The organism is Bradyrhizobium sp. USDA 10063, assembly GCF_054063735.1.
Window position 1 is genome coordinate 5,053,839 of the sequence record NZ_JBSSGP010000002.1, and the last position, 57,433, is coordinate 5,111,271.

The window sequence follows — 57,433 nt, forward strand, 5'->3', positions numbered from 1 at the left end:
ATCTCGGCACCACCGTCTACCGCATCCACGGCACCAACCAGCCCAACACCATCGGCACCGCGATCTCCTCCGGCTGCTTCCGGCTGGTCAACGCCGACGTCGCCGACCTCTATGATCGCGTCCCCGTCGGCACCAAGGTGATCGTCCGGCAGAAGCCCGAACTGTAACCGCCCGCCCTCTCCCTTCCTGACACCATTGCCCCCATCATCCGGTGAGACATAAATGATGCGCACATTTCGAGGCGGCCTGCTGATCGGGCTCGCGGTCGCGGCCCTGGTTGCAGCCGCCGCCGTCACCTATGAGCGATACGACACCAAGACGTTGAAGCGCACCATCCGCCGCGGCGAGGTGCTGTGTGGTGTCAACAAGGGCCTGCCGGGCTTCTCGATCCCTGACGAGAAGGGCAACTGGACCGGCTTCGACGTCGACTTCTGCCGCGCGGTGGCCGCCGCGATCTTCGACGATCCGTCCAAGGCAAAGTTCGTCCCGCTCGATGCCAGCGAGCGCTTCAAGGAGTTGCAGAGCCGGAAGGTGGACATCCTCTCGCGCAACTCGACCTGGAGCATGTCGCGCGAGACCAACTACGACCTCTATTTCCCGGCCGTCGCCTATTATGACGGCGAAGGCTTCATGCTGCCGCGCTCACGCAACATCGATTCCGCACTCGATTTGAACGGCAGCAAGGTCTGCGTGCAGGGGGAGACCACGACGGCGCTCAACCTCGCCGACTATTTCCGTATCAACAATATGAAATATACGGAGATGAAGTTCGGAAAGCTGGAGGATGTCGTCAAAGCCTATGACAGCGGGCAGTGCGATACCCTCACTGCAGATGCCTCCCAGCTCTATGCGCTGCGGCTCAACCTCTCCAAGCCCAATGACCACATCATCCTGCCCGACATCATCTCGAAGGAGCCGCTCGCACCGGTGGTGCGGCTGCGCGACGACGACTGGATGATGATCGTGAAATGGACGCTTTATGCGATGATCAACGCCGAGGAACTCGGCATCACGTCGAAGAACATCGACGAGGCGATGAAATCGAAGAAGCCCGAGGTGATGCGGCTGGTCGGCACCGAAGGCTCCTACGGCGAGGACCTCGGCCTGACCAAGGACTGGGCTGCGCGCATCATCCGCCACGTCGGCAATTACGGCGAGATCTACGACCGCAACGTCGGCAGCGAGTCGCAACTGAAGATCCCGCGCGGCCTCAACCAGCTCTGGAGCGCCGGCGGCATCCAGTACGCCCCGCCGATCCGGTAGAGGTCTCCCGGTTCATAGCCTCCGCTCTATCTCCTCATCCTGAGGAGCGCGGAACGGGCGTCTCGAAGGATGAGGCCACAGAACGGGCCTCATGGTTCGAGACGCCGCTTGCGCGGCTCCTCACCATGAGGGATAGAGATCAATACCCCTTCGTCCTTGCCAGTTGATCGGCGTGGAAATTGCTGTCGCCGAACAGCTCCTGGCACACCCGCGCGCGCTTCATGAAGAAGCCGATGTCGAACTGGTCGGTCATGCCCATGCCGCCGTGCATCTGCACGCCCTCTTGCACAGCGAGCGTCGCCGTGGTGCCGGCGCGCGCTTTGGCGACGGCAACGGCGCTGCCCGCATTGGCCAAATCGGCATCGAGGGCCTGCAATGCTTTCAGCACTGCGGCGCGCGTGATCTCGATATCGATATAGAGCTGGGCGGCGCGATGCTGCAGCGCCTGGAATTCGCCGATCGCCTTGCCGAACTGCTTCCGCTCCTTCAGGTACGCAACCGTGCGGCCGAATACCTCCTCGCTCAGGCCCACCATTTCCGACGCGACGGCGCCGCGGCCGACATTGAGCACGCCTTCGAGCAGCGGATAGCCCTGATCGACCTCTCCTAACACGCTGTCGGCGTCGACCTCGACATTGTCGAACACGATGCGCGAGGCGTTGTGGGAGTCGACCATGATGGTGCGCTCGGTCGCAATCCCCTTGGCCTTCGGATCGACCAGGAACAGGGTCACCCCGTTCTTCTCCCCGGCGCTGCCGGCCGTGCGCGCTGCGACGATCAGGAGGTCAGCGGTATGGCCATCGACGACAAGCGCCTTGTCGCCATTCAGCTTGAAGCCGTTGCCGCTGCGCACCGCCTGCATGCTGGTCTGCAGCGGACGATGCTTGGCGCCTTCGTCGACCGCGAGCGCGGCGAGCAGCGAGCCGTCGGCGATCTTGGGCAGATGCCGCGACTTCTGCGCCTCGCTGCCGCCACGCGATAACGCCGAGGCTGCGAGCACGGACGTGGCAAGGAACGGCGACGGCATCAGCGTGCGCCCGATCTCCTCCATCACGATCCCGGCCTCGACCGCGCCGAGCCCACTGCCGCCGAATTGTTCCGGCACCAGGAGGCCCGAGAAGCCCATCTCGGCAAAGGTCTTCCAGAGTTCGCGCGAGAAGCCGGTTTCGTCCTTGCTGTCGCGCAACTGGCGCAGATGCGAGACCGGCGCCCGGTCGCCGATGAGGCCGCGCGCGCTGTCGCGCAGCATGGATTGTTCTTCGGTCAGGATGAGGGCCATGATGCATCAAGCTCCCGGCAGGTCGAGGATGCGCTTGGCGACAATGCCGAGCATCACCTCCGACGTGCCGCCTTCGATCGAATTGGCCTTGGTGCGCAGCCAGGCGCGCGGCCGGGCGCCGCCCCTGGAGCGCTCGCTTTCCCATTCCAGCGCGTCGATGCCGCCAGCCGACATAAGGATCTCGTAGCGGCGCTTGTTGAGCTCGGTGCCGTAATATTTCATCGCCGAGGAGAATGCCGGATGCGCCTGCCCAGCCTTCGCCAGATCAACCGCGCGCTCGGCGGCCGCGGCGAGCGCCGCTTCATCGACTTCGAAGCTCGCGATCTGGCTGCGCAGCACCGCATCATCGAGGCGCCCCTGATCGTCGGCACCGATGGAATCTGCGGCGATCTGGCCGAGCGGACGGCCAACGCCGCGCTCGCCCATGCCGGAGATCATCGCGCGCTCGTGCTGCAGCAGATATTTTGCGACGTCCCAGCCTTGGTTGATGGTGCCCACGACATGCGATTTCGGCACCCGCACATTGTCGAAGAAGGTCTCGCAGAACGGCGAATAGCCTGAGATCAACAGGATCGGCTTGGTCGACACGCCTTTCGAGGTCATGTCGAACAGGATGAAGCTGATGCCGTCATGCTTCTTCGCGGTCGGGTCGGTGCGCACCAGGCAGAAGATCCAGTCCGCATAGTTGGCGTAGGAGGTCCAGATCTTCTGGCCATTGATGATGAAATCATCGCCGTCGCTCTCGGCCCGCGTCTGCAGCGAAGCGAGATCGGAGCCGGCGTTCGGCTCGGAATAGCCCTGACACCAGCGGATCAGGCCGGCCGTGATCTTCGGCAGATGCTCCCGCTTCTGCTCCTCCGTGCCATATTTCAACAGCGCGGGCCCAAGCATGGAGATGCCGAACGAGGTCAGTGGCTGCCGCGCGCCGATCGCCGCCATCTCCTGGCGCAGGATTTTCGCTTCCTCGCCATCGAGCCCGCCGCCGCCATATTCCTTCGGCCAGTGCGGCACCGTCCAGCCCTTGTCGCGCATCCGCTCGAACCAGATCCGCTGCGGCTCGGAGGAGAACTTGGCGTTGCGGCCGCCCCAGAACGTATCGGCGTCCGAGGTCATGGGCTTGCGCATCTCCGGCGGGCAGTTCTGCTCCAGCCAGGCGCGGGTTTCACTGCGGAATCTTTCAAGATCGGCCATCGGGCGCTTCCATCTGACGAATTGCTGAAACGACCTTAGCCGCCGGACCGTGGAATTCAATATCTCGATGCGCCCCGCGCCGGTGGCCGCGACGCGCGATCGGGTGTATGCGCTTCCTGGCGTAACGATTGAAAAACAAGAGGAAACGGACATGCGGCTGAAGCTGCTTTCGCCTGGCGAAATGAACGAGGCGCAAAAACAGACCTATGACGAGGCGATCGCCGGCAAGCGCGGCTCCGCGCCGGCGCCGATGATGGCCTGGCTCAACAGCCCGGAAATGGCCAGGCATGCCACGCGGCTGGGCGAGATGCTGCGCTTCAACACGGTGTTCCCGCCAAAACTTTCGGAGATCGCGATCCTCGTCACCGCGCGCCACTTCACCGCGCATTACGAATGGTGGGCGCACAAGCGCCTCGCGCTGAAGGGCGGCCTCGACCCGAAAATCATCGACGCCATCCGCGACCGCCGCACGCCCGAATTCGACGACCCCAAGGCCGGGATGATCTATGATGTGGCGAAATCGCTGCACGAAGGCCATGGGCTGTCGCGGGCGCTGTATGATGAAGCTGTCGAGGGGCTCAGCGAGCGCGGCGTGGTCGAAATCATCGGGCTCTGCGGCTACTACACGATGGTGTCGCTGACGCTGAACACCTTTGAATTCGGCCTGCCGGACGGCGAGGTGTCGGAGCTGGCGTAAGCCAGGGACGCGGCCGGAAACACACCGTTTCAGGATAGGCCTGTACCGCTGCGCTCCGATCGTCGCTACATACGAGATTTCAAACGGAGCAGCAGCATGGCGCAAAATCCTCCCATCATCGCCGGCACGCGGATCGGGCACGTGCACCTGAAGGTCGCCGATCTCGATCGCGCGCTCGGCTTCTATTGCGGCGTGCTCGGCTTCGAGCTGCAGCAGCGCCTGGGTTCCGGCGCTGCGTTCATCTCGGCGGGCGGCTACCACCACCACATCGGGCTGAACACCTGGGAGAGCAAAAGCGGCCATCCGCCGCCGCCAGGCACCACCGGCCTGTACCACACCGCGATCCTCTACCCGACCCGCCCCGCTCTCGCCGACGCGCTGCACCGCGTGCTCTCGGCCGGTATCGCGCTCGACGGCGCCAGCGACCACGGCGTCAGCGAGGCGCTCTATCTGCGCGATCCCGACGAGAACGGCGTCGAGCTCTATTGGGACCGGGCGAAGGAGCAATGGCCGCGCACGCCGGATGGCGCGCTCGCGATGTTCACCAAGCGGCTCGATCTCGAGGACTTGCTGAGACAGCGGCAAACGTAGTCCCTCATGGTGAGGAGGCGCGCAAGCGCCGTCTCGAACCATGAGGCCCCGATCTCCCCGTGGCCCATCCTTCGAGGCGCGGCTTGACGGCCGCTCCTCAGAGGGTGAGAATGATTCGCCTTGTCCGGAGAATTTTACATGTGATGGGCTGGAAGGCACAGACCGTAAAGCTTTTCGGTTGAGCCGGCGCCGAATGACCGCGATCTGACCTCCGGGCCGGTGCTGCGGCTGCTGCGGCGCTTTGTGGGCACCTGCTGGCGTGGACGCCTCTGTTCATGCCGCGACCTGCGCCTTGGCGTGCAAGGCGAGGAAGCGCATCATGTTGTGAGCGACGGCGAACCACAGCAGATGGAGGCGGGCCTTGATCTTGCCGCGCAGGGTTAGCTGGCGCAGTCCCATGCGGCGGGCATGGGCATTGATGCATTCGTGCTCGGCGCGCAGTCGGTAGAATGCCTTACCGTCCTTGCTCTGCATGCGTTCACGCCAATCCGCGACGCCAACACCGTCACCCTGCTTCGGCGCATAAGGGTCGGTGCCGTGCCTGGTTTGCCCCGCCGGGCACCACAGTTTGATATCTTTGGCGTGGGCCCACTCGATGTCGTCGTTCTTGGTGAAGCCGCCGTCGACCAGATAGTTGGAGGGGTCGTAGCCTTCAGCGTGCACCGTCTCGATCCCCGGTTGCGCCAGGCCGCGATCCGAGCCGCTGGTATCGATGTCGACCGCAACGATCACCTGGTGTTCCGGCGCCGAGATGATCTGCATGTTATAAGCCGGACGCCACCCACCATCGGCCATCTTCATCACCCGCGCGTCGGTATCGGTGGTCGAAGCGCGCGGCTCCTTCTGCTTGGCCACCTGGTTCTTGTTGGTCTTCTCGCGCCGCTCCCGCTCGACCTCCAGTTCCTTCATGCGCTGCTGCGCCGCCGCGATCCGCGCCTCGCGCTCGCGGGCGCCACGCGCCTTCGCCGCCCGCTGGCGACGATCGCCAGCCGCCGGATCCGTCTCGGCTTCAGCGCGCAGGCGCGCCACCCGCGTCTGCGCCGCGGTGAGCAGATCATCAAGCCGCGCGCGCCGGCGGAAGGAACTCGCCCCGGCACCCGCGCGCACCCGCAAGCCATCCTGCGCCAACGTGTCGAGCGACACCAGGCCAGCTTCCACCATGGATGCGACCCCCTGCGCCAGCAGCCGCTCCAGAACTGCCATATGCGCGATCCGGAAGTTCGACAGGCTGTGATAGTTCATCGACACCCCGCCGCATAACCAGCGATAGACCAGATGATCGCGGCACAGCCGATCCAGTTGGCGGGCGCTGCCCACCCCATCGACCGTGGCCCACAGCCAAAGCGCCAACATCAGTTCCGGTGCTGCTGGCGGATGTCCGGGCTGGCCCTCGCGCGCCTTGATCACCTCGTGCAACGCCGACAGATCCAGCCCCTCGACGAACGCCCAGACCGAGCGGACCGGATGATCCTCCGAGATCAGATCGTCCAATGCCGCCACCTGCATGCCGATCTGACTGCGTTCCGGCACCCGCAGCCGCAGCGCACCACGCCCTTCGGCCTGCGGTCTTTCCTGCTCAGGTAACCCCTCGAACAATTGCTCGTCAGCCATCGTCAGCCCCTGCCTCGCGCGCAATGCAAGCGAATCACAGCACCGCGGCTGTGGCAAATGCTCATTGCCTAAAGATTCTCACGCTCTCAGGATGAGGGTGGTGTGCGTGGCAGCCGTATCGAAGCTATGCATTGCCCCGCCCGCGGATCATGACCAGCACGGCCGCAGTCAATTCGAGCGCGATGCAGCCGTAGAACGGCAAGGCGTAGCTGCCCGATGCATCGCGCAGCAGGCCGACCACGCCTGGACCAAACGCATAAGTGATCTGGTTGATGGCGGTGAGCAGACTCACCAGCACGCCGAACGAGCGCGAGTCGAATTCGCGCTGTACGATCAAGGCCGGCAGCGTGATCAGATTGCCGACCGAGAAGCCGAACAGCGCGCATGCCGCGACCAGCACCCAATCGCTGCGCAGGTTGATGATGATAAGGAGCGCCATGGCCTGGCTGACGAAGGACAGCGCCGATGCCAACCGCTGATTGAGCCGGTCGATCACGAAGGAGAAGCTCACGCGCCCGACCACCGCCATCGCCGTCAGCAGCGCCATCGCAAGCGCTGCGCGCTCGCGGCCGATCACCTGATCCAGGAATGCGATCAGGTGCACGATGAAGCCGACCTGGGCGAACAGCACCAGGGCGAACGCGATCGTCACCGAGAGGAAGCCGAGATCGCGAAGCGCACGGGCGCGGATCTGCGTCGGCGACGGTCCATCCGCAGCCGCCAGCGTCATCGCGGTCAAATGCACCGGCGGCCGGCCGACGAAGATCAGGATCACCGGCACCATCAGCACGACCATCGCGATGGCCGCCGCGGTCATCGCGCCGGAGAAACCGAAATATCCGATGCCGGCGACCAGCAGCGGCACGCCGGCGATGCCGCCAAAGCTAGCGCCGTTCAGCGCCAGGCTGATCGCCATGCCGCGCTTCTTGTCGAACCACAGGCCGAGCGTGTTGGTGATCATGCCGAGGCTGGTGCCGGCCCAGCCGAAGGCGAGCACGGCGTCGGCAAGATAGAGCTGCCAGGGCTCGCGCACCTGCCCGACGGCTAGCGCCGCCGCGGCCATCGCGCAGGTGCCCGCGATCAAGCAAGCGCGCGGGCCGAACGCCTTGATCGCTTCGCTGACAAAGACGACCAGTCCTGCGCCCGCGAGATAGAAGAACGTGGTGCCCGACGAAATCAGCGATGCCGGCCAGCCATGCAGGCGCTGCAGTTCGGCGACATAGACGCTCTGGCCGTAGAAGCCGAGACCCCAGCCGAAGGTCGCGAGTAGGAAGCAGACCAGCACGATGCGCCAGCCGTCGTAGCGCAGCGAGGTCTCGTCGCTGCTGATGTGAGTCGATGCGTCCACGGTTCTTGCTTGTCGTTGTTACGCGGTCGTACCGTTTAGCAGAATGGCTTGCTCATCATTTCGACCACGACCGAACTGTCAGCAGTTGTCAGCAAGTTCTCAAATAGTTGGTTCCGGAAACTCGTCCACGCTACGCAATTTAGCGCGTCGTTTTGCAAACGAGGCGATCCACAGCACGACAAGCCCCAGCAGCACGGGCGGGAACACCACGAGATTCACCGCCGACCAGCCGTAATTGGCGAGCAATTGGCCTGACGAGAACGAGCCGATCGCCATCATCCCGAACACCAGGAAATCGTTGAAGGCCTGCACCTTGTTGCGCTCCTGCGGCCGGTGCGTCTCCAGCACCAGCGCGGAGGCGCCCACGAAGCCGAAATTCCAGCCCACGCCGAGCACGACCAGCGTCGCCCAGAAGTGCAGCGTGGTCAGGCCGGAGAGCCCGATCGCCGCGGCGAGCGCCTCCAACAGGAGGCCGAGCGCGACGATACGCGGCGCGCCGAAGCGGGCGATCAGCGATCCCGTGAAGAAGCTCGGACCGTACATCGCGATGATGTGCCACTGGATCGCGAAATTGGAGTCGCTGACGGAGAGGCCGCACATCTTCATCGCAAGCGGCGCCGACGTCATCACCAGGTTCATCATCGGATAGGCGATGATGCCGCAGAGCGCGGCGGCGATGAAGCGCGGCTGCCGCGCGATCTCGAGCAGCGGCCGGCCGCCATGCAGGTCGATCGCGGCGGGCTTCGGCGCATCGACGCCTGCCAGCACCGCCATTGCGACCAGAGCGACGAGCGCCTGCACCACGAAGCTGAAGGCGAAGAGATAAGGCGGCCAGACGTCCATGGTCCATTGCACGAGCTGCGGACCGAGCACGCCGGCGAATACGCCGCCCGCCATCACCCAGGACACCGCCTTCGGCCGGAACGCGGCGCTGGCGCCGTCGGCGGCGGCGAAGCGATAGGATTGCGCCACCGCGCCATAGAGCCCGCCGAGGAAGGTCGCAAGGCAGAACAGCCAGAACGCGCCGCGCAGGATCGCGAAGGCGCCGAGCACGCCGGTCAGCGTGCCGCAGCCGGTGCCGATGATGAAGGCGGTGCGGCGGCCATAGGCGCGCGAGATCGCGCCGGTCGGCAGCGTGCCGGCGGCAAGCCCCAGCACATACATCGACAGCGGCACGGTGGCGAGCGAGATGTTTGGCGCCAGCGTCGCGCCGACGATCGAGCCGGTGGCGAAGATGACGGCCGAATTGGCGCCGGTCAGCGCCTGCGCCGCCGCCAGCCGCAGTACATTGGCGCGCGCCCGCGCATCGTCGGCGATCTCGTCGCTGGATGTGACGTCACTCATCGAGATTCCCATTCCAAGGCACCCGGCAGGGAACCTCGCTGTTGCGGGCGCACTATGGAGAGAGGACGCCGCCCGATCAACCAGCACAAACGGACGGACGTTATGCGAGTGGCACACGATGGTTGGCACTCTACCTGACCCTCATCCTGAGGAGCGCGGAACGCGCGTCTCGAAGGATGAAGCCCCGCTGGTGGCCTCGCCCTTCGAGACGACCGCTGCGCGGTCTCCTCAGGGTGAGGAGATAGGTTGGAGTGCGCTGTCCTTTCGTCATTGCGAGCGCAGCGAAGCAATCCATCTTGCCGCTTGTGGCGGCATGGATTGCTTCGCTTCGCTCGCAATGACGATGTGAGTGGCCCGATGGATTCCGGGTTCGCGACTGCGTCGCGCCCCGGAATGACGGAAGGTAGGGAGTCTGCGGACCATCCCTCGACGCCGCTTCGCGGCTACTCGGGATGAGGTCGTCACTTCGGGCGATCAGGCGTAGGGGGCGCCGGCGGGGCGATGTAGACTTTCCAGCTTACGGCGGGGCCGGGGTGGCCGTGGACGAAGCGGCGCGTGGTCATGATCAGGCGTTCGGCGTGCGGCGCGTTCTTGTCGATCCAGCTCTCGAATGCCGGCAGGCGTCCGTCATTGGGATCGAACACGCCGATGAAGCCGAGGCGCCTGGCCTCCGCTTCGCTGGTAAGTCCATTGCTCCAGATCTCGCCCGGCGTGAACGGCGCGGGATGATCGGGGCTGTAGAACACCAGCGGCATGATCACCTCCGTGGTGCCGGCCACCACGGGCCAGCGCGAGGCGGCTTTGCGGTGCCAGGCTTCGGTGAGCTCGCGCGCGAGTTCGGCGCGCGCGCCGTATTTCGCGACGCTGCTCGGATCGGCGGCGAGTTCGCGCTCGGCGATGGTCGGCGAGGCAAACAGCATGACGATGGTGATCAAGAGCCAGATCGCGCTGATCCGAAACAGCGCCATCCTGGGGATCCGCAGCCACGGGATCGCGACCAGCGCCAGCGGCGTCAGGAAGAACAGCGAGATGCCCCAGTCGGTCTTGATGTAGATCTCGAAGAACAGCGCGCCGAGCGGCGGTCCGATCGCGACGATGATCTGGATGATCCAGACGTTGAGCGCCTGCGAAAGGTTCACGCCGGGATTCGGCCCGAGCGACCAGTTGCGCGTGAACAAGGTCGACGGCCGCCGCACCAGCGCACCCCAGCCGAGCGCGAGCGCCGCCAGCACGATGCAGGCGGCGAGCAATCCGATATTGTGGCCAATATAGCCGTTCACGAGATACAGACTGACCTCGCGATTATCGATGCTGTAGACATCTCCGGCATAGGTCAGCGGCGCGAAATGGGCCTCGCTCAGCCACACGATATGCGGGATCATCGCCACAATCAGCGTTGCGATCGCAACCCATGGCGCCGGCGAGGCCAGGAAGCGCAACCGCTCGGGATGGATCAGCGCCGCAAGCCCGATGGCGCCGATCATGGTCAGCACCCAATATTTGGTCATCAGCGCCAGCGCGCCGGCCAGGCCAAGCCAGATCCCCGAAATCGCGGTGCGTTTCTCGAACGCGTAGAGATAGGCCAGCACGACCGGCGGCAGGGTCGCAAGCTGCAGCAGGTCCGGGTTGTACTTGTAACCCTTGAAGTTGAAGATCGGGTAGAGCGCGAGCATCACCACGACGAAGAAGGCGCGGCGGCGGTCGACGACACGGAGCGCGATCAGCCAGCACACCACGAGGCTCACGCCAATGACCGCCATCGCCAGCGCATAGGTCGCCCAATCCGTCACAGGGAAGATGCGGAACCAGAGGCCGGCGACCCAGCCGGACAGCGGCGGATGCTTGCCATAGCCGAGCTGGAATTTCTGGCCCCAGGCAAAGGCCTCCGCGACATCCATATGGATATCCTGCGCGGACTTCAGATTGACGAGGATCAGCGTCCACAGCACGGCGTGGGCCAGCGCAAAGCCGGTGACGAACCATAATCCGGTGACGGGATCGGTTGCGCGCGCCACCAGCCACGCCTCCAGGCGCGAGATCGAGAATTTCCGTTTTGCGCGCGCCGCGATGGGCAGGGTTGATGCAGTTGGCATGGCGCCTGCGTAGCCTGTTTTTTGGGTGAATGAAATCAGCTTGGCGTGAGGGAACGACGCTGCGCTCCCTCTCCCGCTTGCGGGGGAGGGTTGGGGTGGGGGTTGTCTCCACGATTTAGACTGTCCGTGGGGAGAGAGCCCCCACCCGGCCCTTCGCCATAGCCGAAGCTTCGCTTCGGCGTCCTTTAAGAACGGCCGCCGAAGGCGGCCTACGCCTCCCCCGCAAGCGGGAGAGGTGAACCCCCTCAAAATTCCGCAATTTGGTTGCCGCTTCGGGGTGCGAATGCTATCTCGCGCCCCATGACGACCGCCCCTATTCCGAACATCCGCAACTTCTCCATTGTCGCCCATATCGACCATGGAAAATCGACGCTGGCCGACCGCCTGATCCAGATGACCGGCGGCCTGTCGGAGCGCGAGATGGCGGGCAAGGAACAGGTGCTCGATTCCATGGACATCGAGCGCGAGCGCGGCATCACCATCAAGGCGCAGACGGTGCGGCTGAAATATCGCGCCAAGGACGGCAAGGATTACATCTTCAACCTGATGGACACGCCCGGCCATGTCGACTTCGCCTACGAAGTCTCGCGGTCGCTGGCGGCCTGCGAAGGTTCCCTGCTCGTGGTCGACGCCAGCCAGGGCGTCGAGGCGCAGACGCTCGCCAATGTCTACCAGGCGCTCGACAACAACCACGAGATCGTACCGGTCCTGAACAAGGTCGACCTGCCCGCCGCCGAGCCCGACAAGGTCAAGCAGCAGATCGAGGATGTGATCGGCATCGACGCCTCGGACGCCGTGATGATCTCGGCCAAGACCGGCCTCGGCGTGCCTGACGTGCTGGAAGCCATCGTCACCCGCCTGCCGCCGCCGAAGGGCGACAAGGACGCCACCCTAAAAGCACTGCTGGTCGATAGCTGGTACGACGTCTATCTCGGCGTGGTCGTCCTGATCCGCGTCGTCGACGGCGTGATGAAGAAGGGCCAGCGCATCCGCATGATGGGCACGGGTGCAGCCTATGACATCGAGCGCGTCGGCTTCTTCACGCCGAAGATGCAGCAGGTGGACGAACTCGGCCCCGGCGAGATCGGCTTCATCACCGCCGCGATCAAGGAAGTCGCCGACACCCGCGTCGGCGACACCATCACCGACGACCGCAACCCGGTGAAGGAGATGCTGCCGGGCTTCAAGCCGGCGGTTCCGGTGGTGTTCTGCGGCCTGTTCCCGGTCGACGCCGACGATTTCGAAACCTTGCGCGCGGCGATGGGCAAGCTCCGCCTCAACGACGCCAGCTTCTCGTTCGAGATGGAGACCTCGGCCGCGCTGGGCTTCGGCTTCCGTTGCGGCTTCCTCGGGCTGTTGCACCTGGAGATCATCCAGGAGCGGCTGTCGCGCGAGTTCGATCTCAATTTGATCGCGACCGCGCCGAGCGTCATCTACAAGATGAAGCTCACGGATGGCACCGAAATCGAGATTCATAATCCCGTCGACATGCCCGACGTGGTCAAGATCGCTGAAATCGACGAACCCTGGATCGAGGCTACGATCCTCACGCCGGACGAATATCTCGGCAGCGTGCTGAAGCTGTGCCAGGACCGGCGCGGCTCGCAGAAGGAGCTGACCTATGTAGGCAGCCGCGCGATGGTGAAATACGATTTGCCGCTCAACGAAGTCGTGTTCGATTTCTACGACCGGCTGAAATCGGTCTCCAAGGGCTACGCCTCGTTCGACTATCATTTGACCGACTACAAGCCGGCCGACCTCGTCAAGATGCAGATCCTGGTCAATGGCGAGCCGGTCGATGCGCTGTCGATGCTGGTGCACCGCACCCGCGCCGAGGGCCGCGGCCGCGCCATGGTCGAGAAGATGAAGGAACTGATCCCGCCACACATGTTCCAGATCCCGATCCAGGCCGCGATCGGCGGCAAGGTGATCGCCCGCGAAACCGTGCGCGCACTGCGCAAGGACGTCACCGCCAAATGCTACGGCGGCGACATCACGCGCAAACGCAAGCTTCTGGAGAAGCAGAAGGAAGGCAAGAAGAAGATGCGGCAGTTCGGCAAGGTCGACATCCCGCAGGAAGCTTTTATTGCCGCGCTGAAGGTGGATGGCTGAGTTCCGCCAGCCATTGAATTTCGTGCGTAACATGTTACGATACGGAATATGGCCACCACTCCGAAGAAGTCGAAGCCCCGTACGCCCCAGCAGCGCATGACCGCGCGCCGCGAGCGCCTGCGCGCGCAGGGACTGCGTCCGGTGCAGCATTGGGTGCCGGACCTGCGTGATCCCAAGGTCCGTGCCGACCTGCGCCGACAGGCCAAACTGATGGCACGGCATCCGGAGGATGCAGTGATCAACGATTGGATCGAAGCGGCTTACGATTGGGATAGCTGGAAGTGAAGCGTGGCGACGTCGTTCTGGCCGTCGTCCCCAGTGAGTTGGGGCGGCCGCGGCCCGGCGTCATCGTCCAGGCTGACGAGTTCAACAAGCACCTGTCAACGATCTTCCTCTGCCCGATCACGTCGGATGTTCAGGAAAAGCTGCCACTGAGGCCTATCATAGACGCGAAGCCGTCGAACGGCCTCAAGCTTCCGTCTCAGATCATGACGGACAAGATGATTGCGCTGCGGCGCGACCGGATTCGACGCGTCATCGGTCATCTGGATTCCGAAGCGTCCAAACAGCTCGATCGTGCCCTTCTCGTTGTACTTGGGCTCGCGCGATAGGCGGGCCACACTACTCCTAGCTTGCCCTCTCCTACCAGATAGGCCACCATCGCGTTCCCGCTCAACAAAACAACAACAGCGAGGAAGCGCATGAGCAAGGTGGAAGGGTTCGATCTCGCCGAGAAGGCGCGCGCGCTGGCGCCGTTGATCATAGCCGACGCCGACGAGATCGAGCGGACGCGGCGGCTGACGGGCGCGGTGACGGCGGCGCTGGTCGACAACGGGCTGTACCGGGCGCTGCTGCCAAAGCGTTTCGGCGGCAGCGAGGCGGCGCTGGAAGCGTTCATGCGGATGCAGGAGGAGATCGCCAAGGCCGATGCCTCCACCGCCTGGTGCCTCGGCCAATGCAGCGTCTGCGCGATGACCGCGGCCTATCTCGAGCCTGACGCGGCCAACGAGATCTTCAACGTCGCGCCGGGCATTCTGGCCTGGGGCGCGATCGCGCATCAGGTGAAGGCGGTGCCGGGTGGCTATCTCGCCAACGCACGCTGGGATTTTGCAAGCGGCTCACGGCAGGCGAGCTGGCTGGGGGCGCATGTGCGCGTGGTCGAAGAGGACGGCACGCAGCGCAAGAAGGCGGACGGCTCGGTCGAAATCCGCACCATCCTGTTTCCGGCGGCGAGTGCCACGATGCACGACGTCTGGGACGTGATCGGGCTGAAGGGCACCGGCACCGATTCCTATTCGGTGGAGAATCTCTTCATCCCCGAGAAATTCGCGGCGCTGCGCGACGATCCTTCGGCCTTGCGCGAACAGGGCCCGCTGTACCGGCTCTCGACCAACATGGTGTTCGGCATGGGCTTTGCCGCGACCGCGCTCGGCGTGGCGCGCGCCACGCTCGATGCCGCGATCGAGCTTTCGCGCGGCAAGACACCGCAAGGGTTGAAGGCGATGCGCGAGAACAATGCTGTGCAGGGACTGATCGGCCGCACCGAGGCGAGCCTGCGCGCCGCACGCGCCTATCTCTATGCGACCGCGGCGGAGGTGTGGCGCGATCTCGAGCGCGGCAATCCGCTGACCGAAGGCCATCGCGTGGCGCTGCGGGTCGCTTCGACCTGGACCATCCACCAATCGGCTGCTGTGGTCGACACCGCCTATCACATGGCGGGCGCAACGGCGGTGTTCGCGGCCAACAAGTTCGAGCGCCGCTTCCGCGACATGCACGCGATCGCGCAGCAGATCCAGGCCCGCGATGTCAACTACGAGGATGCCGGCCGCGCGATCCTCTCGGGCAATCTCGCGGGACCGCCGACGGCGCGGTAAGTGTTCTTCTGGTGAAGCCGCGTAGGGTGGGCAAAGCGCAGCGTGCCCACCATCAAGCGCGCTGCTCGCGTGGGCACGCTGCGCTTTGCCCACCCTACGATTCTATCGCTACTACGCCACCAGCGCGGCTTCGTCGCCTGCCTCGCCGCGCTGTGCCTGCAGCAGGCTGACGATGTCGCAATTGGGCCTGGCGCGGCTGAACAGGAAACCCTGGCCCTCGTGGCAGCCTTCGGCGCGCAGGCAGCTCAGCTCGGCTTCGGTCTCGACGCCCTCGGCGGTGATGGTGACGCCGAGGCCCTTGCCGAGGCTGATGATCGAACGCACGATCGCCTGCGCATCACGGTTCGAGCCGAGGTCGCGCACGAAGGACTGGTCGATCTTGATCTTGTCGAACGGGAAGCTGCGCAAATAGCTGAGGCTGGAATAGCCGGTGCCGAAATCGTCCATCGAGATGCGGACGCCGAGCGCGCGCAGCGCGTGCAACGTGGCCAGCACCTGGCTGCTCTTTTCCAGCAGCAGCGTTTCGGTGATCTCGAGCTCGAGCCGCCGCGCCGGCAGCCCGGAATGTTTCAGCGCTTCCGTCACCTGTGACAGCAGGTTGCCCGTGCGGAATTGCAGCGGCGACAGGTTGACGGCGACGCAGACATCGTCCGGCCAGTGCGCGGCGTCCATGCAGGCGCGCCGCAGCATCAGGCCGCCGAGCGGATTGATCAGGCCGGTCTCTTCCGCAACCGGGATGAATTCGCCCGGCGAGATCATGCCGCGCTCGGGATGCGGCCAGCGCACCAGCGCCTCGAAGCCGGTGATGCGGCCGCTCGAGAGATCGACCAGCGGCTGGTAGAACGGCCGCAACCCGTCGTTCTGGATCGCGTCGCGCAAATCCATCTCGATCTTGCGGCGGGTCTGGGCGCGCGCGTCCATCTCGGCCTCGAAGAAGGAGAAGGTGCCGCGGAATTCGCTCTTGGCGCGCGACAGCGCCATATCGGCGCTCTTGAGCAGTTTCTCGGATTCGTCGCCGTCGCCGGGCGACATCGCAATGCCGATGCTGGCGCCGATCACGATGGAATGGCCGTCGAGCAGATAGGGTTCGCCGATCGCCTCCAGCAGCCGCTTCGCCAGCAGCACTGCGTCCTCCGGACGCGACACGCCGCCCTGCACGATCGCGAATTCATCGGAGTTGAGACGGGCCAGCGCATCTTCCTCGCGCAAGGTCGAGCGCAGGCGTTTTGCGACGCCGCGCAGCAGCTTGTCGCCGACGCCGTGGCCGAGCGTGTCGTTGACGGCCTTGAAATTGTCGAGGCCGAGCACCAGCACGGCGATCTTCTCGGCGCTGCGGCGGGTATGCAGCAGCATGTCGTCCATCTGCTGGCGCAAGAGATTGCGGTTGGGCAGCCCCGTCAGCCCGTCATGCTGGGCCATGAAGGCAAGCCGCGCCTCGGCGCGCTTGCGCTCGGTCATGTCCATCAGCGCCAGCAGCACCGCCGGCTGGTCGCCATGCATCAGCTCGCGCGAATAGATCGCAAGATCGATCAGCGTGCCGTCGGCCCGCACATGCTTCCAGGTCCGCGCCGCCTGCTCGTCGCCGTCGCGGCCGCCGATCCATGGCAGTTCGGTATCGAACGCCTGCAGGCTGCGGATGGTGAGTTTCTCGAATTCGGCGCGGCTGAAGCCATAGTGCTGGGCCGCGGCATCGTTGACGGAAAGGATGCGCTCGCCGTCGAGCGAGCAGACGATCATCGGCACCGGATTGCCATCGAACAGCAGGCGGAACGATGCTTCGCGCTGCTTCAATTCGGTGATGTCGACGCGCAGGCCGACGACCCCGCCGTCAGACGTCAGCCGCTCCTCGATCAGGATGACGCGGCCGTCGGCGAGCTTCTGCTCATGCCGCTCGCCGGGCTGATAGAGCTTCTTCAGCCGCTCGGCGATCCACGCCTCCTCGCGGCCGACCGCCTCGGGGTAATCGCCACGCGCAACGCCAACCCGCAGCGTGTCCTGCAGCCGCGCGCCGTGCTCGAACTGGTCGGAGCTGCGGCGATAGATCTCCGCATATTTCTTATTCCAGAGGATGTAGCGGCCTTCGGCGTCGAGAAACACGATGCCCTGCGGCAGGATGTCGATGGCTTCGCGCAGGCGCTCGTTGGAGCGGCGCGCATCCGCGATCGCAGCCTCGGCCTCGGCGCGCTTGCGCACGATCTCGCCGATCTCGGGCGGAACGCGCTTGCCGCCTGGAAGCTTCGGGCCGGGCTTGACCGGACGACCGGGAATTCTCGCCGCCACCTTGCCCTTCAGTTTCTTAGCCGTTCTTGGCCGCATCTTCGGCATCGACTTTTCGCCCCGCACGCACTCTCGCGCCGGCGATCTTTCTCCGATAAGTGTCTGAAAAAATGGTATCTTCCGCCGGTTCCAAGAATGGAACGGACTCTGGGATGCCTGTTTAAGAGGCGGATCCGCGCATCCCGCAATACCGTCAGACAGCTCGGACGGAGTGAGAAGCAAATCCAACAGGCAAATCACCCATGCGCGCGAGCCAATTTTCCCGCGCAGCGCGCAGCGACGTTACGGCTGCACCAATGGCGCGTATTCCGCATGAAATTGCGTCATTGCGCGACAGGGTTAGTGCCCGGTTAAGCCGCGATCCCGCATCGAATCAATCATGAGACCGACGCGATCGGCGCGACATCTGCTGCCGCCAAAAGTGCTTCGGGCGCCTGCCGGTTCGGGCTATCCTGCATCGTAGGGGACGCCAAGTTGCAGACGGCGGACGAGGCGCGAGACGCCGCCTCGGGGAGGGGACCCGATGCGCCAGAGCACGCACAATCTATCTCTCACCATCAGCTCACTGCTAGCGGCGACGCTCGTGCTGCTCCTGACGTTAGGTCCCGGCATTGCCGGAGACTATCCGGATCGCACCGTCAGGATCATCGTGCCATTCCCTGGCGGCGGCACGGCGGATGCGGTCCCACGGCTGGTCGCGGATTGGCTGTCGCGCAAATGGGGCCAGCCGGTCGTGATCGAGAACAAGGCCGGTTCGTCCGGAAACGTCGGAGCGGAGGAGGTCTACAATGCCGCCCCCGACGGCTACACCCTGCTCTCCGCGCCGCCGCCGCCGCTCGTCATCAACCAGAACCTTTTTCGGAAGCTCGGCTTTGATCCGGCGAAGTTCGAGCCGATCATCGTGATGGCGCAGGTACCGAACGCGATCTTCGTCCGCCCGAACGGCATCAAGGCATCCAGCGTGGCGGAGCTGATCGACTATCTGCGCGCAAACCCTGATGGAGTCACCACCGCCACGCTCGGCAGCGGGACCACGTCGCATCTGAGCTCCGAACTATTCGAGACGATGGCCAAGGTGAAGCTGCGCCAGATCCCCTATCGCAGCACGGTGCCGGCGCTGCAGGGCCTGCTCGCCGGCGACGTCGACCTGATGTTCGACAATCTCGGCGTCACGCTGCCGCTGGTGACGGCCGGCAAGCTCAAGCTGCTCGCCGTGGCCTCGCCCAAGCGGTTGCCATCCATGCCCAACGTGCCGACGATCGCCGAAACGCTGCCGGGATTCGAAGCGGTCGCCTGGTACGCAATCGTGGCGCCGCCCGGGACGCCCAAAGCGATCGTCGAGAAGATCAACGTCGACGTGAACGAAGTGCTGGCCCTGCCCGCCATGCGAGCCAACCTGCGAAAGCTCTCTGCGGAAATCTATGGCGGGTCGGTGGAGCGGACCGCCAAATACATGCGCAGCGAGGTCGACCGCTGGGGCACGGTGATCAAGTCGGCCAAGATCGAGATGCAGTAAGGCTCTTTCCACCTCTCCCGCAAGCGGGAGAGGGAGCGCAGCGTCGTCCGCGACTAGCACTGCATGCAATTGCGCGCGCCGCCTGCGATAGCTGTGGGAGATCAACGAATTGCGATGTCGCCGCGGCTCGCAGAACGTCGAATCCATGTTACGCTGAACGTATTCGAGTGAATCCCATGACGCCCCGCCCGATATTGATCCTGCTGTTTCTTGCAGCTCTATCGTTTGGTGCCGACGTGGCGTCGGCGCAGGACAAGGGTTCGGTCAATCCGAAACCGCTGCCGCCGCTTGCCAATCCCAACGACCCCAAGCTCGGCGCCAAGGAATTGTTCGCGCGCAAGGTGCTGCCGACGGCGATGCCGACACGGGTGATCGGCTCCTATGCCAAAGGGTGTCTCGCGGGCGCGGCGCAGATGCCGATCAATGGCGACACCTGGCAGGTGATGCGGCTCTCGCGCAACCGCAACTGGGGCCATCCCGCCATGATCGCGCTGTTGAAGCGCCTGTCGGCCAGGGCGCACAAGGATGCCGGCTGGCCGGGCATTCTGGTCGGAGACATCGCGCAGCCGCGCGGCGGACCGGCCTTGAGCGGCCATGCCAGCCATCAGATCGGGCTCGATGCCGACGTCTGGCTGACGCCGATGCCCGACCGCAGGCTGTCGCGCGAGGAGCGCGAGGACATGTCGGCGGTGATGATGGTGCGCGAGGACAGGCTCGACATCGATCCCAGGGTCTTCACGCCTGCCCATGTGCTGGTGCTGCGCGACGCCGCGCAGGAGCCGGGCGTGCAGCGGATCTTCGTCAACGCCGCGATCAAGAAGGCGCTGTGTCGCGAGGCCAAGGGCGACCGCAGTTGGCTTGCCAAGATCAGGCCGTGGTGGGGTCACGACTACCACTTCCACATCCGCATGTATTGCCCGCCCGGCGCCACCGAATGTGAGGGACAGCCCTCGCAGTCGGAGGATGAAGGCTGCAAGTTTTCCGACCTTGCCTTCTGGTTCTCCGATGCAGTGCTGCATCCGAAACCGCCGCCGATACCGCCAAAGCCGAAGCCGCCGATCACGCTGGCGCAGATGCCGGCCGCCTGCAAAGCGGTGCTGAAGGCGCCGGACGCGAAGCAGTAACATCTCCGCTAGGGCGCTATTCCCGCGGCACCATGATACGCTATGGTATCGCTGCCCTGCGCCGCAAGCGCAAGGCGTCTAGCGCGGGACGACGGCCCCGCTCATTTCAATCAAAAGCCACATGGGCGCGGCATCGCCGCGCGCGTTCAGCCATTGCGAGGAGCGATCATGCGTCTCAGTGCACGTAACCAGATCAAGGGCACCGTCGTCGAGGTGAAGAAGGGCGCAACCACGTCCCATGTCCGTGTCGACATCGGCGGCACCGTGATGACGTCCTCGATCACCAACGAAGCGGTCGACGATCTCGGCATCAAGGTTGGCGGCAAGGTTATCATCGTGGTCAAGGCCTCCGACGTCATGATCGCGGTGGAATAGTCATGCGGCCGACATCTGTTCTGGTTGCGTTGCTGCTGCTCGGCAGCGCGCCTGCTTTCGCAGCCGAGGAGCCGAGCGGCTGCGACAAGTTCAAATGGCCGATCGATCGCGAACGCGCTGCGCTGACTGCGCCCGACCGCGCCAAATTGACCTCGGGCAACGAACTCGCCGCATGGCCGGCGGGCGCATTCACGCTGGCGCTGGCGGCCCCCGCGGATGCGAAATTGCCGATGCCGCCGGAGCGTGCGCCGAAAGACGGCACCTTTGCCGGCTTTGCCAGCTTCAAGACCGCACCCAAGGCCGGCCTCTACACGATCAACCTGTCCTCGGGTGGCTGGCTGGATGTGGTGCAGGACGGCCACTTCGTGAAGCCGAAGGCGTTCAGCGGCGCCACCGACTGCGACGGTATCCGTAAGACGGTGAAATTCGAGCTCTCCGCCAGCCCTTTCGTGCTGCAGATCAGCGGGGCCAAAGAGAATTCGATCTCGATCGCAATCCTGCCGACGGAATGAGCAGCGTATAACCCCCCGGGCGAATAGACAAACGGTCGTCTTTACCCGGGCCGCCGGCCTGTTTATTGTCTGATCATCGCGATGTCCCGACCGACCGTCAGTCCGTTGGGATCACCGGAACGGCGCTTCCGTCTGTCGCAATTCCCTTACCGACTCAACCAACGCCCGAATTGCGCGTGATCAGCGCGCATCGAGCGTGACGGAGCGCTTGCCATGAACCGCCTTGCCGGAATTGTCGCCGCCTTTGTCCTTGTGCTGGCTTCAGCCGCTCCACCTGCGAGCGCGCAGGAGAAGACGCTGACCGTGTTCGCGGCCGCCTCGATGAAGAACGCGCTCGACGACATCGACGCCGCCTATACCGCCAAGACCGGCGTCAAGGTCAACGCCAGCTATGCCGCAAGCTCGGCATTGGCAAAACAGATCGATCAGGGCGCCCCGGCCGACGTGTTCGTCTCCGCCGACACCGACTGGATGGACCATGCGGTCAAGCAGAAGAACGTCAACGAGGCGACGCGGGTCAATCTGCTCGGCAACAGCATCGTGCTGATCGCACCGAAGGATTCCAGGATCGACAACGTCAATATCGGCCCCGGCTTCGACCTCGCCAGGCTTGCCGGCGACGGCAGGATCGCCACCGGCGACGTCAGGGCCGTGCCGGTCGGCAAATACGCCAAGGCGGCGCTGGAAAAACTTGGCGCCTGGCAGGCGGCCGAGCCGAAATTCGCGATGGCCGAAAGCGTGCGCGCCGCACTGACGCTGGTCGCCCGCGGCGAGGCCGTGCTCGGCATCGTCTATGCGACCGACGCCAAGGTTGAACCCGGCGTCAAGATCGTGGGCACCTTCCCCGCCGATACCCATCCTCCGGTCATCTATCCGGTCGCGGCGACGACGACGGCCAAGCCGGAGACCGCCGACTATCTCAACTTCCTGAAATCATCGACGGCAAAGACGATCCTGGAAAAATACGGCTTCAAATACCTGATCACGCCGACCACCTGAGCAAGCGTGTTCGAGATTTCGCCGACGGAGTGGACGGCGATCCTGCTGTCGCTGCGGGTCGCCGTCGTCGCAACGCTGGTCGCGACTCCCTTGGGGATCGCGCTGGCATGGCTGCTTGCGCGCCGCGACTTCTGGGGCAAGTCGATGCTCGATGCGCTCGTGCACCTGCCGCTGGTGCTGCCGCCCGTCGTCACCGGCTATCTCTTGCTGCTCGCGCTCGGCCGCCGCGGCTTTCTCGGCGCCTGGCTTGCCGATCATCTCGGCATCGTCTTCGCATTCCGCTGGACCGGTGCGGCGCTGGCCTGCGGCGTGATGTCTTTTCCACTCTTGGTGCGGCCGATCCGGCTGTCGATCGAGGCCGTCGACCGGCGGCTGGAGCAGGCGGCGGGAACGCTGGGCGCGGCACCGTGGCAGGTGTTCCTGACCGTGACCTTGCCCCTGGCGCTGCCGGGCGTGCTTGCCGGCCTGGTGCTCGGCTTCGCCAAGGCAATCGGCGAGTTCGGCGCGACCATCACCTTCGTCTCCAACATTCCGGGCGAGACCCAGACCATCTCGTCGGCGATCTATTCGCTGATCCAGACGCCCGATGGCGACCTTGCGGCGATGCGACTCGTGATCATATCCACCGTGATCGCGATGGGCGCGCTTGTGGCTTCGGAATGGTTCGCGCGGCGCGCGACAAGGCGGCTGCACGGAAACTGACCATGCTGCACGTCGACGTCACCAAGCACCTTGGCGAATTCACGCTCTCGGCCGCTTTCACCAGCGAGGGCCGCGTCACCGGCCTGTTCGGCGCTTCCGGTGCCGGCAAGACCTCCCTGATCAACATGATCGCGGGGCTGCTGAAGCCCGACCGCGGCATCATCTCGCTCGACGGCGAGACTCTCGACGACACCGAAGCACGCGTGCATGTGCCGCCCCACCGGCGCCGCATCGGCTATGTATTCCAGGACGCGCGGCTGTTCCCGCATCTCAACGTGCGGCAGAACCTCGATTACGGGCGGCGCATGAACCGCCTGCCGGATGATCCCGCGCAGCGCACGCGCGTGACCGAGCTGCTCGACATCGGCCATCTGATGGACCGTCGTCCCGGAAAGCTGTCGGGCGGCGAACGCCAGCGCGTCGCGCTCGGACGCGCACTGTTGTCGAAGCCGCGCCTGTTGCTGCTCGACGAGCCGCTCGGCTCGCTCGACGAAGGGCGGAAGGTGGAGATCCTTCCCTATCTGATCCGCCTGCGCGACGAAGGCATTCCGATGGTCTATGTCAGCCACGACGCCGCCGAACTGCGCCAGCTCGCGACCCAGATCGTGATGCTGCGTCGTGGGGAAGTGACCGCGTTCGGCGGCGTGAAGGTGCTGACGGGAAGCCCGACGTGATCGCCACACCTCGAGCCGTCGGCCGAGCGATACAGCCCGCCTTCGTATGCGTGCAGAGTTTTATCGGTCGACGTTGAGCACCGCACCGGTGCGGGCGTCGACATCGACTTCCATGTAGCGCCCCTCGATATCCCGCCCCTCGATTTGCCATTCATAACCGGCAAATTCGGCGTCGGATACCGTCACGAGACCGAGATCGGTCGCGATCGCCAGTGCTCTCTGCATTGATATGAGATCGCCTGAGTCATAAGCCCTGGCCTGTGTCGCGATCCCGAGGGTCATAACCGCGACCATCGCGAGGATGTACTTTCGCATGGGCTCACTCCTGGTGTCATCTTCCATACCCTTTGCAAAAGCCCTCGAAGCATATTGGTTCCCATTTCTCAGCGAGGTGCGTGGTTCCGCAGCGGCTGCAACCGGTTGTTGACCGCCATTTCGCGGCAATACGACAGTTCCGCCGCGTGGCCGTGCAGGATCGAGCAAGACCAAGATGTCAGACCGCTTCGATCACGCTTCCGTTGGCTTCGCGTGACAGTTTCCCGATTTGCCAAATCGGCCCAAGCGCGCCAAATTGTTGCCGGAAGAAAGGCGCGCGAATGCGTATTGCTGGTTGGGTTTTGCTGCTCGCAGGATTCGTCCTGTGCCTCTCTGTGGCGTGGGCCGCTCTCGGCTTTCTGTTGATGGGCATCGGTTTGGTGTCGCTGCAGGTCGACGAGCGGAAGCGGCGAAAGGCGGAGAAGGCGGCGGCGGTCGCCGGGCTCGATGCGCATCCAGAGCCGGCTGCCGCACGTGCCGAGGCATCTGTCGCCGACGCCGCAGCGGAACCTCCGCCATCGCCGGCACCGGAAGCGACGCAGCGCGCAGATGTCTCCGCTTACGACAGGGAAGCCTGGCGCCGGCTGGTCGAGAGCGATCCGGATCTGGCGCAACTGGCCGCAGTGCTGGCCGATTACGGCCAGCACCATGTCGATGAATTCGCCGGCAGCTATCTCGCCCAGCCCGACAAGGGCCGCCTCGGTGCGATCGTCAACGAGATCATCGCCAAAGCAGCACGAAAGGAATCCGCGCCGGCGCCGTCCGAAGTGCGTCAGCCATCGATCGAGGCAAATCAGAAGCCGATATCGCTGCCGGCGCAGACCGAGCCGGATCGCAGCGCTGCGGAAATCCGCGCGCCGAAGGTGGCGGCGGTGTCGCCCGCGGCTAACGGTGTCCGTGCGAAGGCCGCGGCCGCACGCATCCAGAGCGCACCCGAGATTCGTACCGAGTCAAATCCGGAACATCGAAACGACAAGATCACATCGGCCGACGCCGACCTCAACGAACTGATCAAGCAGTTCGCGGGCGATACGAGCTTCCTGAGAAGGTGAGCCGTGCCCAGCCTACGATCGTCGTCCCGCGAAAGCGGGGACCCATAACCACAGGGAAGAGTTGTGGCGCGAGCAAGCCGTTGCAGCGGAGCTCACCACCAAAGCCTTGGTTATGGGTCCCGGGTCAAGCCCGGGACGACGTGAGGAGAGCTTCGGATTCAAACGTCAAACAACAACCGTAGGGTGGGTCGAGCGAAAGAGGGCGAGCAAGAATTAGGGCTACGCTGTTTGACGCGAGGCCTTAAACCCCCGCAACCGATGCCCAGATATTGGCGAGCTTGCGCTTGAAGCGCTGCAGCCGGGTCAGCGGCACGGCCGGCTCCTCTTCCTCCGGAAGGCGCAGGCCGACGACATTGACCCTGCCACCGCCGAGGCTGCGCGCGACCAGCACGATGGTATCCAGCGCGAGCTCTGCGCCTTCCTTCGGCGCGCGGTCGAGATGGATGTCGAAATAATCCGACAGCGTCAGCTTCTTCTGATCCTCGTCGACGCTCACGCCGTAGATCTCGGCGAGCTCGCCGAGCGTATGCTCGCCCGAGACCACGAAGTCGCCGAGCAGATGCGGGTCCGGCGCGGTGCTCGGCAGCATATCGACAAAGAAGCGGTCGAGCGCTTCCGCCCGCTCCGGCGGCGCCAGCAGATAGAGGTAATCGCCGGGTGCGATGGGGTCGGCCTCGGCGGGCGAGAGGATGTTCTCGTCGCGGATCACCAGCGTCGGCTTCGACCATGACGGCAGCAATCCGCGGCGGAAAAACAGGCTTTTCGCGCCGACGGGATAGCCGACAAGCTGCTGCTCGAGCTGGCCGGGCAGGTCCAACTCGACGCGCCGCGGGCCGCGGTCGACGCGCGGCAGCGCCACGTGCAGCCGCCGCGCCGCCGGCGCCAGGGTCCAGCCCTGCAGCAAGAGCGAGATGATGACGACGACAAAGGCGACATCGAAATAGAGATAGGCCTTCGACAGACCGACCAGCATCGGGATCGAGGCGAGAAAGATCGCAACCGCGCCGCGCAGGCCGGTCCAGGCGATGAACACCTTTTCCCGCCAGTTGAAGCGGAACGGCGCCAGGCAGGCGAACACGGCAAGCGGTCGCGCCAGCAGCATCAGCGCCAGCGCCACCACCACCGCGCCGCCAAAACTGCTAAGCAGCCGATGCGGCGACACCAGGAGCCCGAGCAGGACGAACATCACGATCTGCGCCAGCCAGGTGGCGGCGTCCAGGAACGTGACCACGGAGTTGTGCGCGCGCGTCGGCCGGTTGCCAATGATGATGCCGGCGAGATAGACGGCGAGGAAGCCGGAGGCATGGGCGATCTGCGCCAAGCCGAAGATGACGAGCGCCGCCGTGGTCACAAACGGCGCGTGCAGGCCCTGCGGCAGTGCCACCTGGTTCATGGCGATCACGACCAGCCGGCCGCCGATCACGCCCACAATAGCGCCGAGCAGGGCCTCGCGGACGAACTCCAGGAAGATGTGCGACGCCGAGCTTTCCCCGAGCGAGATGAACTCCACCAGCATCAGTGTGAGGAAGATCGCGAAGGGATCGTTGGTGCCGCTTTCGGCCTCGAGCGTCGCGCCGACGCGCGGGCGCAGGCGCAGGCCCTGGGTGTGGACCAGCAGGAACACCGCCGCAGCGTCGGTCGAGGCCACCACGGCCCCGACCAGCAGCGCCTCGGCCCAATTGAGGTCGAGCATATATTTGGCCACGGGCGCCGTGACCAGCGCCGTCAGCAGCACACCGGCGGTCGCCAGCACCATCGAGGGCGCCAGCACGGCGCGGATGCTCTGGAAGCGCGTGCGCAGCCCGCCATCGAACAGGATCAGCGCCAGCGCCACCGAGCCCACCAGATAGGTGGTGCGGACGTCGTCGAACTGCAGATGGCCGGGACCGGAGTCGCCTGCCAGCATGCCGATCACGAGGAAGACCAGCAGCAGGGGGGCGCCAAAGCGCAGCGCCAAAAGGCTCGACAGGATGCCGGCCATCACGAGAACTGCGCCAAGCAGGATGGCTATGCTGACCTGATCGAGAGAAGCCATACGCCGTGAGGAAGGAGAAGAGTTGCAATGCATCCTTACCGTCGCCACAGTTCGACGCCAACCCATTTTCTGGAAGCGGTGGCATCCGCGGCGAGGTTGCCAAATGGGAGGTGCCGGTTCTCCCTCTCCCGCTTGCGGGAGAGGGTCGGGGTGAGGGCTCTCTCCACGGCGAGACTCTTCGTGCGGAAAGAGCCCTCACCCGGCGCTGCGCGCCGACCTCTCCCGCAAGCGAGAGAGGTGACTCTCAAGGCGCTTCGCGGCGAGGTTGCCGAACGGGAGGTCGCGGTTCTCCCTCTCCCGCTTGCGGGAGAGGGTCGGGGTGAGGGCTCGCTCCACGGCGAGACTCTTCGTGCGGAAAGAGCCCTCACCCGGCGCTGCGCGCCGACCTCTCCCGCAAGCGGGAGAGGTGACTCTCAAGGCGCTTCGCGGCGAGGTTGCCGAATGGGAGGTCACCCTCCCCCGAGGGAGAACCGTGTCCATCGCGGATGCGGCTCGACCCTCTCTGGCTCGCCTCGCTCCCGTTGCGGCGATGGTCCGCGCGCCGCGTTTGTGGGATCGTGCCGACCGTTCGAATCAAATTCGCTTGAATCTGCACTTCATGAGATTTCGCCGATGGAAATGGACCTGAAGGACGTCATCGAGACCCTGCAGATGGCCGCGCGGTCGGTCGGCGCGGAGGTCACCTCGCCCTGGTTCTACCTGCAGTTCGGCATCATCCTGGCCGCCGCCGGCATCGCCTACGCGGCGGACGCCGCGGTCCGGGTACGGATCGACATGGATTCGCTGGCCTCGCACCTGCCGCTGCCGCTCAGGCATTTCATGCGCGTGCTGGTGGGGAGCGCGTCGACCGCGGTGTTCGCACTCCTGATGATCGCGGCGCGCATCACCATGGCGCATTCGACCTGGCCGAGCCGCAGCTACCTGATCGCGGTCTCGGCCAAGCTGGCGCTGGCCTGGCTCGTCATCTCCCTGGTGACGTCGGTGATCCGCAACGCCTTCATCGTCCGCCTGGTGTCGGTGGCAGCCTGGATCGTCGCGGCGCTCAGCATCATCGGCGAGCTCGATGCAACCGCGGAGGCGCTGGATTCGGTGGCGATCGAGGTCGGCGGCCTGCGGCTGACGCCGCTGCTCCTGCTCAAGGCCGGCGCGCTGGTGCTCCTGGCGCTGTGGCTGACCAATATCGCGAGCAATTTCGTCGAGAGCCGCATCAACCGCGCCACTGACCTGACGCCATCGATCCAGGTGCTCCTGATCAAGATCATCCGCATCGGGCTGATGGTGGTTGCGATCGCAATCGCGCTGAGCGCGGTCGGCATCAACCTCTCGGCGCTCGCGGTGTTCTCCGGCGCGGTCGGTGTCGGCATCGGTATCGGCCTGCAGAAGATCGTCGCCAATTTCATTTCGGGCATCATCCTCTTGGCCGACAAGTCGGTGAAGCCCGGCGACCTCGTCACCATCGGCGACAGTTCGGGGCGCATCAGCGCGATGAAAACCCGCTACATCTCGGTTGCCGCCGGCGATGGCCGCGAATTCCTGATCCCGAACGAAGACCTGGTGACGCAGAAGGTCGTCAACTGGACCTATACCGACAAGAACACGCTGGTCAAAATTCCCTTCGGCACCAATTACGACGCCGATCCGCGGCTGGTGTGCAAGCTCGCCATCGAGATCGCCGCGGCGGCCCCGCGGGCACTGAAGGGCAAGCCGCCGAACTGCATCCTGACCGAATTCGCCGAAGCCGGGATGAAATTCTCGCTGACCTTCTGGATCGGCGACCCCGACGGTCTCGACAACGTCAAAAGCGACGTGATGCTGGCGCTGTGGGACGCCTTCAAGCGCGAGGGCATCCGTGTGCCCACCCCGGTGCGGGAACTTCGGGTCCGCGGCGCGCTGCCGGTCGAGACCGTGATCGAGACTTCAAGCTAAATCCATGGCAGGAAAGGCCATTTCGGCCCCAACCTTGGCTTGCGCTGGCCGCCCCGATCATTAAATTAGGTGAATTGCCGCCGCTCCCGACAGCCCCCCCCGAATGACCTGACCATGAGCTATATCGAAGCAACCGACACCTCCCTACGCAAGACCGGCCAAATCAAGCTGCATGGACAAAGCGGCTTTGTCGGCATGCGCAAGGCCGGTGCGCTGGTGTCGAAATGCCTCGACGAGCTCACCGACATCGTCAAGCCGGGAATCCCGACCTCCAAGATCGACCAGTTCGTGCGCGAGTTCGCCTTCAGCCATGACGCCTATCCGGCGACGCTGATGTATCGCGGCTATCGCTATTCGACCTGCACCTCGCTGAACCATGTGGTCTGCCACGGCATGCCCGGCGACCGTCCGCTGAAGGAGGGCGACATCGTCAATATCGACGTCACCTTCATCGTCGACGGCTGGTATGGCGATTCCAGCCGCATGTATGCGGTCGGCCCGATCGCGCGCAAGGCCGAACGGCTGATCGAGGTGACCTATGAGGCGATGATGCGGGGCATCGCCGCGGCGAAGCCCGGCGCCACCACCGGCGACATCGGCCATGCGATCCAGAGCTATGTCGAACCGCAGGGCATGAGCGTGGTGCGCGATTTCTGCGGCCACGGCCTCGGGCGCATGTTCCATGACGAGCCGAACATCATCCATGTCGGCCGGCCCGGCGAAGGCGTGGCGCTGAAGCCCGGCATGTTCTTCACCATCGAGCCGATGATCAATCTCGGCAAGCCGCATGTGAAGATCCTGTCCGACGGCTGGACCGCGGTGACGCGTGACCGCTCGCTGTCGGCGCAGTTCGAGCATTCGGTCGGCGTGACCGCCGATGGGGTCGAGATCTTCACGCTGTCGGAGCGCAACGGCGAGAAGCCGTGGACGGTGGTGTAGAGCAGATCCTTTACCTCTCCCATAGGGAGAGGTCGGCGCGGAGCGCCGGGTGAGGGGTTGCGCTTTCTCGTGAGACCTGAGCCCCCTCACCCGATTTGCTGCGCAAATCGACCTCTCCCCTCCGGGGAGCGGTGAAGCACCCTCGGCGAAGATGGTCCAACAAGAACATGTCAGTCATCGCCGCCCATGCGGCGGCTAAGTTCGGCCGGTTCGTAATTCTCCCCGATCGACATCGCGCAGATGCGCGAGAGATGCATGTAAGGCAGCCCGGTCTCCTTGGCCCACGCGTTGAACTGCGCCTGCACCTTGGCGAGGTCGCTCTTAGACTTCACCTCCTCGGCGATATCGAGCCCGGCGTCGCGCAGGCAGGCGACGACATCCCTTGACGTGACGAACCCATCCCAGCCGAGGAAACGCAGCAGCATCTGGCCGGTGTTGCCGCCGAGCCGGCTGCCGCGCTTGACTAAAAGGTTCAACAGCCCGACCTCATCGGAGGACGGCCAGTTGGCCAGGAACTTGCCGAAGCTGCCGTGCTCGCCCGCGATCTCCTGCACGAAGCGGGCGTTGTCGCGCACCGAGATGATCTTGGCGCCATTGCGCACGATGCGGGCATCGCTCGTCAGCCGCTCCCAGAATTCGTCAGGCTCGAAGGCGAGCTTGTCAGGCTGAAAGCCGAGGAAGACCTCTTCGAAGCCCGGCCACTTCGCGTCGATCACGTTCCAGGCAAAGCCGGCGCAGAATACCCGCTTCGTCATCTCGGCAAGAACGCGATCATCCTTCAGCCTGGCCAGGGATTTCGCGTTCGGCACCGGCGGCAGCAGCTTCTCCAGCGCTTTCGCCCCGCCCTTGCGCTTCTCGGCCCGCGCCCGAATAGCCTTGAACGACGTCACGCGGCTAGACCTCTTTACGTTGGCAGGGACAGCCGATCATAGCGTGACGCAAGCCGCGATGCCAATGCGAAGCACCTCAGCCGTCCCTGATGCGCTTCAGGCTCGCAACTGCTTCCTTCACCAACGTCTGCATCAGCGCCTGGGCAGGAAGTTCGCGGGCCAATGCGGCGCCCTGTCCGGCCCAGAGCGGGGTGAAGTCACGGCTTCCCTTCCGCTCCGCTGCGGCCCGCAGCGGCGCCAATTCGCCCATCGGCAACGGAAAATCCGGTACGGCGTCGGACAAGGGACCGACCTCGGTCATGAGGCGATTGACCAGGGCGCGCGCGGGCCGGCCGGTAAGCACGTTCGTCATCATGGTGCCAAGCTCGCGCGCCTGCCGCAGCGCATCCCGGTGCAGCGGTGGCGTCGCCACCTCCGGACAAAGCAGGAAGGCGGTCCCCATCTGCACTCCGGACGCGCCAAGGGCGAGGGCGGCGGCAACGCCGCGCCCATCGGCGATGCCGCCGGCTGCGATCACGGGTACGCTGACTGCGTCAGCGATCTGCGGCACCAGTTCGAAGGTGCCGAGCTGCGAGGCGAGCGCGCGGTTCTGGTCGCGATCAAGGAACATGCCCCGGTGCCCGCCGGCTTCATAGCCCTGGGCAATGACCGCATCGGCCCCATGATCTTCCAGCCAGCACGCTTCCTCGACCGTCGTCGCCGACGCGATCACCTTGCAGCCCGCCGCCTTGATCCGGGCCAGCAGCGGCGGCGCCGGCAAGCCGAAATGGAAGCTCACCACCTCAGGCCTCGCGTCCTCGACGAACTCACACATCGCACTGCCAAACGGCGCAAGATCGGTGCGCGGCCGCGGCGTCGCGTCGTCAATTCCAAGCTCGCGATAATAGGGTGACAGCCGGTCGTGCCACGCACGCTCGCGCTGGGCATCGGCCCTCGCCGGCTCGTGGCAGAAGAAATTGAGGCTGACCGGCTTGCTGGTCAGCCGCCGCAGCTTCGCGATCGCCTCAGTGGCGAGTTGCGGATCCATGGTGGCGCAGCCGATCGAGCCGAGGCCGCCGGCATTGGCAACGACAGAAGCGAGTTCGACCGTTGCGAAACCTGCCATCGGCGCCAGCACGATCGGATGTTCGATCCCAAACAGTTCAAGCAGACGTCGATCGGTCCACATCGCGCAACTCCTAGCCGCGACCGGCGCACCAGCCGCCATCGACATGCAGGATCTCGCCGGTGACGAAGGCTGCCTTCTCCAGATACATCACGGCATCGACGACCTCCTGCGTCGTTCCCATTCGCCCGATCGGCTGCAGCCCGGCGAGAAAGCCGTGCGCCTCGGCCGCGTGCATCGGCGTGCTGATCACACCCGGCGACACCGCGTTGACCCGGACATTCCGCGTGGCATATTCGATCGCCAGCGAGCGCGTGATCGCGTTGAGCCCGCCCTTGGTCAGCGCCGCAAGACCCGCCGCCAGCGATGCCACCGGCTGCTCGGCGATCGTCGCGGTGATGTTGACGATGTGGCCCGAACCCGCCTGCAGCATTCGGGCCGCGACTTTCTGGCTCAAATGAAAGAACCCGGCGAGATTGACCGCGATCATCTTGGCGAAATCGGCTGCGGAATATTCGGTGAAGGGCTTGGCGATGAACACGCCGGCATTGTTGACGAGCGTGTCTATCCGGCCGAAGCGATCGATCGCCAGGCTCATGATACGTTCGGCCGTCTCGGGATGGGAAATGTCGCCCTCGATCATGAGCACCGATGGATCATCGCTCTTGCCGATCGAACGGGCAGTGGCCACGACCCGGTAGCCGTTTTCGCGATAGGCTTTCAGCAATTCCGCGCCGATGCCGCGCGACGCGCCGGTGATGATGACGACCTTTCGCTCCGATGTCATATTCACTCCTCATAATTGTTTGGGGTGTATCGGAGCGGATTGATGCACCAAACGGCCGAACACGGCTTTGCCTCGGTTGCTCACCTGTTGTCATTTCTTGCCGCTGTCGAGGGATCAGCGGACGCGGACTGGTTACAACCGTAACAAATCAGGCCACGACGCTGCGGCGGTACTGAGCGGGTGTCTGGCCCGTCGCCTGCCGGAACGCGCGGGTGAAATTGGCCTGGCACGAAAAGCTAAGCCTGAGCGCGATATCGGCCAGGGGCTGCTCCCTTTCTCCGAGCAGTTCCTTGGCACGTTCGAGGCGCCTTGCGCTGACGTAGCGATGCGGCGATCGGCCGACCGCGGCCTTGAAGGCGCGGGCGAAATGAAACTGGCTGAGGCACGCGATCGACGCCAGGCGGCCGACCGTCAGCTCGCCTTCCAGATTGGCTTCGATGTAATCGAGCACGCGCGCCAGCCTGCGCCGATCAAGCCCTTCGCGAGGAAAAGGTGCGAGGAAGTCGGGCGACGGCTTGCCGAGGTGGTTTTGAACCAATCTCGCGGCGAGGCTCGCGGCCAGCGTCTCGGCGAGCAGCCTGCCGGCAGACGTCTCGCGCTCCAGTTCGGAGGCGAGTGCATATGCGATTTCGGCCACGAGCGGATCGTGGAAACTGCTTTCATGGCGCAGCGACATCATGATGGATGGGGCAAGCCCTTCGTCAAAGCTCTCCGGCGAGAACCGGCTCGGCGGAAGATAGATATGGAGGACGGCCGGAACGGGATCGGACAAATCGATCAGGCCATGCTCGACCACCGGCGGAGAAAGCCAAATCATTCCACGCTCGGAGACGCTACGGTCGGTGATGCCATACCTCTCTCGCGTGACCACGGACCCATTGCCGCGGACGTCGACGCAAATTTCGATGTCAGGCTGCGGGCTCTTCCAGGCGATCGTGCCACTGTGACTGCGAAGCTCCGCCGTCATATCCGACCAGCCCCGGTCGGCGGAAGAAGCCAGAAGCCCGCAAGTGCCGTAGCTTTCGAGCCCGTGTACCCCTGGCGAGGCTGGCTGCTCCGGTTGAAATGCAAGCCTATGCTTTTCATGGGTGGAATTCATTCGACATAACCCGGTATCTGGCAATCGACGACAATCCCCCCGTCAGCCCAATGTGGCCGGCTCGCAGCCAAATCGCAACGATTCCTGGCCGCCCATCACGCGGACGCGATCAAGGCTTGCCGGTCTTCGGGCGCATGTCGAAGGCTTCGATGCGCCGGCGGCACTTCATGGTTGCAAAAACCGCGCGGCACGGCATGTTTGGCGCCGATGCCCGCCAAGACCACCGACACCACCGACCAGCCCGCCGAGACGCCGCATTACCACGGCCATCGGGAACGCCTGCGCGAGCGCTTCCATACCGCCGGCCCCGACGCCCTGAGCGACTATGAACTGCTGGAGATGGCGCTGTTTGCCTCGATCCCACGGCGCGACACCAAGCCGCTAGCCAAGGAATTGCTCAGGCGCTTCGGCTCGTTTGCCGAGGTGATCCATGCCCCCGTCGCCCGCCTGCGCGAGGTCGACGGCATCGGCGAAGCCTCGATCAACCAGCTCAAGCTGATCGCCGCCGCCGCGAGCCGCGTCGCCAAGGGCGAGGTGAAGCGGCGCAACGCGCTGTCGTCATGGAACGACGTGCTCGACTATTGCCGTTCAAGCATGGCCTTCGCCGACAAGGAGCAGTTTCGCCTCTTGTTCCTCGACAAGCGCAACCAGCTCATTGCCGATGAGGTGCAGCAGACCGGCACCGTCGACCACACCCCGGTCTATCCGCGCGAGGTGATCAAGCGCGCGCTCGAATTGTCCGCCACCGCGCTGATCCTGGTGCACAACCACCCCACTACCCCCTCTTCGATCACGTTGGAGCACGCTAGATCCATTTGAAACATCTACAAAATTCGTGCTTTTCTTGCGTTGCGCACTGGGGGCGGACATGGCAAATTGGCGGCGGTTCGGGGGATAGAGAATAGGCTTCCGCTCCCAGCAAACGATCCCTGTTCTTCCTCGACCGATCCCAGTTGCGGAACAGAAAAAAGCGCCATGCCAAGCCTGACCGACACCGCGATCCGACACGCGCTGAAGCGCGTTGAACTCAGCCGGAAACAAGAAAATCTCGCAGATGGTGAGGGCCGAGGCACCGGCCGACTCGTCCTTGTCCTCAAGCCGATGCCGAAGCGCGTGACCGCTGACTGGATGGCGCAGCAATGGCGCGACGGTAAACGCGCGAAAAAGAAACTTGGCGCTTATCCGTCGACGTCGTTGGCTCAGGCGCGCGAGATCTTCAAGCGAGACTACGCTGATGTGATCCAGAAAGGTCGCAGCATCAAGATTGCAACAGACACTCGCCCCGGCACCGTCGCCGATCTGTTCGAGGGTTACGTCGCATCGCTCAAGGCCGCCGGCAAGCCGTCCTGGAAGGAGACAGAGAAGGGCCTCAACAAGATCGCCGACACGCTTGGGCGCAACCGACTCGCGCGCGAGATCGAGTCTGAGGAGATCGTCGAGCTTATCCGGCCGATTTATGAGCGTGGCGCCCGCTCAATGGCGGATCACGTGCGATGCTACATCCATGCGGCTTATAGTTGGGGGATGAAATCGGACAACGACTATCGGAACACATCCCCGCGCCGCTTCCGTATCCCGTACAATCCGGCCTCGGAGATTCCGACCGAACCCAAGGTCCAGGGCACGCGCTGGCTCGACGAGGAAGAATTCGTGCAACTCTATCGCTGGCTGGAATGTCCCGATACACCGGTTCATCCCTCCTATCCTCGCGCTGTGCAGTTGATCATGCTGACTGGTCAACGCGTCGAGGAGATCGCGCGCCTGCATGTCGATCAATGGGATGCGCTGGAGAAGATCATCGACTGGTCCAAGACCAAGAACCTTCAGCCACATGCCGTTCCTGTGCCGTTGATCGCCGCCGAGCTGATTGCGTCGATCAAGCCAAATAAGTACGGCTGGTTCTTTCCCTCAGCGAAGGACCCATCCAAGCCCGTGAGCCACGGTACGCTCTATAGCTTCGTTTGGCGCCAACGGGACCGCGGCGTAATCCCCTATGCAACAAACCGGGACCTCCGGCGAACCTTCAAAACTTTGGCCGGCAAGGCGGGTGTGTCAAAGGAAATTCGAGATCGTCTGCAAAATCATGCGCTGCAAGACGTTAGCTCCAAGAACTATGACCGCTGGCATTACATGCCCGAGAAGCGTGCCGGTATGGCAAAGTGGAACAAGTTCGTGCGCTCCATGCTGGCCAAGAAGCGCTTAAAGGCGGCGGCATGATCAGGCGCCCAGCCAGGCCCTCGGCTGCGCGAAAAGGCGCGGGGCCAGTGACCGAGATCGACGCGCAGAGCTACTCGGCATTCGTTGGCGATCTCAAGACAAAGATCGCCGCAGCTAGGCATCGTGCCGGCCTATCGGTGAATCGAGAATTGATCCTGCTGTACTGGACGGTCGGCCGCGACATTCTCGTCCGGCAGGAGAAGGAAGGTTGGGGCGCCAAGGTCATCGATCGCCTCGCCGACGACCTTGGCCGTGCCTTCCCCGAGATGTCAGGCCTGTCCGCCCGAAATCTCAAATATATGCGGGCCTTTGCGGAGGCGTGGCCGGACAGCGATTTTGTGCAACAGGTTGTTGCACTATTGCCCTGGGGCCATAACGTTCGGCTTCTCGACGCCATCAAGAGGCCCGAGGAACGCACTTGGTACGCTCGCCAGGCCATTGAACACGGATGGAGTCGAAACGTCCTCCTCCATCAGATCGACAGCAACCTGTTCGCTCGTCAAGGCAGCGCGCTGACAAACTTTTCACGGACTCTGCCAGCGGAGCAGTCGGAGCTTGCCCAGCAAATCCTCAAGGACCCTTACACTTTTGATTTTCTGGCGCTCGGCCCCGAGATGCTTGAGCGCGATCTTGAACGCGGGCTGATCGAGCACCTCCGCGCGCTCATCCTCGAACTCGGCAAGGGCTTCGCCTTCGTCGGCAGCCAATATCACCTCGAGGTCGGCGGCCAAGACTACTACATCGACCTTCTCTTCTATCACTTGCGGTTACGCTGCTTCGTGGTGATCGAGCTGAAGATCGAAGACTTCAAGCCCGAGTTCGCCGGGAAAATGAACTTCTACCTCTCGGCGGTTGACGACCAGCTTCGGCACAAGGATGACCAGCCGACGATCGGCATCATTCTCTGCAAGGGTCGTAATGAGGTTATCGTCGAGTATGCCTTGCGCGATACCAGCAAGCCGATGGGTGTCGCCCACTATCAACTCTCGCCAGCCCTGCCACCCCAGCTTCAGCAAGATTTGCCAACAGTCGAGGAATTCGCTCGCGAGTTTCCGCTCATGTCCGTCGTGAAGCTGCGGATCGAGATCGAGCGGACGCTCCGCGGATTCATGGCTGACAATGGTTTTACTCCCACTCGACCGACCGCCATAGGCGCCATGTTGCGAGAGCTGCAGCGTCGAGGCCTCGCACCCGCCAGCACTGCACAATTTCTCGACGCGCTACAGGTCATGAACGAAGTCGTGCATGGCCTGAACATCGACCCAGATAGCGCGCAGCGAGCCGTAAACATCGGCACGGCTTTTCTGGCTGAACTTCGAAACTCGCGCGGAGACGGCCCCGCTCACGGCCAAACATAATGATAACGAACCCTTCCTTCGACGAACCATCAACACGCTCTGGCTGCGCCGCGCGTCGTTGAGCTTATTTCCTGCTGAGCTTCTGTTCGGCGACGATTGTCCGTGTGTCATCAAACCAAGCGTCGACCGCTCTAAGCAGGTCACGCTGGAGCGCCCGCGACAATTCCGCCTTGGTAACCTTCAATGCTTCTGCGTTGGCCTGCTCAAACTCCGCACGCTCAAGATGTTCGCGCTGCCAATTGAAGGTGTAATCGAATATCAGCGCGCCGCCGACGCCAATAAGCAACCCGCCCAGGCTCCCCACGCCCGGCTCCACGACCGATCCTGCAGCAAAGCCGTAGATTTCGGGCTGCAAACTTGCGACGACTCGGCCGGCGGCCGCCACGAAGGTTTGAGCGATCGCGCGCTCGATCGCGGGGCCTATGGTTACGGCAATCAGTCCCGTGATCGCCACTCCTCGAAAAGCCACCTTGAAAGCCTCGTCATCCGCCGAATAGCGGGAAGCCTTCCACTTCTGGGCGTCTCAATCGATCGCAAGATCCGGATTGGCGAGAGGATCGATAATTTCGAGATGTCGCGTGTACTGTCTCAGAATGACGCCTTCCTTGAGATTATCGAGCACGACATAGCCGACGGCGCCGCCGAAATACCGGAAAGCCTCTTCGTGGAGCTGTGCCCAGATCTGCTGGCTTGACTTCCAGACCACCCGCCGGAAGCTACGCCGTGAGTAGCGCAGGGTCATCACGAACAGGCGCGGCCGGCGGTAACGACCGCTCTTCGGATCACGGGTCAGCGCGCCTTCACCGTAATCGACCTGGGCTTCCTCGCCGGGGGCAAACTCGAGACGGTCAAACTGCTTGGGATCGATGTGGCGCAAGGCACGCACGAAACGCTTGACGCTCTCGTAGCTGGCAGTGAAGCCGAACTGGTCAACCAGATCCTGGTAGATCGCCTGCGCATTGCGCTTCAGACGGACCTGCTGTTCGATCCATTCGCGATGCGGTTCACAGGCTGAGCGGGCGAAATCAAACGTCTTGGCGGCCACCTTCGCTCCGATAGCCGGTGGTCGCGGAGGTGGGGGAGTTTGGCCATCCGCGGCCTCGGAGCCGGCGGTCACCCCGGGGGAATTTGCCTCCGCCGCTCGCCGGGACACGAAAATCGCCTGGTAGCGCCGGATCGTCTTGCGGTCGATCCCCGTCAGCCGCTGGATCTCTCGTTGGCTCGTCTGGCGCTCAAGTAACGTAAATACAGTGCTTTGCAGATGCGGCTTCAAGACGTTCAACTCCCCGTCCCCTCTTCCCTAAAAGGGGGCGAAAATAAACGTCCTGCTACGCGCTTTGCGGCCGATCAGCCGCCCAGCCAGGCGGAATCAGGTGGGGGAGTTTGAGGTGACCTCACCCGGGGGATTTTGACCGACCGTCGGGGATCTGGCGCGGCTCCGGGGGCGTGCGCCAAGGGGTGTCAGGGTGATCGGCGCCGTTCCGCTGGGGTCATGGGAGACCATCACTTTCGTGGCGGCCTTGCGCCACAATAAAATGACTGCCCCGATGGTGATCGAGGGAGCTATGACCGGAGAAATGTTCCTCGCCTATGTTGAGCAGTGCTTGGTTCCAACCCTCCGGCGCAACGACATCGTCGTGATGGACAACTGCCGAGTTCACATGGCGCCTGCCGTTAGGCACGCGATTGAGAGGGCAAAGGCGAGCGTGCGGTATCTCCCGAAATACTCGCCTGATCCTAATCCGATCGAGCTGCCCTACAGCAAATTTAAGGCATACTTGCGTAAGGTCGCGGCACGAACAGTTCCGCATCTCACGCGCGCGATCCGTTCGTTCATCCCACAACTAAGCCCACGCGAATGCACCAACTATTTCGCTCACGCAGGCTATGCTTCTAAATGACAGGAATCCGCTTTAGTCTCCGTATCCTTCCAGTTAACTCCGGTATTGCTGCAAACCCTATTTCCGTCGAGGCCCACTGTAGTCACCCTCATTGTGAATGACTGGTCGTTGTGACCAACCGGGACGGCTAAGACATAGTTCGGAGGCTGTTCATGAGCCCAAGCGATCGCCAAGGGCCTACGTGCCCAGCGTGTGGTCTTACCCGATCGGGATGCGCGCGTGCTGCTGCGCGGGGCCGAACGCTTGCGGGTTCTGATAGGACATCGGTGATGGCCAGAACCTGGTAGAGGTTGGTCTCGTTGTCGCGCTCCAAGCCTTTTCGCATCCTCTCTTGTATCGAGATCGCCGCCCGCAGCAGCTACCGTGCCGGCTAGCACTACTTTGGCACATTTTTAGCGGCGACGAGTTTTTGGGATTGATCGGGATAGGGGGACGTCTCGCGACGCCACCCCTCCCACACCACCTGGCATACGGGTCCGTACCGCGGCGGTTCGACTGAGTTAAGCTGGCCCAGAAACCAGTATTCGGGGGAGACCGCGAGCGTCAAAGAAGTGGTTGCGCAGGGCGTGCTGGACCGCCGGGTGCCCGGACATTCGCCAGAGCCCCGTCGGCGAACCGGCGGCAATCGATGCGGCGAACTTCGTGATGCCGAGGCGGCGAAGCTCCGTGAATCGCTTGTGGCCGTTCTGCCATTGTCGCCAGAGATACATTCGCAGTCTCCGGCGAATCCAGGCTTCCAGGTTTGTGAGCACGCGAGGAGTCTGGCAGAACGCAAAGTACCCGCGCCATCCGATGAGGTAAGGCGAGAGGTCTTTGATGATCCGTTCCAGATTGGTGCCTCGCGTCCGGCGTGTGATGTCCCGGACCCGGTCCTTGAACTTAGCGAGCGCTTTCGGCGCAATGCGTCGTTCGCTCCCGTGGTTCGCAATGCTGAATCCTAGGAACTTGCGCTCTTCTGGTCGTGCCACCGCGCTCTTGGCCTCGTTGACCTTTAGCCGAAGCTTGTCGGTCAGAAGCCGGGTGATCGAGGCCATGACCCGCTCGCCGGCGCGATGACTGCGAACATAGATGTTGCAGTCGTCCGCATAGCGACAGAACCGATGGCCACGTCGAGCCAGCTCCTTGTCGAGATCGTCGAGCACGATATTACTGAGGAAGGGCGAGAGCGGCCCAGCCTGAGGGGTCCCCTTGTCCACCGGTCTGATCAGGCCGTCCTCCAGCACCCCGGCGTTCAGGAACGCCCGGATGAGTTTGAGCACGCGCTTGTCGGTCACCCGTGCGGCGACGCGCGACATCAAGATGTCATGGTTGACTCGGTCGAAGAATCTTTCCAGATCGAGATCCACCACAACGTCGTAGCCCTCGGCGATGTAGCGTTGTGCCTGGGCTACGGCCTGGTGCGCCGACCGTCCCGGCCGGAATCCGTAGCTGTGCTCGGAGAACGTCGAATCCCATTGTTCTTGAAGAACCCGCAGCACGGCTTGCTGAATCAGGCGGTCGACGACACAGGGAACGCCGAGCCTTCTGACCCCACCATCCGGTTTCGGAATTTCCACCCGCTTAACCGGCCGTGGCTGATAGTTCCCGTTGAGCAAGTGGAGCCGAATTGCTGGCCAGTGCTCACGCAGGAATGCCTTGGCGACGTCGATGGTCATCTCATCGACACCAGGACCTCCCTTGTTTCCTTGAACGCGTTTCCACGCTCTTTGAAGGTTCTCGCGGCTACACACCTCCTCCATCAGATGTTCTGGGAAAGCCGGGCTTTCGGTCGCCGTCATCGCCACAGACGGTTCGGCTCCTCCAGTCGCGGCAGCGGGGGTTTCACCCCGACCCTCCGTGCCTGAGGCCAGTTGTTGCTGGTTTGTCTGCCGCTTTCCGTTCATGAGGTGCCGGTCCTACTTGCCTCTCTCATTCGTTCGGGCCTTCAGCCATCGTTTCCGGCTCTGCCGATCCGTTGCTCCGCTTTTCAGCTTTGGAGTGCCTCAATAGCTTCGCCGACAGCATGACCTATTACGCCCTCTGCTGACTTCTGCCCGGTGGTCAGACGACCTCACAGTCGTCTCAGTCGCCGTACAGCGACGCCGGGCAGATCTCCCGGGGTAAGTTCAATCGCCTTCGATGCACGACCGCCGAATCTACGCTTCGCGTCTTTAATGGATATGGACTTCGCGATGTGTTGCCCGCTCGTCCGACACTGGCGCCTCATATCCGGTTCTTGTTCATCGGCTCGCATCTTTGATCCACGCTTCCTTCAGACCCCGCCTCGCGGCGGCAGCCCTTGCGTTTCTCTATCCCTTCACCTCCATCAGGTTGGGTGGAAGACTTTCACTTCCGAGCTATTGAACATGCCCGGCACACAACGAAGCCGCTGGCGCGGCAATTGAGGAGGGATCGCAAGATCAGGCTCCTGTCTGAGAGGATTGCGGGTTTTCGAAGCCCAACCCTTCAGACAGGAGTTTTCCAATGGCTGAGATCAGCCCTCTTCGCCGCCGCATGATTGAGGACATGACGGTCCGCAATCTGTCGCCGGCGACGCAACGGATCCTACCTTGCCGCGGTATCGAAGTTGAGCCGGTATTTCGGTCGGTCCCCCGATTGTCTCGAGCTGGAGGATATCCGCGCCTTCCAGGTCCACTTGGTGGCGATCGGGATATCCTGGCCGGCGCTCAATCAGATCGTCTGTGCGCTGCGGTTTTTCTACGGTGTGACGCTCGGCCATGACGCCATTCCGGAGCGCATCAGCTATGCGCGCCAGCCGAGCAAGCTGCCGGTGGTGCTGAGCGCCGACGAGATCGTGCGCTTCCTCGAAGCAATCCCAAGCCTCAAGAGCCGCACCGCGCTGACGACGGTCTATGCCGCCGGACTGCGCGTGTCGGAGGTGGTTCTGCTGAAGATCACCGACATCGACAGCCAGCGGATGGTGATCCGGGTCGAGCAGGACAAAGGCGGCAAGGACCGTTACGTCATGCTCTCTCCGCAGCTGTTGCGGATTCTGCGCAGCTATTGGCGGTTAGCTCGGCCGCAGCGCTGGCTGTTTCCCGGCCGTGACGAGGACCGGCCGCTTGATCCCACCGTATTGCACGCCGCCTGCCGCTCGGCCCGCTCGGCGGCCGGCCTGAGCAAACAGGTGACGGTCCACACGCTGCGACACAGCTTCGCGACGCATCTGCTGGAGAACGGGGCCGACGTGCGCATCATCCAGGTGTTGCTCGGCCACGCCAGCCTGGCCAGCACAGCGCGCTACACCCAAGTCGCCACCAAGACCATCAGCAACACGCCAAGTCCGCTTGACCGGCTCCGCCTGGAGGTCGTGCCGCCCGGCTGAGCGGGCACCATGGCTGCGGTTCTGGAGGTGGCGGACGTCTTCCGCCGCCACGGCGAAGCATTTCGGCAGGCCCGTGCCGGGCATCTCGGCCGCGTCGAGCGGCGCGTCATGGGCGCCATCACGGCGTGCCGGACCGCGGTGCTCGGCGGTCACCTCGAGCAGTGCGATGATTGCCGCGCGACCCGCATCGCCTATAACTCCTGCCGCGGTCGCCATTGCCCCAAGTGCCAGGGGCTGGCGCGCGCCGAATGGCTCGCGCAGCGACAGGCCGAACTGTTGCCGGTGCCGTACTTCCACGTCGTCTTCACGCTGCCGACGCTGGCGGGCGAGATCGCCTTCCAGAACAAGGCCGCCGTCTATGCGATCCTGTTCCGCGCCGCCGCTGAGACGCTCACCACTATCGCCGCCGACCCCAGGCATCTGGGCGCGCAAATCGGCGTTACCGCGGTGCTCCATACCTGGGGTCAGACCCTGCAGCACCATCCACACGTCCATTGCGTAGTGCCAGGCGGCGGCCCCTCGCTCGACGGCACGCGCTGGATCGCTTGCCGCCCCGGCTTCTTCCTGCCGGTGCGGGTGCTCTCGCGCCTGTTTCGTCGCCTGTTCTTGCAGAACCTGCAGGATGCCTTCGACGCCGGCAAGCTGCGCTTCTTCGGCAAACTCGCCGGCATGGCCGAGCCCACGGCCTTCGCCGCCGGGCTCGACCAACTCAGACGCATCGAATGGGTCGTCTATGCCAAGCCGCCGTTCGGTGGCCCCGCACAGGTGCTGGCCTATCTCGGCCGCTACACCCATCGCGTCGCCATCGCCAACAGCCGGCTGATCTCGCTCTCCGACGGCAACGTCCGCTTCGCCTGGAAGGACTATCGCCAGGACGGCAAGACCAGGCTGATGACGCTCGATGCCGACGAGTTCATCCGCCGTTTCCTGCTGCATGCCCTGCCGGATGGCTTCCATCGCATTCGCTACTACGGCTTCCTCGCCAATGGCCAACGCGGCGACAACCTCGCCCGCTGCCGCCGGCTGCTCGACGCCCATCATGCGGCAGCCACTTCCGAGTTGCCGACCGGTCACGCCAAACGCGATCGGCACAACAACGCCAGTGACTTCCTCATTTGCCCCGATTGCGGCGGCACCATGCGGCGGATCGCAGTCGTGCCGCGCTCATCCAGCTATCAACCATTCTACTGTGACACATCATGATCTCATCGCTGCCGATTTTCATCCTCACCGCTGCCGAGCTTGCTGCGCGTCCTGCCGCCGACCGGCCAGCTATGCCGATCGACTGCCGCAATACCGACTCCAAAGCTGGCCAACGACTAAACCTGACCTGTTTCTCCCGCTCGGTACCCGATCCGCGAGGTCTTCCTTGCAAAAACAGCGCTTCGCATCAATTGCGCGGCCGTCGTCAGAGCAGTCTCGCCACCACGCCGTGGCAACTTTCCCCATAGCGCCAAAACAACTCCGCGGCTTCGTTCAATCCGGCTTCTATGAGGTCGCCACCCACGGCACAGCGCGCGGCTAGGCTTGGCCCGCGACCTCACAGAACCCTCAAGATTCCCAAGAGAGGGTTTGCGTGATTCATGAGGGGTCGGCTTATGGAGGGCCGATCTATGGACATGGACTGGCAAGCCGATCTCGATCGCTGGCTTGCGCCGTTTGTCGCGGCGCTAAGGCACAAGACGCCGGCCCGGATGTGCCCTCTCTACGTCGCGGCTTTGATTGGTCCAGGAGACCGCAAGAGCGTTCAACCGATGGCGGCACGCGCCAGCGGGGTGGGTTACGATCAGCTCCATCATTTTGTCGCTGCCGGAGTTTGGGACAGTGCTCCACTCGAGGCTGCCCTGCTGAAGGAGGCAGACAGATTGGTTGGCGATGATGCGGGTTTTCTTGTCATCGATGATACGGCGTTGCCCAAGAAGGGACGTCACTCAATTGGCGTCGCGCCACAATATGCCTCGTCGCTCGGAAAGACTGCCAACTGTCAATCGCTAGTCTCGCTAACATTGGCGTCGCGGGAGGTGCCGGTGATGGTGGGCCTGAGGCTGTTCCTGCCCGAGAGCTGGACAGATGATCCTAAGCGCATGGCGCGGGCCCGTGTGCCGAAGGATAGACAGACTGCTCTGACAAAGCCGGAGATTGCGATCAAGGAGGTCGACCGCGTCATCGCCTCTGGTGCGCGTTTCGGCTGTGTGCTTGCCGATTCAGAGTACGGCTCCAGCGGGCCTTTCCGTCAGGCTTTGAGCGAGCGCGGTCTGCTGTGGGCGGTGGGTCTGTCGCGGCGCCAGAACGTCTATCCCGCCGACGTTGCCCTGATCTTCCCCATCGCGAAGACCGGAAAGCCTCGCAAATACCACATCCCTGATCAGCCACCGGTCTCTGCTGAAGCGTTGTTGGCCGAAGGCAAATGGCAAAGGGTCAGCTGGCGGCGGGGCACCAAAGGTCGGCTCACATGTCTCTTCACGGCCCGCCGTGTCCGCGTTGCGGATGGCCATAAGCACCGGATGATCAATAACCGTATGCAGTGCATGCCTGGCGACGAGGTCTGGCTCGTCGGCGAGCGCCGGTCGACCGGGGAGCAAAAATACTATGTGTCGAACCTGCCGGCCGATGCCACCATCAAGACGCTTGCTGCCACGATCAAGGCCAGATGGGTCTGTGAACAGGCTCACCAGCAGCTCAAGGAGGAGCTGGGGCTCGACCACTTCGAAGGTAGATCCTGGACGGGATTACATCGACATGCGTTGATGACGATGATCGCTTACGCCTTCCTCCAATCCCGCCGCCTCAAAGCAGCGGGACGGAAAAAAAAGAATCTCAGGACCGCCACCACAACCAAGCATGCCGGCCATCAGGCAAGCGATCCTCGACCTCTTCACACGACCTCCACCCCGACGATGTCCTCACTGTGACCTGCTCCTTGCAAATATCGCGAAGACTAAAGTGCCAAAGTAGTGCTAGTGTTCTGACACATTCATTTGCATCCCGCTTTTGCGATGGCGAGCGTTTTTTTGGCTCGGCGGTGCTTTGCGAGGATGGATTTGGCGCTGGCGGTCCACTTGAATGGCTTTGGGTTTTGGTTTCGATGCTCGATCCACTCGTCAATCGCGGTTTTGAGTTCGGTGACGTCGTTGAAGGTTCCTCGCCGGATGCGCTGGCGAGTGATTTCGGCGAAGAGCCGCTCGACGAGGTTGAGCCAGGAACAGGATGTCGGCGTGAAGTGCAGCGTGAAGCGTTTGTGTCGCGCCAACCAGCGCTTCACGGCCGGCGTCTTGTGGGTGGCGTAGTTGTCGAGGATCAGATGCAGATCGAGATGTGCAGGCGTCTCGCGGTCGATTGTTTTCAGAAACGACAGGAACTCGTCTGCCCGATGGCGTGCCAGACATTCGCCGATGACGGTACCGGCCGCCACATCGAGCGCGGCGAAGAGTGTTGTGGTGCCATTGCGCTTGTAATCATGGGTCATCGTGCCGGCACGGCCCTTTTTCACGGGCAAACCTGGCTGCGTGCGGTCGAGTGCCTGGATTTGGCTCGCATGGGGATTTGTAGGTCAAGATAGTCGGATCAGGGTTTCATCGGATATCTCCGGTCGTTGCTCAGTCTTCGCCCGTCGACGCCGGCGCGACGTCGCGATTGAAGCAGGATCAACGACGTGGCTTTCGACCCCTTCCTCCTGCAGCAAGCGGTGGATCCAAAAGCCGTCGAGACCCGCCTCCTGAATCACGATGATCGGAACGACATGCCCCGTGCGGACCTGCACCTTGTCCTTGAGCTGACAGAACCGCGCCCGCAGTCCAGCGACATCGCCGCTGCGAACCGTATGCTTCGACATCTTTTCTGCCCCGCCCGGCGACAACGATGTAATCAGCCAAGTCGATCGACTAAGTTCCAACGAGACGAAAATCGCGCCAAGATCGGTGCGGATAGCGCTCGGCGCTTGCTGTGGGCCAGTGATAATTTGCATGGTCGCCTCCAGAGTGGGGTGGGTCAGCAACCTCACTCTCTGACAGAGAGTCGGTCGCTAGCTACCCCCATGGGATCTCTTCTCATCGACGGAAAGCACCAGGGCCTTCTCCGGTGGATCGACGTAGAGGCCGACGATGTCCTCGACCTTCGCGACGAAGTCGGGATCGTTCGAGATCTTGAAGCTGCGCACGAGATGCGGCTTGAGGCCGTGTTTGGCCCAGATGCGCTGCACGCTCGTGTGGCTGATGCCCATTTCTTCCGCCATCAATCGTACGCTCAAGTGCGTGGCCTTGGCGGGACGCTCCTTCACGGTCTTCTCGACGACCTTGAGCGTCATAGCAGCGCTGAGCGGCTTTCGGCCAGGCGGCTTGGAGCGGCCTTTGATCAGACCATCGACACCGGCCTCGGCAAAATAGTCCTGCCAGCGCCAGACGGTGGTCTTCGAAACCTCGACCTCACGCATCATCGCCGCGACGCCATGACCGTCCGCCGTCATCAGCACGATCCTCGCTCGCTTGGCGATCTTTTGCGCCGTGTTTCCATCGGTGAGCAGTTGCTCCAGTTCCCTGCGAGCCTTGCGATCAAGTACAATCAAGTCGTTTCCCATGCCGCGAGTGAATCATGTTCGCGACAAGGCGGGATTCAAATGTCAGTGACAGAACACTAGTGGCCTCCTTCGCTCGGCCAGGTATTAAAGGTGGCAAGATCCTCTTTCACTCAGCGCTGACGCGCCGGGATTTCATCGCCTGCGCCGCGCAATCTCGTCGGCGACTGCGCTCGCGGCGCGTAAAAGTCGTTCATGAAGGGTCTCAAACATGTCGAGAATCTCATCATTGGGTTCATTCCTGCCCTCTTCGATGGCCTCGGCAACCAGTTCGTCGAGAGGCGTTTCCGTCAATTGACCTTTCTCGAGAAGGTATTCATATAGCCCGTCACTGCTGGGCTGCGGTTGGATGCGGCCGTCGGAGTTGCACCAAACCCCGAATGTCTGATGCCCCATAACGGCTTGCTCGACCACCTCCGCCTCCAGTGGGATCAGCGTACCCCACGGCTCGTCCTCCTCATCGACGAATCCTGCCACGTACATCTGTTGCTCCTCAGCGTCTTCAGCGCGAGGGCGGAAGAACGGCGTTAGGATGATTTGAGCGGGTTTTGCCATAACAATCTCCAGGGGGCTCAAGCACCAGTTGCATCAGTACATGGCAGCATCAGGGCCTGCGCCGAACACGCCGGATCATGCAAGAATGCAAACTGTACGAGCTGCTGTCGGCGCCCCTCGAATTAACAGCTATGGCTCAAAGAGCCGCCACTATTTCGAGCGCGGCCGCCGCTGCGGGGAGAGCCGCGCCATTCGACTTATTCTCCCCCCTCGTAGAACAGCTCCAGCGGCAGGCCCACTAAGGCCTTTCCGATCCAGTCGCGCGCGATGACATTGGACGGACCCATCGCAATCGCCGCGCGCGCGTCGCGATAGGCCCGTTCGATCGGCCCGCGGTGATAGCCGTAGCCGCCTGTCACCGTCAGCGCCGTCGCCGCAACCTTGTTGGCGACCTCAGCGGCGTGCACCTTGAACTCGGTCAGCGGGATCAGGATCTCGCTTTGCGGCTTTCCGGCGCGCCAGAGCACGTCGAGCTTGGCTGCGAGTTCGTTGCGCCACGGCCGCAACGTCTCAACCAGCACCTTGGCCGCGCCAAGTTCCTGGCGGATCGCCTGATAGTCGGAGAGACTCTTGTTCTTGTCCTTGTGGATGAAGCTCGTGGTGTGGGCGATCGCAGCGTTCAAGGCGCCGCGCGCGACCCCTTCCCAGACCGCGCCAAGCCCAATCAGATAGACCGGCGAAACGCCGTCATAGATGATTTCCTTGCCCTGCCCTTCAGCGCCGAGCCGGTCGCGTTGCGGCACCCGCACATTGGTGTAGCGAATCGGGCCGGAGTGGTTGGCCCGCACGCCGAGCGCATCCCAGGGCCGAGACTCTATCCCCTCCGCCTTGCCGTCGACGATGAAGAAGATGATGTCGGCCTGGTCCTTGGCACCAGGCGTGCGGGTCTGCACCACATAATAATCAGCCTGGCCCGAACTCGTCGTGAACGATTTCTCGGCGTTGACGCGGTAGTCGTCGCCGTCGCGTGACGCTTCGGACAAATTATACCACCAGTGGCCGCCGGTGGCGCGTTCGCTGGTCGAATATGTGCCGAGCAGGCTGCCATTGCTTGCCTTCAGCCAGCGCTCCTTCTGATCGGTGTTCCCGAACAGGTTGATCGTCTGTGCCGCGCCGACATGCATGACATAGACGAGGCCGGTGGACGCATCGGCCTGCCCGATCCGGTAGGCACCCTCGGCGAAGTCCAGATGGCTGAGGCCAAGCCCGCCGAACTGGGTCTCGTTGAGCACACCGGTCCAGCCGGCCTCCGCCAACGCGCGAAGATTCTCGCGTGGAAAGCGGCTCTCGCGGTCGTTACGGTCGGCATTCACCTTCACGGTCGCGTCGATTGCGGCATCGAGCCTGGCATAAGCGTCGTCGTCGATCTTGCGTGCGAGATTGTCGTTGGCCATGGTCATCTCCGGGTTGCAGTCATGCGACAGCCTCTGTCGGCTGCCTCCGGCTCAGATCGCCCTGCGACGATCCGCCGAGATAATGTGTCTTGATGTCGGCGTGCTGGCGCAGCTCGGACGCCGCGCCAGCCAGCACGCTGCGCCCGTTCTCGAGCACCACCGCGTGATCGGAAAAGCGCAGCGCCACGGTCGAATTCTGCTCGGCGACCAGGATCGACAGCTCCTGCTCGCTGTTGAGCTGCTTGAGCGCGCGAAAAATTCCCTCGACGACGAGCGGCGCGAGCCCCATCGACGGCTCGTCGAGTACCAGAAGCCGCGGACGCGACATCAAGGCGCGGCCGATCGCCGTCATCTGCTGCTCTCCGCCAGAGGTCAGACCGGCCAGCGAACGGCGATGCTCCTTCAAGCGCGGAAACAGCGCGTAGACCCGGTCGAGATCTGCGACGATTTCTGCCCGCGGCGCATCGCGCCCCATCGCGCCGGTGATGAGGTTCTCTTCCACCGTCAGCGAGGCAAAGCAGTGCCGCCCCTCGAGCACCGGCACGAGACCGGCGCGCACCAGCGTCGCCGCCGATATGCCTGCAACGTCGCGGCCGTCGAACACGATACGGCCGGCGGTGATCTGGCCGCGGCGGGCGGAGAGCAGCGCCGAAACCGCCTGCAGAGTGGTCGATTTGCCGGCGCCGTTGGCGCCGAGCACGGCCACGATCTGGCCGCGCCGCACTGCGAGGGATACGTCGCTGACCGCCGCGATCGCGTGATTGTAGGTGGCGGCCAGCCCCTCGACCGCGAGCAGAATTTCACTCATCTGTCGATCCGTGGCGTTGCAGGCCGCGGGAGCCGGGAAGGCTCCCGCACCTGTCGCAGCATCAGTTGCTGACCGCTTCGTCGCCGGAGGTCCGCACCTTGATGCCGTGCTCCTTTGCATAAGCGGCCGCGGACTTCTCGATGATCGGACGAAGGAAGGCCCAGTCCGGCGCGATCCAGCCCGAGACCACCTTCCATTTGCCGCCGTCCCACTGCTGGAACGTGACGCGGCCGTCGCCTTCGTGATTGTCCCAGGTGACGTTGATCGAATGGAACAGATCCTTGGCGCCGAGCGCTTCGACCCGCGCCGGATCGAGCTGCAAATGCTCGAAGCCCCAGCGCACCTCGTCACCAGTCAGGGTCCGATTGCCGAACTTCTTCTGCGCGATCCTGATCGCCTCAACATTGAGGATGCCGTTCACGATTCCCAGATTGTGATAGACGCTGCCGATCCGCTTCTTGTCGTCGAGGTTGCCCTTGCCGGCGCCGTAGACCGTCTTGATCACCTCTTGGAGCACCGGATATTGCTCGCCGGAGGCCTGCGTGGTGATCGCGATGTAACCCTTGGCGGCATCGCCGGCCGGGATCACGTCTTCCTCGGAGTTGGACCAGACGTTGCCGATGATGTGGTCGGCGGGAAAGCCGACCTTTTGGGCGGTCTTCAGCGCCACCGGATTCATCACGCCCCAGCCGCGCAGCACCACGTAATCGGGCTTCGATCGCCGGATCGACAGCCATTGCGATTGCTGCTCGTTGCCGGGATGCGGCACCTCGATCTGCTCCAGGCTGAACTGATATTTGTCCGCCAGCAGCTTGTAGATCGGAATGGTTTCCTTGCCGTAGGGCGAGCCGTGATAGAGCACGACGAGCTTCTTGCCCTTCAGCTTGTCGACGCCGCCCTCCCGGCTCGCAATGTAGTTCACGATTCCCGAGGTCTCGCTGTAGGGATTGAGCAGCAGCGGGAAGACGTAGGGAAACACGCGGCCGTCGGTCGAATCGGTGCGGCCGTGATTGATGGTGATGAGCGGCACCTTGTCCTTGGCGATGCGGTCGATCATGGCGTAGGCGATGCCGACCGACAGCGGATTCCAGGCAGCGACCCCTGGCCGTCCCTTCAGCCGCTCATAGACCTCGACGCCGCGTTCGACCTCGTACTGGGTCTCGCCCTCGTCCCAGGTCAGCTTGACCCCGTTGACGCCGCCGTCGCGGATATTGACCAAATTGAGATAGTCGATGAACGCGCCGAAGAAACCGGTGCCGCCGGCCGCATAGGGGCCGACCCGGTAGCTTTGCAGGGGGAAGAACTGTTCGTCGGCCCGGACTGCCGGTACGCCGGCCAGCACGGAGGCGACCCCCGCGGCGAAAGCAAATTTCAGATATCTCGATTTCATCATCCTCAGTCTCTCCAGTGGTGCAAAATTCATGTGTTGCGCGCGGCGACCTGCCGCGTCAGAACCGTCCAAAGTCGATCCCACAGCGCGATCAGGCCGCGCGGTTCGGCGATCAGGAATGCGATGATGAGCGCGCCGACCACGATGCGCTGGCTCATCTCCAGCACGCCCGAGTCGAACACGCCGCCGAGCAAGGCCGCACCGGCGCGTGACAGGATCAGCGGGAACACTACGATGAAGGCGGCGCCGAGAAACGCGCCGCGCAGCGAGGCCAACCCGCCGATGATGATGATGAACAGGATCTGGAACGAACGATCGAGATTGAATCCGGCCGGCTCGACCGTGCGCAGATAAGCGAAGGCCCACAACACCCCGGCAATCCCGATCAGGAACGAGGAGACGCCGAAGGCCAAGAGCTTGGTACGCAGCAGCGGCACGCCGATCACGTTGGCGGCGAGCTCATGATCGCGCACCGCGACGAAGTTGCGGCCGCTCTGCGAGCGCAGCAGCCGCAAGGTCAAGAACGTCGCGACCGTCACAACGCTCAGCGAGAACACGTAGCGCCCCGCCGGGCTGGTGAACGATAGACCAGCCACGCTGAGCACCGGAGCGTCGATCACGCCGGACGGATTGTCGTTGGAGAACCAGCCGAACTTGGTCAAGGCCCATTGCACGAAGAATTGCGCGGCCAAGGTCGAGACCGCGAGATAGAAGCCGCGTAGGCGCAGGCTTGGCAATCCGAACAGGATGCCGAGCGCGGCCGCGATGAAGCCGGCGAGCACCAGATCGACGAGCAGCGGCAGTTCCGGCAGCCGGAGGTGAAGATTATAGGTGGCGTAGGCGCCGACCGCGAGAAAGGCGGCGGAGCCGAGCGACATCTGGCCGGCATAGCCGGTGAGAACATTGAGCCCGACGGCGGCGAGCGCCAGCGCCAGAAACGGCGTCAGTACCGCATCCAGCAGGTAGTCCGAACCGACCAGCGGAATGACGCCACACGCAACCACCGCCGCGACAGCGATCGCGATGGTCCCGGCGCCGGGCGCGCGCTCTCCTGTCGATGGTGCTGCGCTCATCGCCCTAGACCCTCTCGACCAGCTTCTGCCCGAACAGCCCCGCCGGCCGCACCAAGAGCAGCACCAGCGCGACGACATAGGCGGCCCAGGCCTCGATGCCGCCGCCGAACAACGGCCCGACATAGACTTCGGCAAGCTTCTCGATGGCGCCGATCAAGAGACCGCCGATGATCGCGCCGGCAATCGAATCGAAGCCACCCAGCACCAGCACCGGCAGCGCCTTCAGCACCACAAGGGACAGCGAGAACTGCACGCCGAGCCGCGCCCCCCACAACAGTCCTGCGACCAGCGCGACGATGCCGGAAGCCGTCCACACACTGGCCCAGACCCGCGGCAGGCGGAGCCCGACGGCGAGCGCCGCAAACGGATCATCGGCGACGGCGCGGAACGAGAGCCCGGTCCGCGTGTAGCGGAAGAACAGCGCGAACAGCACCACCAGGCTTCCCGCGACCACTGCTGCGAACAGATCGAAGCGGCTGATGAAGACGCCGGCGATATCCAGCGGAACGTCGCTAATCCCGATATCGAGACCGTGAACCTGCGTGCCCCACAACAGCTGCGCCGCGCCCTCGATCACGTAGGACAGCCCGAGCGTTGCCATGAACAGGGTGATCGGCGGCTGGTTGACGAGCGGCCGGAGCACCGTGCGCTCGACGATCACACCCAGCACCACCATGATCGCCAGCGTGAGCAGAAACGCGAGGGGAAACGAGACCCCACGCTCGACCAGGCTGACGAAGGTCAGCGCGGCGAACAACAACATGGCACCCTGCGCGAAGTTGAGCACGCCCGAGGTCTTGTAGATCAGCACGAAGCCGATCGCGACCAGCGAGTACATCACCCCCGACAGCAGGCCGCCGACCAGCACCTCGATCAGAAACTGATAGTCGAACATCAGACCGCGAGCTCCGTGACGTCCTGATGCGCGACGCCGAGATAGGCGTCGATCACGGCTTGATCGGATCTCACCTCGTCGGGCGTGCCGTCGGCGATCTTGCGGCCGTTGTCGAGCACCGCGACGTGATCGGACAATCCCATGACGACCCCGATGTCGTGCTCGATCAGCACGATCGTGGCCCCGTAGCTGTCGCGCGCATTGCGCACATGCTCGGACAGTTCGCGCTTCTCGCTCAAGGTGACGCCCGCGAACGGTTCGTCCAGCAACAGCAATGTCGGCCGCGCGACCAGCGCTCGCGCCAGCTCCACCCGCTTCTGCAAGCCATAGGGCAAGCTTCCGGCAGCGCGCTCGCGGACATCGCCAAGGTTAAGGAAGCCAATGACATCCTCGACGGCGGCGCGATTCTCGGCCTCGATCCTGCGCGCCAGCGGCGAGCCTATGATCTGGCGCAGGAAACCGGCGCGGACGCGGTGCGCGAGCCCCATCAGGACATTGTCGAAAACCGACAGCCCCTTGAAGATCGCGAGGTTCTGGAACGTGCGCGCGACGCCGTGCGCGGCCAGGTGCGCCGTCGGCACCTGGACGAAGGCGCGCTCGCCGAGCCACACTTGGCCGTGGTCGGGCCGATAGAGCCCGCTGATGACGTTGAGCAGCGAGCTCTTGCCGGCTCCATTGGGCCCGATGACCGCACGGATTTCTGCCCGCGCGACCTCCAGATCGACGTCGCGCAGCGCCGTGACGCCACCGAATGTCAGCGAGACATCGCGCAACGCCAGTACCGGGCGGGGCGCGCAATTTCCGGCCTGCGCGAGCACCCGATCGGGAGCATCGGCGGTCGCCGTTGCGCGCGCCTTCCCCTCCGCTGGAGCAGCCTCCAGCGCGAGGGCGCCAGCGTTCGTCGCCATCGCGGTCACCTCGCCAAACTCCCGTTCACTCGGCAGCCTGGGCGTGCGCGGTTGTTTTCGCTTCCAGCGCACGGACAAGCGGAATGACGCGGCCGCCGAAATACTCGACCTCCTCCTGGAAATGCAGGAAGCCGAGCAGTACGAGATCGACGCCGACCTCCTTCAACGCGACAATGCGCTCGGCGATCTGCTCCGGCGTGCCGATCAGGTTGGTCTTGAAGCCGTCATTGTACTGGACGAGGTCCTCGAAGCTCGATTTCGCCCAATTACCCTGGCCTTCCGGTGAGGCCTTGCCGGCATTCTTCACCTCATGGCCGAAGGCATTGACCGCCTCCGGATCGGCCTTGACGATGATTTCGTCCAGCACCGCACGCGCCTCGGTCTCGCTCTCGCGCGCGATCGCAAAGGCGTTGACGCCGATCTTGACGGAATGATTGTTGGCGCGCGCCTTGGCCCTGATGTCATCGACCTGCTTCTTGATCTCCTCGACCGAGTTGCCGTTGGTGAAGTACCAATCCGACACCCGCGAGGCCATGTCGCGCGCGGCGCGCGAGCTGCCGCCCTGGAAGATCTCGGGCAACGGATGCGCCGGCTTCGGCTTCAGCGTGTAGTCCGAGAAGCGGTAGAAATCGCCACGGAACGTAAAACTGTCCTGCGTCCAGATTCCGCGGAGCGCGCGGATGAATTCCTCCGAGCGGCGGTAGCGTTCGTCGTGATCGAGCCGGGGCTCGCCGATCGCGGTGAACTCGCCGCGGAACCAGCCGCTGACGATGTTGACGGCGACGCGGCCCTCGGTGAGCTGGCTGATGGTGGCGATCTGCTTGGCCGCCACCGCCGGATTCCATGGCCCGGGCAGCAGCGCCGCGATCACCTTCAATTTTTTGGTCGCGGCAAGCAAGGCGTGGCTGAACGCGACCGGCTCATGCTGGAACTCGGCGCCGTAGCCGGCGGTGAAGCGGATCTGGCTCAGCGCATAATCGAAGCCGCTGTCCTCCGCGATCTGCGCAAGGCGGCGGTTGTAGTCGATGTCCCATCCGGTTCGCTGCTCGATCTTGCTGATGACCAGCCCGCCGGAGACGTTGGGCACCCAATAAGCGAATTTGATCTGATCATGGCTGGCAGTCATTCGAATACCTCATGTGGGTTGGCATGCGACGACAGGACGTCATGGGAAGCAGACAGCACGATGCATTCACGCTGCGCCGGGTCAGCGGGTTTGAGTGAGGCTGATTGAAACCGTTATCAGCCCGGGAACTTTCGGAAGGTCGGCGCGATCAGGAATTCCGATCGGCAACGCAGTCGGTGCGTCAACAGCAGACCGTGCGACACGACGTTCGCAATGCGCAGGTTTTCGTTTCGTCGAAGACGTCGGTGCACGTCATCAGCATTCCCCTCGCAAGCACCATCGATTGACAATCAATAGTCTCAGAGAAAGCGCGGCTGAGCGAGTCCAAGCCAAACTCTTTTTCGGCGAGTCCGAGAAAGCGGTATCCGTTTGTTGGCGCGAAACGGATCGATTGTGCTGCGCGGTTGAAATCTCACTCGTGTCGGCGAGTGCAAACGCCAGGGGAATCATTGGCGGATCACCATTATGTGCTTCGGCGTGGGACCCCGACCATCGGTGCCAGGATCGCATAGTTTGGGTTCAACGAAATCAATGGCTTGGAGGGGTCGCCATAGCGCCGATGGCGGTCATTTTTCGATCAGCATTCACAGCTGCCCGCCGGACAGTCGATCGGAAACTCGCTCTCAACCGATGAAAGCGTCGAATCCATCGCCGCAGAGCTCGGCTATTCCGACGCAAGAAGCCTGCGCCGATTCCATAAGGCGGCCATGGGGACCACCCCGCGGCAGATTCGTCCCCCAGGGCATCTCTGCCCACAGCGACGATGGGGCTATTGGCTCACGATTGCAGGCGATCGGCGCGATGATGGGCACTTAACCGACAGGCTCAGACCTACGAAGCGCTCGAACGGCCGCAACAGGCGGGCGTGACGGTTTTCCCGAGAACGCAAGCTTCTTCTTCATCGGTCGGCTGTCGGACACATCATCCCAGAGGGCTCAACCGCACCAGCGGCGGCGAGCCCTCTCGTAATTTGAGGAGACTAAGGATGTGGCGCTTCAGTCGCACGAACTCGGATTCAGTCACAAGCTCGGCGTGACGAGGCCGGCCGAACGGAAGGTGGACGTTGTCGATGACCCGCCCCGGCCTGGCACTCATGACAATGACACGATCGGCCAGGAACAGCGCCTCCTCGATATCGTGCGTCACGAACACTGTGGTGGTCGGAATACTGGTCCAGATATCGAGCAGAACCTCCTGCATCATGCTGCGCGTCTGTGCGTCCAGAGCGCCGAACGGTTCGTCCATGAGCAGCACGCGCGGCCGGTTAATGAGAACGCGCGCGATCTCGACACGCTGTTGCATGCCACCGGAAAGCTGCGAGGGATAAAATCGCTCGAAGCCGGCGAGGCCGACGAGCCGAAGAATCTCGTCGGCGGCGCGGTGCCTCTCGCTCCTGCCGACACCGCGCATTTTCGGACCGAATGCGACATTTTCCCGGACGCGCTTCCAGGGGAACAACGTATGCTGCTGGAACACGATGCCCCGATCCGGGCTCGGCCCCACGACGGGCTGATCGTCTACCGTCAACCGCCCGCCCGTCACCAGCAGATGTCCCGCCAAGGCGCCCAGTAAGGTCGACTTCCCGCATCCGGAGGGGCCAAGCACGCAGACGAACTCGCCCGGCGAGACCGCAAAGTCAAGATCGCGGACCGCCTCGAAGGCATCCGCACGCTCTCCGAGCGAGATCGAGATTCGTTCGATCTCGATCCGTCCGACCGCCCTTGTCGAAATATCGGACGCCCGCACGTTCATCGCGCGACTACAGCACGGTGCCACGGCATCAGATAGTGGCCCAACGTCGTCAGCAGCCAGCTACTGCCCATTCCGAGCAGGCCAATGACCAGCATACCGACAATGATGTCGGCATAGTTCTGCAACGTGTAGGCCTCTCAGGTGTTGTAGCCAATCCCAAACTGACCGGAGATCATCTCTGCCGTGACCAGGCAGAACCACGATGTGCCCATGCCGATGGCAAACCCGGTGACAATGCTGGGGGCAGCCCCCGGCAGCACGATCTCGCGGAGGATGGCGGGAGGCGTGCCGCCGAGACTGCGCGCGGACGCGATCAGCCGCCGGTCGATGTTCGCAACACCGTGCACGGTATTGAGAATGATCGGGAACAACGCGCCGATGAACGTGATGAAGATCATCGACGTTTCCGACGACGGGAAGATCAGGATCGA

Annotated in this window: 51 protein-coding genes and 5 pseudogenes (2 of these 56 only partly in view); 27 read left to right on the top strand and 29 right to left on the bottom strand. The window is 63.6% G+C overall.

Features of this window, described 5'->3' with window-relative positions; all coding sequences use genetic code 11:
• Both ACVJGD_RS25895 and ACVJGD_RS25900 read left to right on the top strand, forming a co-directional pair.
• Positions 1–167: the final stretch of a L,D-transpeptidase gene (locus tag ACVJGD_RS25895; RefSeq protein ID WP_456636956.1), read on the top strand. The gene continues 427 nt to the left of window position 1, outside the view; 167 of the gene's 594 nt are visible here — the last part of the coding sequence; its start codon lies beyond the left edge, outside the window; its stop codon occupies positions 165–167.
• 58 nt (positions 168–225) lie between these two features.
• Positions 226–1,263 carry an amino acid ABC transporter substrate-binding protein gene (locus ACVJGD_RS25900; RefSeq protein WP_456640372.1) on the top strand — a complete coding sequence of 346 codons (1,038 nt, stop codon included), beginning with the start codon at positions 226–228 and terminating at the stop codon, positions 1,261–1,263.
• Positions 1,264–1,402: 139 nt separating this feature from the next.
• Here the strand turns inward: ACVJGD_RS25900 and ACVJGD_RS25905 are convergent, their stop codons facing one another.
• A complete protein-coding gene (locus ACVJGD_RS25905) occupies positions 1,403–2,542 on the bottom strand; it encodes an acyl-CoA dehydrogenase family protein (protein WP_456636957.1) in 1,140 nt (379 codons plus the stop codon).
• 6 nt (positions 2,543–2,548) lie between these two features.
• Positions 2,549–3,733 carry an acyl-CoA dehydrogenase family protein gene (locus ACVJGD_RS25910; RefSeq protein WP_456636958.1) on the bottom strand — a complete coding sequence of 395 codons (1,185 nt, stop codon included), beginning with the start codon at positions 3,731–3,733 and terminating at the stop codon, positions 2,549–2,551.
• A gap of 151 nt (positions 3,734–3,884) precedes the next feature.
• Between ACVJGD_RS25910 and ACVJGD_RS25915 the strand changes: the two genes are divergently transcribed.
• Together ACVJGD_RS25915 and ACVJGD_RS25920 are read left to right on the top strand one after the other, a co-directional pair.
• Positions 3,885–4,430: a carboxymuconolactone decarboxylase family protein gene (locus ACVJGD_RS25915; RefSeq protein ID WP_456636959.1), complete on the top strand. Its 546-nt coding sequence runs from the start codon at positions 3,885–3,887 to the stop codon at positions 4,428–4,430.
• 96 nt (positions 4,431–4,526) lie between these two features.
• A complete protein-coding gene (locus ACVJGD_RS25920; protein WP_456636960.1) occupies positions 4,527–5,021 on the top strand; it encodes a VOC family protein in 495 nt (164 codons plus the stop codon).
• 273 nt (positions 5,022–5,294) lie between these two features.
• Here ACVJGD_RS25920 and ACVJGD_RS25925 read toward each other — a convergent pair whose 3' ends face one another.
• From ACVJGD_RS25925 to ACVJGD_RS25940, 4 genes are all read right to left on the bottom strand, one after another.
• Positions 5,295–6,632 (bottom strand): IS1182 family transposase, encoded by a 1,338-nt coding sequence (locus tag ACVJGD_RS25925; protein ID WP_456633186.1) that lies wholly within the window; start codon positions 6,630–6,632, stop codon positions 5,295–5,297.
• Positions 6,633–6,756: 124 nt separating this feature from the next.
• Positions 6,757–7,980, bottom strand: coding sequence for an MFS transporter (locus ACVJGD_RS25930; protein WP_456636961.1), 1,224 nt, complete (start codon positions 7,978–7,980; stop codon positions 6,757–6,759).
• A gap of 99 nt (positions 7,981–8,079) precedes the next feature.
• Entirely contained in the window at positions 8,080–9,324 is a 1,245-nt protein-coding gene (locus ACVJGD_RS25935; RefSeq protein WP_456636962.1) for an MFS transporter, read from the bottom strand.
• Between the two features lie 461 nt (positions 9,325–9,785).
• Positions 9,786–11,417, bottom strand: coding sequence for a glycosyltransferase family 39 protein (locus ACVJGD_RS25940; RefSeq protein WP_456636963.1), 1,632 nt, complete (start codon positions 11,415–11,417; stop codon positions 9,786–9,788).
• Between the two features lie 300 nt (positions 11,418–11,717).
• On the opposite strand from ACVJGD_RS25940, the gene lepA reads away from it, so the two are divergent.
• From lepA to ACVJGD_RS25960, 4 genes are all read left to right on the top strand, one after another.
• Positions 11,718–13,529, top strand: a complete 1,812-nt coding sequence (lepA, locus tag ACVJGD_RS25945) for a translation elongation factor 4 (RefSeq protein WP_456636964.1) — start codon at positions 11,718–11,720, stop codon at positions 13,527–13,529.
• Between the two features lie 48 nt (positions 13,530–13,577).
• Positions 13,578–13,814, top strand: a complete 237-nt coding sequence (locus ACVJGD_RS25950) for an antitoxin MazE family protein (protein WP_456636965.1) — start codon at positions 13,578–13,580, stop codon at positions 13,812–13,814.
• Entirely contained in the window at positions 13,811–14,140 is a 330-nt protein-coding gene (locus ACVJGD_RS25955) for a type II toxin-antitoxin system PemK/MazF family toxin (protein WP_456636966.1), read from the top strand. Before ACVJGD_RS25950 ends, ACVJGD_RS25955 begins: the two co-directional genes overlap by 4 nt.
• A gap of 90 nt (positions 14,141–14,230) precedes the next feature.
• Positions 14,231–15,403: an acyl-CoA dehydrogenase family protein gene (locus tag ACVJGD_RS25960; RefSeq protein ID WP_456636967.1), complete on the top strand. Its 1,173-nt coding sequence runs from the start codon at positions 14,231–14,233 to the stop codon at positions 15,401–15,403.
• A gap of 111 nt (positions 15,404–15,514) precedes the next feature.
• Here ACVJGD_RS25960 and ACVJGD_RS25965 read toward each other — a convergent pair whose 3' ends face one another.
• Entirely contained in the window at positions 15,515–17,728 is a 2,214-nt protein-coding gene (locus tag ACVJGD_RS25965; protein ID WP_456636968.1) for a putative bifunctional diguanylate cyclase/phosphodiesterase, read from the bottom strand.
• Positions 17,729–18,203: 475 nt separating this feature from the next.
• Between ACVJGD_RS25965 and ACVJGD_RS25970 the strand changes: the two genes are divergently transcribed.
• From ACVJGD_RS25970 to modC, 7 genes are all read left to right on the top strand, one after another.
• Positions 18,204–19,196: a Bug family tripartite tricarboxylate transporter substrate binding protein gene (locus tag ACVJGD_RS25970; RefSeq protein ID WP_456636969.1), complete on the top strand. Its 993-nt coding sequence runs from the start codon at positions 18,204–18,206 to the stop codon at positions 19,194–19,196.
• Between the two features lie 176 nt (positions 19,197–19,372).
• Entirely contained in the window at positions 19,373–20,320 is a 948-nt protein-coding gene (gene mepA / locus ACVJGD_RS25975; RefSeq protein WP_456636970.1) for a penicillin-insensitive murein endopeptidase, read from the top strand.
• Positions 20,321–20,488: 168 nt separating this feature from the next.
• Positions 20,489–20,695 carry a TOBE domain-containing protein gene (locus ACVJGD_RS25980; RefSeq protein WP_456636971.1) on the top strand — a complete coding sequence of 69 codons (207 nt, stop codon included), beginning with the start codon at positions 20,489–20,491 and terminating at the stop codon, positions 20,693–20,695.
• A 2-nt stretch (positions 20,696–20,697) separates the two neighbouring features.
• Positions 20,698–21,207, top strand: a complete 510-nt coding sequence (locus tag ACVJGD_RS25985) for a hypothetical protein (protein ID WP_456636972.1) — start codon at positions 20,698–20,700, stop codon at positions 21,205–21,207.
• 213 nt (positions 21,208–21,420) lie between these two features.
• Positions 21,421–22,206 (top strand): molybdate ABC transporter substrate-binding protein, encoded by a 786-nt coding sequence (gene modA / locus ACVJGD_RS25990; protein WP_456636973.1) that lies wholly within the window; start codon positions 21,421–21,423, stop codon positions 22,204–22,206.
• A gap of 6 nt (positions 22,207–22,212) precedes the next feature.
• Entirely contained in the window at positions 22,213–22,908 is a 696-nt protein-coding gene (gene modB, locus ACVJGD_RS25995; RefSeq protein ID WP_456636974.1) for a molybdate ABC transporter permease subunit, read from the top strand.
• A 2-nt stretch (positions 22,909–22,910) separates the two neighbouring features.
• Positions 22,911–23,582, top strand: a complete 672-nt coding sequence (modC, locus tag ACVJGD_RS26000; protein WP_456636975.1) for a molybdenum ABC transporter ATP-binding protein — start codon at positions 22,911–22,913, stop codon at positions 23,580–23,582.
• Between the two features lie 60 nt (positions 23,583–23,642).
• On the opposite strand, the gene ACVJGD_RS26005 is transcribed toward modC, so the two are convergent.
• A complete protein-coding gene (locus ACVJGD_RS26005; RefSeq protein WP_456636976.1) occupies positions 23,643–23,897 on the bottom strand; it encodes a PepSY domain-containing protein in 255 nt (84 codons plus the stop codon).
• 281 nt (positions 23,898–24,178) lie between these two features.
• Between ACVJGD_RS26005 and ACVJGD_RS26010 the strand changes: the two genes are divergently transcribed.
• Entirely contained in the window at positions 24,179–24,949 is a 771-nt protein-coding gene (locus tag ACVJGD_RS26010; protein WP_456636977.1) for a hypothetical protein, read from the top strand.
• Positions 24,950–25,190: 241 nt separating this feature from the next.
• Here ACVJGD_RS26010 and ACVJGD_RS26015 read toward each other — a convergent pair whose 3' ends face one another.
• Positions 25,191–26,984, bottom strand: a complete 1,794-nt coding sequence (locus ACVJGD_RS26015; protein ID WP_456636978.1) for a potassium/proton antiporter — start codon at positions 26,982–26,984, stop codon at positions 25,191–25,193.
• A 612-nt stretch (positions 26,985–27,596) separates the two neighbouring features.
• On the opposite strand from ACVJGD_RS26015, the gene ACVJGD_RS26020 reads away from it, so the two are divergent.
• On the top strand, positions 27,597–28,910 hold the full coding sequence (locus tag ACVJGD_RS26020) for a mechanosensitive ion channel family protein (protein WP_456636979.1): 1,314 nt from the start codon (positions 27,597–27,599) through the stop codon (positions 28,908–28,910).
• A 114-nt stretch (positions 28,911–29,024) separates the two neighbouring features.
• Positions 29,025–29,849, top strand: a complete 825-nt coding sequence (map, locus tag ACVJGD_RS26025) for a type I methionyl aminopeptidase (protein ID WP_456636980.1) — start codon at positions 29,025–29,027, stop codon at positions 29,847–29,849.
• 170 nt (positions 29,850–30,019) lie between these two features.
• Here map and ACVJGD_RS26030 read toward each other — a convergent pair whose 3' ends face one another.
• The 4 genes from ACVJGD_RS26030 to ACVJGD_RS26045 form a co-directional block, all read right to left on the bottom strand.
• Entirely contained in the window at positions 30,020–30,739 is a 720-nt protein-coding gene (locus ACVJGD_RS26030) for a DNA-3-methyladenine glycosylase I (protein WP_456636981.1), read from the bottom strand.
• Positions 30,740–30,815: 76 nt separating this feature from the next.
• Positions 30,816–31,907 (bottom strand): NAD(P)H-dependent flavin oxidoreductase, encoded by a 1,092-nt coding sequence (locus ACVJGD_RS26035; protein ID WP_456636982.1) that lies wholly within the window; start codon positions 31,905–31,907, stop codon positions 30,816–30,818.
• A 10-nt stretch (positions 31,908–31,917) separates the two neighbouring features.
• Positions 31,918–32,631, bottom strand: coding sequence for an SDR family NAD(P)-dependent oxidoreductase (locus ACVJGD_RS26040; protein WP_456636983.1), 714 nt, complete (start codon positions 32,629–32,631; stop codon positions 31,918–31,920).
• 148 nt (positions 32,632–32,779) lie between these two features.
• Entirely contained in the window at positions 32,780–33,448 is a 669-nt protein-coding gene (locus tag ACVJGD_RS26045; protein ID WP_456636984.1) for a helix-turn-helix domain-containing protein, read from the bottom strand.
• A 489-nt stretch (positions 33,449–33,937) separates the two neighbouring features.
• Between ACVJGD_RS26045 and ACVJGD_RS26050 the strand changes: the two genes are divergently transcribed.
• The 3 genes from ACVJGD_RS26050 (at position 33,938) to ACVJGD_RS26060 (ending at position 37,305) form a co-directional block, all read left to right on the top strand.
• A complete protein-coding gene (locus ACVJGD_RS26050) occupies positions 33,938–34,549 on the top strand; it encodes a JAB domain-containing protein (protein WP_456636985.1) in 612 nt (203 codons plus the stop codon).
• Between the two features lie 156 nt (positions 34,550–34,705).
• Positions 34,706–35,947, top strand: coding sequence for a tyrosine-type recombinase/integrase (locus ACVJGD_RS26055; RefSeq protein ID WP_456636986.1), 1,242 nt, complete (start codon positions 34,706–34,708; stop codon positions 35,945–35,947).
• Positions 35,948–35,994: 47 nt separating this feature from the next.
• Positions 35,995–37,305, top strand: coding sequence for a PDDEXK nuclease domain-containing protein (locus ACVJGD_RS26060; protein ID WP_456636987.1), 1,311 nt, complete (start codon positions 35,995–35,997; stop codon positions 37,303–37,305).
• 64 nt (positions 37,306–37,369) lie between these two features.
• Here the strand turns inward: ACVJGD_RS26060 and ACVJGD_RS26065 are convergent, their stop codons facing one another.
• Both ACVJGD_RS26065 and ACVJGD_RS26070 read right to left on the bottom strand, forming a co-directional pair.
• On the bottom strand, positions 37,370–37,759 hold the full coding sequence (locus ACVJGD_RS26065; protein WP_456636988.1) for a hypothetical protein: 390 nt from the start codon (positions 37,757–37,759) through the stop codon (positions 37,370–37,372).
• A gap of 87 nt (positions 37,760–37,846) precedes the next feature.
• Positions 37,847–38,587: pseudogene (locus ACVJGD_RS26070) on the bottom strand (IS21 family transposase); the annotation flags it as partial.
• A gap of 145 nt (positions 38,588–38,732) precedes the next feature.
• On the opposite strand from ACVJGD_RS26070, the gene ACVJGD_RS26075 reads away from it, so the two are divergent.
• The gene (locus ACVJGD_RS26075) at positions 38,733–39,206 is read left to right on the top strand and encodes a transposase (RefSeq protein ID WP_456640373.1); all 474 of its coding nucleotides are present in this window, start codon (positions 38,733–38,735) and stop codon (positions 39,204–39,206) included.
• Between the two features lie 500 nt (positions 39,207–39,706).
• Here the strand turns inward: ACVJGD_RS26075 and ltrA are convergent, their stop codons facing one another.
• The gene (gene ltrA, locus ACVJGD_RS26080; RefSeq protein ID WP_456636989.1) at positions 39,707–41,089 is read right to left on the bottom strand and encodes a group II intron reverse transcriptase/maturase; all 1,383 of its coding nucleotides are present in this window, start codon (positions 41,087–41,089) and stop codon (positions 39,707–39,709) included.
• A gap of 580 nt (positions 41,090–41,669) precedes the next feature.
• On the opposite strand from ltrA, the pseudogene ACVJGD_RS26085 reads away from it, so the two are divergent.
• The 4 genes and pseudogenes from ACVJGD_RS26085 (at position 41,670) to ACVJGD_RS26100 (ending at position 45,443) form a co-directional block, all read left to right on the top strand.
• Positions 41,670–42,531 (top strand): annotated as a pseudogene (locus ACVJGD_RS26085) (site-specific integrase).
• Between the two features lie 9 nt (positions 42,532–42,540).
• Positions 42,541–43,734 (top strand): IS91 family transposase, encoded by a 1,194-nt coding sequence (locus ACVJGD_RS26090; RefSeq protein ID WP_456636990.1) that lies wholly within the window; start codon positions 42,541–42,543, stop codon positions 43,732–43,734.
• Positions 43,731–43,982, top strand: coding sequence for a hypothetical protein (locus ACVJGD_RS26095; protein WP_456636991.1), 252 nt, complete (start codon positions 43,731–43,733; stop codon positions 43,980–43,982). The genes ACVJGD_RS26090 and ACVJGD_RS26095 overlap by 4 nt, the downstream gene beginning before the upstream one ends.
• Before the next feature lie 147 nt (positions 43,983–44,129).
• A complete protein-coding gene (locus ACVJGD_RS26100; protein WP_456636992.1) occupies positions 44,130–45,443 on the top strand; it encodes an IS701 family transposase in 1,314 nt (437 codons plus the stop codon).
• 62 nt (positions 45,444–45,505) lie between these two features.
• Here the strand turns inward: ACVJGD_RS26100 and ACVJGD_RS26105 are convergent.
• The 11 genes and pseudogenes from ACVJGD_RS26105 to sfnG all read right to left on the bottom strand — a co-directional run.
• A pseudogene (locus tag ACVJGD_RS26105) lies at positions 45,506–46,063 on the bottom strand (IS630 family transposase); the annotation flags it as partial.
• Positions 46,064–46,090: 27 nt separating this feature from the next.
• Positions 46,091–46,495, bottom strand: a pseudogene (locus ACVJGD_RS26110) (IS110 family transposase); the annotation flags it as partial.
• 57 nt (positions 46,496–46,552) lie between these two features.
• Positions 46,553–47,092, bottom strand: a complete 540-nt coding sequence (locus tag ACVJGD_RS26115; protein ID WP_456636993.1) for an IS630 family transposase — start codon at positions 47,090–47,092, stop codon at positions 46,553–46,555.
• Positions 47,093–47,236: 144 nt separating this feature from the next.
• Positions 47,237–47,656, bottom strand: coding sequence for a hypothetical protein (locus ACVJGD_RS26120; RefSeq protein WP_456636994.1), 420 nt, complete (start codon positions 47,654–47,656; stop codon positions 47,237–47,239).
• A gap of 197 nt (positions 47,657–47,853) precedes the next feature.
• Complete coding sequence (locus ACVJGD_RS26125) at positions 47,854–49,050, bottom strand: acyl-CoA dehydrogenase family protein (RefSeq protein ID WP_456636995.1); 1,197 nt, start codon at positions 49,048–49,050, stop codon at positions 47,854–47,856.
• A gap of 19 nt (positions 49,051–49,069) precedes the next feature.
• Positions 49,070–49,858, bottom strand: a complete 789-nt coding sequence (locus ACVJGD_RS26130) for an ABC transporter ATP-binding protein (protein WP_456636996.1) — start codon at positions 49,856–49,858, stop codon at positions 49,070–49,072.
• 61 nt (positions 49,859–49,919) lie between these two features.
• The gene (locus ACVJGD_RS26135) at positions 49,920–51,251 is read right to left on the bottom strand and encodes an ABC transporter substrate-binding protein (protein ID WP_456636997.1); all 1,332 of its coding nucleotides are present in this window, start codon (positions 51,249–51,251) and stop codon (positions 49,920–49,922) included.
• A gap of 26 nt (positions 51,252–51,277) precedes the next feature.
• Positions 51,278–52,321 carry a branched-chain amino acid ABC transporter permease gene (locus ACVJGD_RS26140; protein WP_456636998.1) on the bottom strand — a complete coding sequence of 348 codons (1,044 nt, stop codon included), beginning with the start codon at positions 52,319–52,321 and terminating at the stop codon, positions 51,278–51,280.
• 4 nt (positions 52,322–52,325) lie between these two features.
• Positions 52,326–53,216 (bottom strand): branched-chain amino acid ABC transporter permease, encoded by an 891-nt coding sequence (locus ACVJGD_RS26145; protein WP_456636999.1) that lies wholly within the window; start codon positions 53,214–53,216, stop codon positions 52,326–52,328.
• Positions 53,216–54,124: an ABC transporter ATP-binding protein gene (locus ACVJGD_RS26150; RefSeq protein WP_456637000.1), complete on the bottom strand. Its 909-nt coding sequence runs from the start codon at positions 54,122–54,124 to the stop codon at positions 53,216–53,218. Before ACVJGD_RS26150 ends, ACVJGD_RS26145 begins: the two co-directional genes overlap by 1 nt.
• A gap of 25 nt (positions 54,125–54,149) precedes the next feature.
• Positions 54,150–55,250, bottom strand: a complete 1,101-nt coding sequence (sfnG, locus tag ACVJGD_RS26155; protein WP_456637001.1) for a dimethylsulfone monooxygenase SfnG — start codon at positions 55,248–55,250, stop codon at positions 54,150–54,152.
• A gap of 608 nt (positions 55,251–55,858) precedes the next feature.
• Here sfnG and ACVJGD_RS26160 point away from each other — a divergent pair.
• Entirely contained in the window at positions 55,859–56,119 is a 261-nt protein-coding gene (locus ACVJGD_RS26160) for an AraC family transcriptional regulator (protein WP_456640374.1), read from the top strand.
• A 52-nt stretch (positions 56,120–56,171) separates the two neighbouring features.
• On the opposite strand, the gene ACVJGD_RS26165 is transcribed toward ACVJGD_RS26160, so the two are convergent.
• Together ACVJGD_RS26165 and ACVJGD_RS26170 are read right to left on the bottom strand one after the other, a co-directional pair.
• Positions 56,172–57,002 (bottom strand): ABC transporter ATP-binding protein, encoded by an 831-nt coding sequence (locus ACVJGD_RS26165; protein ID WP_456637002.1) that lies wholly within the window; start codon positions 57,000–57,002, stop codon positions 56,172–56,174.
• Positions 56,999–57,433 (bottom strand): annotated as a pseudogene (locus ACVJGD_RS26170) (ABC transporter permease) (it continues 369 nt past the right edge of the window). Before ACVJGD_RS26170 ends, ACVJGD_RS26165 begins: the two are co-directional and overlap by 4 nt.

Coding starts and splice junctions, on each gene's coding strand:
- ACVJGD_RS26050 (WP_456636985.1), top strand. CDS start 33,938: ATGCCCGCCAAGACCACCGACACCACCGACCAGCCCGCCGAGACGCCG.
- ACVJGD_RS25935 (WP_456636962.1), bottom strand. CDS start 9,324: ATGAGTGACGTCACATCCAGCGACGAGATCGCCGACGATGCGCGGGCG.
- ACVJGD_RS26045 (WP_456636984.1), bottom strand. CDS start 33,448: ATGATTTGGCTTTCTCCGCCGGTGGTCGAGCATGGCCTGATCGATTTG.
- sfnG (WP_456637001.1), bottom strand. CDS start 55,250: ATGACTGCCAGCCATGATCAGATCAAATTCGCTTATTGGGTGCCCAAC.
- ACVJGD_RS25965 (WP_456636968.1), bottom strand. CDS start 17,728: ATGCCGAAGATGCGGCCAAGAACGGCTAAGAAACTGAAGGGCAAGGTG.
- ACVJGD_RS26150 (WP_456637000.1), bottom strand. CDS start 54,124: ATGGCGACGAACGCTGGCGCCCTCGCGCTGGAGGCTGCTCCAGCGGAG.
- mepA (WP_456636970.1), top strand. CDS start 19,373: ATGACGCCCCGCCCGATATTGATCCTGCTGTTTCTTGCAGCTCTATCG.
- ACVJGD_RS26120 (WP_456636994.1), bottom strand. CDS start 47,656: ATGGCAAAACCCGCTCAAATCATCCTAACGCCGTTCTTCCGCCCTCGC.
- ACVJGD_RS25910 (WP_456636958.1), bottom strand. CDS start 3,733: ATGGCCGATCTTGAAAGATTCCGCAGTGAAACCCGCGCCTGGCTGGAG.
- ACVJGD_RS26135 (WP_456636997.1), bottom strand. CDS start 51,251: ATGATGAAATCGAGATATCTGAAATTTGCTTTCGCCGCGGGGGTCGCC.
- ACVJGD_RS26095 (WP_456636991.1), top strand. CDS start 43,731: ATGATCTCATCGCTGCCGATTTTCATCCTCACCGCTGCCGAGCTTGCT.
- ACVJGD_RS26010 (WP_456636977.1), top strand. CDS start 24,179: ATGCGTATTGCTGGTTGGGTTTTGCTGCTCGCAGGATTCGTCCTGTGC.
- ACVJGD_RS26145 (WP_456636999.1), bottom strand. CDS start 53,216: ATGTTCGACTATCAGTTTCTGATCGAGGTGCTGGTCGGCGGCCTGCTG.
- ACVJGD_RS25905 (WP_456636957.1), bottom strand. CDS start 2,542: ATGGCCCTCATCCTGACCGAAGAACAATCCATGCTGCGCGACAGCGCG.
- ACVJGD_RS25920 (WP_456636960.1), top strand. CDS start 4,527: ATGGCGCAAAATCCTCCCATCATCGCCGGCACGCGGATCGGGCACGTG.
- ACVJGD_RS25925 (WP_456633186.1), bottom strand. CDS start 6,632: ATGGCTGACGAGCAATTGTTCGAGGGGTTACCTGAGCAGGAAAGACCG.
- lepA (WP_456636964.1), top strand. CDS start 11,718: ATGACGACCGCCCCTATTCCGAACATCCGCAACTTCTCCATTGTCGCC.
- ACVJGD_RS26035 (WP_456636982.1), bottom strand. CDS start 31,907: ATGTGGACCGATCGACGTCTGCTTGAACTGTTTGGGATCGAACATCCG.
- modA (WP_456636973.1), top strand. CDS start 21,421: ATGAACCGCCTTGCCGGAATTGTCGCCGCCTTTGTCCTTGTGCTGGCT.
- ACVJGD_RS26005 (WP_456636976.1), bottom strand. CDS start 23,897: ATGCGAAAGTACATCCTCGCGATGGTCGCGGTTATGACCCTCGGGATC.
- map (WP_456636980.1), top strand. CDS start 29,025: ATGAGCTATATCGAAGCAACCGACACCTCCCTACGCAAGACCGGCCAA.
- ACVJGD_RS26040 (WP_456636983.1), bottom strand. CDS start 32,631: ATGACATCGGAGCGAAAGGTCGTCATCATCACCGGCGCGTCGCGCGGC.
- ACVJGD_RS26015 (WP_456636978.1), bottom strand. CDS start 26,984: ATGGCTTCTCTCGATCAGGTCAGCATAGCCATCCTGCTTGGCGCAGTT.
- ACVJGD_RS25900 (WP_456640372.1), top strand. CDS start 226: ATGCGCACATTTCGAGGCGGCCTGCTGATCGGGCTCGCGGTCGCGGCC.
- ACVJGD_RS26100 (WP_456636992.1), top strand. CDS start 44,130: ATGGAGGGCCGATCTATGGACATGGACTGGCAAGCCGATCTCGATCGC.
- ACVJGD_RS26090 (WP_456636990.1), top strand. CDS start 42,541: ATGGCTGCGGTTCTGGAGGTGGCGGACGTCTTCCGCCGCCACGGCGAA.
- ACVJGD_RS26165 (WP_456637002.1), bottom strand. CDS start 57,002: ATGAACGTGCGGGCGTCCGATATTTCGACAAGGGCGGTCGGACGGATC.
- ACVJGD_RS25940 (WP_456636963.1), bottom strand. CDS start 11,417: ATGCCAACTGCATCAACCCTGCCCATCGCGGCGCGCGCAAAACGGAAA.
- ACVJGD_RS26140 (WP_456636998.1), bottom strand. CDS start 52,321: ATGAGCGCAGCACCATCGACAGGAGAGCGCGCGCCCGGCGCCGGGACC.
- ACVJGD_RS25915 (WP_456636959.1), top strand. CDS start 3,885: ATGCGGCTGAAGCTGCTTTCGCCTGGCGAAATGAACGAGGCGCAAAAA.
- ACVJGD_RS25960 (WP_456636967.1), top strand. CDS start 14,231: ATGAGCAAGGTGGAAGGGTTCGATCTCGCCGAGAAGGCGCGCGCGCTG.
- ACVJGD_RS26055 (WP_456636986.1), top strand. CDS start 34,706: ATGCCAAGCCTGACCGACACCGCGATCCGACACGCGCTGAAGCGCGTT.
- ltrA (WP_456636989.1), bottom strand. CDS start 41,089: ATGAACGGAAAGCGGCAGACAAACCAGCAACAACTGGCCTCAGGCACG.
- ACVJGD_RS26020 (WP_456636979.1), top strand. CDS start 27,597: ATGGAAATGGACCTGAAGGACGTCATCGAGACCCTGCAGATGGCCGCG.
- ACVJGD_RS25985 (WP_456636972.1), top strand. CDS start 20,698: ATGCGGCCGACATCTGTTCTGGTTGCGTTGCTGCTGCTCGGCAGCGCG.
- ACVJGD_RS25970 (WP_456636969.1), top strand. CDS start 18,204: ATGCGCCAGAGCACGCACAATCTATCTCTCACCATCAGCTCACTGCTA.
- ACVJGD_RS26130 (WP_456636996.1), bottom strand. CDS start 49,858: ATGAGTGAAATTCTGCTCGCGGTCGAGGGGCTGGCCGCCACCTACAAT.
- ACVJGD_RS26125 (WP_456636995.1), bottom strand. CDS start 49,050: ATGGCCAACGACAATCTCGCACGCAAGATCGACGACGACGCTTATGCC.
- ACVJGD_RS25950 (WP_456636965.1), top strand. CDS start 13,578: ATGGCCACCACTCCGAAGAAGTCGAAGCCCCGTACGCCCCAGCAGCGC.
- modC (WP_456636975.1), top strand. CDS start 22,911: ATGCTGCACGTCGACGTCACCAAGCACCTTGGCGAATTCACGCTCTCG.
- ACVJGD_RS25980 (WP_456636971.1), top strand. CDS start 20,489: ATGCGTCTCAGTGCACGTAACCAGATCAAGGGCACCGTCGTCGAGGTG.